The organism is Kineococcus halophytocola, assembly GCF_041276425.1.
GTDB classification, from domain to species: Bacteria; Actinomycetota; Actinomycetes; order Actinomycetales; family Kineococcaceae; genus Kineococcus; species Kineococcus halophytocola.
This window is the reverse complement of record NZ_JBGFTU010000027.1, coordinates 1-51,988: the sequence shown is the minus strand read 5'-3', so window position 1 is coordinate 51,988 and position 51,988 is coordinate 1. Positions and strand designations below refer to the sequence as shown.

At 74.0% G+C, this 51,988-nt stretch carries 52 protein-coding genes, 1 tRNA gene and 1 pseudogene; 22 read left to right on the top strand and 32 right to left on the bottom strand.

The window, feature by feature from the left end; genetic code table 11:
• Positions 1-295: 295 nt before the first annotated feature.
• The 6 genes from AB2L27_RS18490 to AB2L27_RS18465 form a co-directional block, all read right to left on the bottom strand.
• Complete coding sequence (locus AB2L27_RS18490; protein ID WP_370442964.1) at positions 296-4,648, bottom strand: fibronectin type III domain-containing protein; 4,353 nt, start codon at positions 4,646-4,648, stop codon at positions 296-298.
• Positions 4,649-4,773: 125 nt separating this feature from the next.
• On the bottom strand, positions 4,774-5,139 hold the full coding sequence (locus AB2L27_RS18485; protein WP_370442963.1) for a hypothetical protein: 366 nt from the start codon (positions 5,137-5,139) through the stop codon (positions 4,774-4,776).
• Positions 5,136-5,558, bottom strand: coding sequence for a flagellar export chaperone FliS (fliS, locus tag AB2L27_RS18480; RefSeq protein WP_370442962.1), 423 nt, complete (start codon positions 5,556-5,558; stop codon positions 5,136-5,138). Before fliS ends, AB2L27_RS18485 begins: the two co-directional genes overlap by 4 nt.
• Before the next feature lie 135 nt (positions 5,559-5,693).
• Positions 5,694-7,115, bottom strand: coding sequence for a flagellar filament capping protein FliD (gene fliD / locus AB2L27_RS18475; protein WP_370442961.1), 1,422 nt, complete (start codon positions 7,113-7,115; stop codon positions 5,694-5,696).
• Between the two features lie 123 nt (positions 7,116-7,238).
• Positions 7,239-8,741 carry a flagellin N-terminal helical domain-containing protein gene (locus tag AB2L27_RS18470; RefSeq protein WP_370442960.1) on the bottom strand — a complete coding sequence of 501 codons (1,503 nt, stop codon included), beginning with the start codon at positions 8,739-8,741 and terminating at the stop codon, positions 7,239-7,241.
• 340 nt (positions 8,742-9,081) lie between these two features.
• The gene (locus AB2L27_RS18465) at positions 9,082-9,978 is read right to left on the bottom strand and encodes a sigma-70 family RNA polymerase sigma factor (RefSeq protein WP_370442959.1); all 897 of its coding nucleotides are present in this window, start codon (positions 9,976-9,978) and stop codon (positions 9,082-9,084) included.
• Positions 9,979-10,223: 245 nt separating this feature from the next.
• Between AB2L27_RS18465 and AB2L27_RS18460 the strand changes: the two genes are divergently transcribed.
• Entirely contained in the window at positions 10,224-10,571 is a 348-nt protein-coding gene (locus AB2L27_RS18460; protein WP_370442958.1) for a hypothetical protein, read from the top strand.
• Here the strand turns inward: AB2L27_RS18460 and AB2L27_RS18455 are convergent, their stop codons facing one another.
• The gene (locus tag AB2L27_RS18455) at positions 10,572-11,099 is read right to left on the bottom strand and encodes a Uma2 family endonuclease (protein WP_370442957.1); all 528 of its coding nucleotides are present in this window, start codon (positions 11,097-11,099) and stop codon (positions 10,572-10,574) included.
• 144 nt (positions 11,100-11,243) lie between these two features.
• Here AB2L27_RS18455 and flgN point away from each other — a divergent pair, with 144 nt between their 5' ends.
• From flgN to AB2L27_RS18415, 8 genes are all read left to right on the top strand, one after another.
• The gene (gene flgN / locus AB2L27_RS18450; RefSeq protein WP_370442956.1) at positions 11,244-11,735 is read left to right on the top strand and encodes a flagellar export chaperone FlgN; all 492 of its coding nucleotides are present in this window, start codon (positions 11,244-11,246) and stop codon (positions 11,733-11,735) included.
• 11 nt (positions 11,736-11,746) lie between these two features.
• Positions 11,747-13,198 carry a flagellar hook-associated protein FlgK gene (flgK, locus tag AB2L27_RS18445; RefSeq protein WP_370442955.1) on the top strand — a complete coding sequence of 484 codons (1,452 nt, stop codon included), beginning with the start codon at positions 11,747-11,749 and terminating at the stop codon, positions 13,196-13,198.
• Between the two features lie 39 nt (positions 13,199-13,237).
• Positions 13,238-14,131 carry a flagellar hook-associated protein FlgL gene (gene flgL / locus AB2L27_RS18440; protein WP_370442954.1) on the top strand — a complete coding sequence of 298 codons (894 nt, stop codon included), beginning with the start codon at positions 13,238-13,240 and terminating at the stop codon, positions 14,129-14,131.
• A gap of 84 nt (positions 14,132-14,215) precedes the next feature.
• Positions 14,216-14,617, top strand: coding sequence for a flagellar assembly protein FliW (gene fliW, locus AB2L27_RS18435; protein WP_370442953.1), 402 nt, complete (start codon positions 14,216-14,218; stop codon positions 14,615-14,617).
• Between the two features lie 217 nt (positions 14,618-14,834).
• Positions 14,835-15,239, top strand: a complete 405-nt coding sequence (locus tag AB2L27_RS18430) for a flagellar assembly protein FliW (RefSeq protein WP_370442952.1) — start codon at positions 14,835-14,837, stop codon at positions 15,237-15,239.
• A 71-nt stretch (positions 15,240-15,310) separates the two neighbouring features.
• Positions 15,311-15,817 carry a YbhB/YbcL family Raf kinase inhibitor-like protein gene (locus AB2L27_RS18425; RefSeq protein WP_370442951.1) on the top strand — a complete coding sequence of 169 codons (507 nt, stop codon included), beginning with the start codon at positions 15,311-15,313 and terminating at the stop codon, positions 15,815-15,817.
• Complete coding sequence (locus AB2L27_RS18420; RefSeq protein WP_370442950.1) at positions 15,814-16,353, top strand: YbaK/EbsC family protein; 540 nt, start codon at positions 15,814-15,816, stop codon at positions 16,351-16,353. Before AB2L27_RS18425 ends, AB2L27_RS18420 begins: the two co-directional genes overlap by 4 nt.
• Before the next feature lie 12 nt (positions 16,354-16,365).
• Positions 16,366-16,755, top strand: a complete 390-nt coding sequence (locus AB2L27_RS18415) for an SRPBCC family protein (protein ID WP_370442949.1) — start codon at positions 16,366-16,368, stop codon at positions 16,753-16,755.
• Here the strand turns inward: AB2L27_RS18415 and AB2L27_RS18410 are convergent.
• The 9 genes from AB2L27_RS18410 to AB2L27_RS18370 form a co-directional block, all read right to left on the bottom strand.
• Complete coding sequence (locus AB2L27_RS18410) at positions 16,714-17,682, bottom strand: NAD(P)H-dependent glycerol-3-phosphate dehydrogenase (protein ID WP_370442948.1); 969 nt, start codon at positions 17,680-17,682, stop codon at positions 16,714-16,716. The genes AB2L27_RS18415 and AB2L27_RS18410 overlap by 42 nt on opposite strands.
• On the bottom strand, positions 17,679-18,254 hold the full coding sequence (locus AB2L27_RS18405; RefSeq protein WP_370442947.1) for a Uma2 family endonuclease: 576 nt from the start codon (positions 18,252-18,254) through the stop codon (positions 17,679-17,681). Before AB2L27_RS18405 ends, AB2L27_RS18410 begins: the two co-directional genes overlap by 4 nt.
• A gap of 4 nt (positions 18,255-18,258) precedes the next feature.
• Complete coding sequence (locus AB2L27_RS18400) at positions 18,259-19,080, bottom strand: TrmH family RNA methyltransferase (RefSeq protein WP_370442946.1); 822 nt, start codon at positions 19,078-19,080, stop codon at positions 18,259-18,261.
• Positions 19,081-19,089: 9 nt separating this feature from the next.
• On the bottom strand, positions 19,090-19,515 hold the full coding sequence (locus tag AB2L27_RS18395) for a type II toxin-antitoxin system VapC family toxin (protein ID WP_370442945.1): 426 nt from the start codon (positions 19,513-19,515) through the stop codon (positions 19,090-19,092).
• On the bottom strand, positions 19,512-19,739 hold the full coding sequence (locus AB2L27_RS18390) for a FitA-like ribbon-helix-helix domain-containing protein (protein WP_370442944.1): 228 nt from the start codon (positions 19,737-19,739) through the stop codon (positions 19,512-19,514). The genes AB2L27_RS18395 and AB2L27_RS18390 overlap by 4 nt, the downstream gene beginning before the upstream one ends.
• Positions 19,740-19,827: 88 nt before the next feature.
• Positions 19,828-21,429: a putative bifunctional diguanylate cyclase/phosphodiesterase gene (locus AB2L27_RS18385; RefSeq protein WP_370442943.1), complete on the bottom strand. Its 1,602-nt coding sequence runs from the start codon at positions 21,427-21,429 to the stop codon at positions 19,828-19,830.
• A 282-nt stretch (positions 21,430-21,711) separates the two neighbouring features.
• Positions 21,712-23,496, bottom strand: a complete 1,785-nt coding sequence (selB, locus tag AB2L27_RS18380; protein ID WP_370442966.1) for a selenocysteine-specific translation elongation factor — start codon at positions 23,494-23,496, stop codon at positions 21,712-21,714.
• The gene (gene selA, locus AB2L27_RS18375; RefSeq protein WP_370442942.1) at positions 23,496-24,824 is read right to left on the bottom strand and encodes an L-seryl-tRNA(Sec) selenium transferase; all 1,329 of its coding nucleotides are present in this window, start codon (positions 24,822-24,824) and stop codon (positions 23,496-23,498) included. Before selA ends, selB begins: the two co-directional genes overlap by 1 nt.
• 49 nt (positions 24,825-24,873) lie before the next feature.
• Positions 24,874-24,969, bottom strand: a tRNA-Sec gene (locus AB2L27_RS18370).
• Positions 24,970-25,000: 31 nt separating this feature from the next.
• Between AB2L27_RS18370 and selD the strand changes: the two genes are divergently transcribed.
• Positions 25,001-26,008: a selenide, water dikinase SelD gene (gene selD / locus AB2L27_RS18365; RefSeq protein ID WP_370442941.1), complete on the top strand. Its 1,008-nt coding sequence runs from the start codon at positions 25,001-25,003 to the stop codon at positions 26,006-26,008.
• A 16-nt stretch (positions 26,009-26,024) separates the two neighbouring features.
• On the opposite strand, the gene AB2L27_RS18360 is transcribed toward selD, so the two are convergent.
• The 4 genes and pseudogenes from AB2L27_RS18360 to fdh all read right to left on the bottom strand — a co-directional run.
• Positions 26,025-26,822, bottom strand: a complete 798-nt coding sequence (locus AB2L27_RS18360) for a formate/nitrite transporter family protein (protein ID WP_370442940.1) — start codon at positions 26,820-26,822, stop codon at positions 26,025-26,027.
• 18 nt (positions 26,823-26,840) lie between these two features.
• Positions 26,841-27,995 (bottom strand): NrfD/PsrC family molybdoenzyme membrane anchor subunit, encoded by a 1,155-nt coding sequence (nrfD, locus tag AB2L27_RS18355; RefSeq protein WP_370442939.1) that lies wholly within the window; start codon positions 27,993-27,995, stop codon positions 26,841-26,843.
• The gene (locus AB2L27_RS18350; protein WP_370442938.1) at positions 27,992-29,146 is read right to left on the bottom strand and encodes a 4Fe-4S dicluster domain-containing protein; all 1,155 of its coding nucleotides are present in this window, start codon (positions 29,144-29,146) and stop codon (positions 27,992-27,994) included. Before AB2L27_RS18350 ends, nrfD begins: the two co-directional genes overlap by 4 nt.
• Positions 29,147-29,376: 230 nt before the next feature.
• Positions 29,377-32,616, bottom strand: a pseudogene (fdh, locus tag AB2L27_RS18345) (formate dehydrogenase); the annotation flags it as partial.
• An 83-nt stretch (positions 32,617-32,699) separates the two neighbouring features.
• Between fdh and AB2L27_RS18340 the strand changes: the two are divergent.
• On the top strand, positions 32,700-33,524 hold the full coding sequence (locus tag AB2L27_RS18340; RefSeq protein WP_370442965.1) for an aldo/keto reductase: 825 nt from the start codon (positions 32,700-32,702) through the stop codon (positions 33,522-33,524).
• A 140-nt stretch (positions 33,525-33,664) separates the two neighbouring features.
• On the opposite strand, the gene AB2L27_RS18335 is transcribed toward AB2L27_RS18340, so the two are convergent.
• From AB2L27_RS18335 to AB2L27_RS18305, 7 genes are all read right to left on the bottom strand, one after another.
• Positions 33,665-34,072: a hypothetical protein gene (locus AB2L27_RS18335; RefSeq protein WP_370442937.1), complete on the bottom strand. Its 408-nt coding sequence runs from the start codon at positions 34,070-34,072 to the stop codon at positions 33,665-33,667.
• Between the two features lie 154 nt (positions 34,073-34,226).
• Positions 34,227-34,967: an SAM-dependent methyltransferase gene (locus AB2L27_RS18330; RefSeq protein ID WP_370442936.1), complete on the bottom strand. Its 741-nt coding sequence runs from the start codon at positions 34,965-34,967 to the stop codon at positions 34,227-34,229.
• Positions 34,964-35,866 carry a glycosyltransferase gene (locus tag AB2L27_RS18325; RefSeq protein ID WP_370442935.1) on the bottom strand — a complete coding sequence of 301 codons (903 nt, stop codon included), beginning with the start codon at positions 35,864-35,866 and terminating at the stop codon, positions 34,964-34,966. The genes AB2L27_RS18330 and AB2L27_RS18325 overlap by 4 nt, the downstream gene beginning before the upstream one ends.
• The gene (locus AB2L27_RS18320; protein WP_370442934.1) at positions 35,863-36,246 is read right to left on the bottom strand and encodes a 6-pyruvoyl trahydropterin synthase family protein; all 384 of its coding nucleotides are present in this window, start codon (positions 36,244-36,246) and stop codon (positions 35,863-35,865) included. The genes AB2L27_RS18325 and AB2L27_RS18320 overlap by 4 nt, the downstream gene beginning before the upstream one ends.
• A gap of 10 nt (positions 36,247-36,256) precedes the next feature.
• Positions 36,257-37,234, bottom strand: a complete 978-nt coding sequence (locus AB2L27_RS18315) for a zinc-dependent alcohol dehydrogenase (RefSeq protein WP_370442933.1) — start codon at positions 37,232-37,234, stop codon at positions 36,257-36,259.
• Positions 37,231-38,400, bottom strand: coding sequence for an alpha/beta hydrolase family protein (locus tag AB2L27_RS18310; RefSeq protein WP_370442932.1), 1,170 nt, complete (start codon positions 38,398-38,400; stop codon positions 37,231-37,233). The genes AB2L27_RS18315 and AB2L27_RS18310 overlap by 4 nt, the downstream gene beginning before the upstream one ends.
• Complete coding sequence (locus AB2L27_RS18305) at positions 38,397-38,789, bottom strand: DoxX family protein (RefSeq protein WP_370442931.1); 393 nt, start codon at positions 38,787-38,789, stop codon at positions 38,397-38,399. The genes AB2L27_RS18310 and AB2L27_RS18305 overlap by 4 nt, the downstream gene beginning before the upstream one ends.
• Before the next feature lie 60 nt (positions 38,790-38,849).
• On the opposite strand from AB2L27_RS18305, the gene AB2L27_RS18300 reads away from it, so the two are divergent.
• Genes AB2L27_RS18300 through AB2L27_RS18290 form a run of 3 tightly spaced genes read left to right on the top strand, consistent with a single transcriptional unit; the run spans position 38,850 to position 40,214 of the window.
• Positions 38,850-39,407: a hypothetical protein gene (locus AB2L27_RS18300; protein ID WP_370442930.1), complete on the top strand. Its 558-nt coding sequence runs from the start codon at positions 38,850-38,852 to the stop codon at positions 39,405-39,407.
• A 36-nt stretch (positions 39,408-39,443) separates the two neighbouring features.
• On the top strand, positions 39,444-39,881 hold the full coding sequence (msrB, locus tag AB2L27_RS18295) for a peptide-methionine (R)-S-oxide reductase MsrB (protein WP_370442929.1): 438 nt from the start codon (positions 39,444-39,446) through the stop codon (positions 39,879-39,881).
• A gap of 15 nt (positions 39,882-39,896) precedes the next feature.
• On the top strand, positions 39,897-40,214 hold the full coding sequence (locus tag AB2L27_RS18290; RefSeq protein ID WP_370442928.1) for a hypothetical protein: 318 nt from the start codon (positions 39,897-39,899) through the stop codon (positions 40,212-40,214).
• A gap of 37 nt (positions 40,215-40,251) precedes the next feature.
• Here AB2L27_RS18290 and hemQ read toward each other — a convergent pair whose 3' ends face one another.
• The 3 genes from hemQ to hemE are packed head-to-tail and all read right to left on the bottom strand — an operon-like array spanning position 40,252 to position 43,415.
• Positions 40,252-40,962 (bottom strand): hydrogen peroxide-dependent heme synthase, encoded by a 711-nt coding sequence (gene hemQ / locus AB2L27_RS18285; protein ID WP_370442927.1) that lies wholly within the window; start codon positions 40,960-40,962, stop codon positions 40,252-40,254.
• Positions 40,963-40,977: 15 nt separating this feature from the next.
• Positions 40,978-42,375, bottom strand: a complete 1,398-nt coding sequence (gene hemG / locus AB2L27_RS18280) for a protoporphyrinogen oxidase (protein WP_370442926.1) — start codon at positions 42,373-42,375, stop codon at positions 40,978-40,980.
• The gene (hemE, locus tag AB2L27_RS18275; RefSeq protein ID WP_370442925.1) at positions 42,363-43,415 is read right to left on the bottom strand and encodes a uroporphyrinogen decarboxylase; all 1,053 of its coding nucleotides are present in this window, start codon (positions 43,413-43,415) and stop codon (positions 42,363-42,365) included. The genes hemG and hemE overlap by 13 nt, the downstream gene beginning before the upstream one ends.
• 65 nt (positions 43,416-43,480) lie before the next feature.
• Here hemE and AB2L27_RS18270 point away from each other — a divergent pair, with 65 nt between their 5' ends.
• From AB2L27_RS18270 to AB2L27_RS18235, 8 genes are all read left to right on the top strand, one after another.
• Positions 43,481-44,074: a DUF3000 domain-containing protein gene (locus tag AB2L27_RS18270; RefSeq protein WP_370442924.1), complete on the top strand. Its 594-nt coding sequence runs from the start codon at positions 43,481-43,483 to the stop codon at positions 44,072-44,074.
• A 121-nt stretch (positions 44,075-44,195) separates the two neighbouring features.
• Entirely contained in the window at positions 44,196-44,798 is a 603-nt protein-coding gene (locus tag AB2L27_RS18265) for a LuxR C-terminal-related transcriptional regulator (RefSeq protein WP_370442923.1), read from the top strand.
• Positions 44,799-44,832: 34 nt separating this feature from the next.
• Positions 44,833-46,134 carry an HRDC domain-containing protein gene (locus tag AB2L27_RS18260; protein ID WP_370442922.1) on the top strand — a complete coding sequence of 434 codons (1,302 nt, stop codon included), beginning with the start codon at positions 44,833-44,835 and terminating at the stop codon, positions 46,132-46,134.
• A gap of 117 nt (positions 46,135-46,251) precedes the next feature.
• A complete protein-coding gene (locus AB2L27_RS18255; protein WP_370442921.1) occupies positions 46,252-46,689 on the top strand; it encodes an ATP-binding protein in 438 nt (145 codons plus the stop codon).
• Between the two features lie 56 nt (positions 46,690-46,745).
• Positions 46,746-47,573: a hypothetical protein gene (locus tag AB2L27_RS18250; protein WP_370442920.1), complete on the top strand. Its 828-nt coding sequence runs from the start codon at positions 46,746-46,748 to the stop codon at positions 47,571-47,573.
• A gap of 68 nt (positions 47,574-47,641) precedes the next feature.
• The gene (locus AB2L27_RS18245) at positions 47,642-47,998 is read left to right on the top strand and encodes a hypothetical protein (protein WP_370442919.1); all 357 of its coding nucleotides are present in this window, start codon (positions 47,642-47,644) and stop codon (positions 47,996-47,998) included.
• 11 nt (positions 47,999-48,009) lie between these two features.
• Positions 48,010-48,405, top strand: a complete 396-nt coding sequence (locus AB2L27_RS18240) for a rhodanese-like domain-containing protein (RefSeq protein ID WP_370442918.1) — start codon at positions 48,010-48,012, stop codon at positions 48,403-48,405.
• A gap of 20 nt (positions 48,406-48,425) precedes the next feature.
• Positions 48,426-49,439: a cell wall-binding repeat-containing protein gene (locus AB2L27_RS18235; protein ID WP_370442917.1), complete on the top strand. Its 1,014-nt coding sequence runs from the start codon at positions 48,426-48,428 to the stop codon at positions 49,437-49,439.
• Here AB2L27_RS18235 and dxs read toward each other — a convergent pair.
• Entirely contained in the window at positions 49,349-51,304 is a 1,956-nt protein-coding gene (gene dxs / locus AB2L27_RS18230) for a 1-deoxy-D-xylulose-5-phosphate synthase (RefSeq protein WP_370442916.1), read from the bottom strand. The two genes, AB2L27_RS18235 and dxs, sit on opposite strands and share 91 nt — an antisense overlap.
• Positions 51,305-51,419: 115 nt before the next feature.
• Entirely contained in the window at positions 51,420-51,815 is a 396-nt protein-coding gene (locus AB2L27_RS18225; protein WP_370442915.1) for a hypothetical protein, read from the bottom strand.
• Between the last annotated feature and the right edge of the window lie 173 nt (positions 51,816-51,988).

Here is a 51,988-nt window from a genome sequence, read left to right as displayed (position 1 = left end):
GTGGTTTCCCCGGCCAGGATCGACAGCACGATCCGGGTCTTCTCCTCGGCCGCCAGGGCCGGTGGTCTTGGCATGGTGATCAGGCTCCTCGCTGGTCAACCCCGTAGGCAACGGGGTCTGCCACAAAACCTGACGCGCGACAAGCAGACTCGACAGCACCAGCATCGTGCGCCACACTCACCTCGCGGCCTTGAGTTTGATCACCGACGTCTCGACAACGCTGATGATCACCTCAAGGCCGCCTTGCTGTCCACCCTCGGCTTCTCGATCGACAGCTGCAGGTTAAAAGTCAAGCTCAGACCGCCGACCCCACCTCCCCGGTCCGCAGGTCCTTGCGGTACAGGTCCATCACCCCGTTGGTGTCCCCGGCGACGAGGGCCTGCATCGTGGCCACGACCACCACGTCCCCGGAGAGGACGGTGATGGATCCGAACTCCGCGGTCGTGATGGGGCCCGTGATGCGAACGGCACTGGGGCGTCCGGCGACTGTGCTGGTGACCAGGACGGGAGTCAGCGAGGGGTTTGCGAGGTCCCTCCGGTACCAGTCGGTGCGGCCGTCGTTGTCACCGTCGACGCCCGCGCGGGTGGCGAAGAAGACGTACCGCCCAGAGGGGTCCAGCGTCGCCTGGTGCTCGCGTTCGTAGTGCCGCGTTTCGATGCCCGCGCGCACGATCGTGCCGGTGACCATGTCACGGCGGTAGGCGACGTACTCGTAGGCCCGGGAGTACAGGGCTCGAGTGTCGGAGCTGAACGCCACGTACCGACCGTCGTCGGAGATGGACACGTCCTGGGCGTCCCTCAGGACGTGGTAGGCGCTGCGGAGGTCTTTCCACCCACCGGTGCCGGACACGAGGAGCATCTCCCCCGTGACGGTGTCCTTGCGCCACACGGTGGCGATCGTGCCTTGGACGGGGAGCACGACGAGGGCGTACCGGCCGTCGGGAGTGATGTCGAGGGCAGGACCCATCGATCCGGTGGAGATCTGCCCACCGTCGGGGGCGGTGGAGATGCGGGTGACCTCGCCGGTCGTCATGTCCTTCCGGAACAGGTCCGGGGCGTCGTTGGTGTCTCCGGGGACGAGATCGGAGCGGCGCGAGTGGAAGAACACCTGGTTCCCGCCCGCCGTGACCGCGACGGCCGGCATGGTCGAGTAGACGTAGGGAGCCTGCTCCACGTCCGCACCCGCCGTGCTGGACACCTCACCCGACGCCGGAACACTGACCAGCTGCCACGTTCCGGTCTGGCGGTCGAGCCGGTAGACGTCGGCCTTGCCGTTGGTGTCCGTCGCCACTTTGGCGGCGCTCGTCACGAGGACGACGTACCGGCCGTCGTCGCTCATCGCGATCCTGCTCGTGTTGAGGTCGGTGCCGGCCGCGGTCGGGTCCAGACGAGTGGTGGTGCCGAGGAGTTCGTCGCGGACGTAGAGCTCGTAGTCGTTGTTCGTGTCCGACGGTTCCAGCTGGGCGGCCGTGCCGAAGACGCTGAATCGGCCGTCGGGGGTGGCGGCGACCCCCGACTTCCCCCCTGCGCCCGCGGCCGGGGGCGCGGCGTCGCGCACGGCCGCGCGTGGGGTGACCTGCGCCGCGACGGACAGCGCGCCGGGAGCCCCGCCGGCCGCCAGGGCACGGACGGTGACCGTGACGGTGGTGCCGTTGGTCAGGGCGGTCAGGACCGTCGACGTCGCCCCCGACACGGTCGTGACGGGCGTGCCGTCGACCAGCACCTCGTAGCCGACGGCGGAGGGTACGGCCTCCCACCGCACGCTCGCCGCACCGTCCCCGGCGGTGGCGCTCAGACCGGTCGGGGCGGCGAGGGCGCCGGTCACCGGGGTCACCGGGGCCGTGGTGGACCCCGCGGACCGGTGGCCGGCGGCGTCGAGGGCGTAGACGGTGAACGTGTAGCTCGTGCCGTTGTCCAGGCCCGTCACCACCGCCGGCGGCGCGAAGGCGGGGACGCACGCGCCCCCGTCGACGCACACCTCGTAGCCGACGACGAGCGGATCGGTCGAGGGCTCCCACGTCACGGTCGCCGCGCCGTCGGCGGCCGCCGCGCTGGCCGCGCCGGCACCGCCGAGGACCGCGGCGACCGGGGTGGCGACCGTGCTCACCGACGGGGCCGACCGGTTGCCGGCGGCGTCGACCGCGACGACGCGGAACGTATGCGCGGTGCCGTTGGCCGGCCCGGTGACGACCGCGGACCCCGCACCGGCGGGCGCGGTGGCCACGACCGCGTCCTGGGCGTCGACGACCTCGTAGTGGTGGATGTCGGGGTCGGTGCTGACGGACCACGACACGGTGACCGTGCCGTCGCCGGCCACGCTGCCGATGCCGACGGGAGTCGCCGGGGCGGTCCGGTCGGCGGGGGTGACCAGCACGGCCGCGCTGGGCGGGGAGGGATTGCCCGCGGTGTCGACGGCCACGACGACCACCGAGGAGGTCGTCCCGTTCACCAGGCCGGTGACGAACGCGGTCGTGGTGCCGGCCGGGACCGCGGCGCGCAGGACGCCGTCGACCAGGACCTCGTAACGGTCCACGTCGGGTTCGGGGCTGGGGTTCCAGCTGATCCTCGCCCCGGCGTCCTCCGGCGACGCCTGGACCCCGGTCGGGGCCGCCGGCGGTGTGAGGTCGGCCGGGGTCCCGAAGACGGTCGGGGACAGCGCCGACTCGTTGCCCGCCCCGTCCACGGCGCTGATCCGCACGCCGTAGGGGGTGCCGTTGGTCAGGCCCGTCAGCCGCGCCGACGTCGCCGGGGCGGGGACGGTCAGCACGGGCGAGCCGGCGAGGTGGATGCGGTAGGCGGCGGTGTCGGGGGCCACCGAGGCCGTCCACGCCAGGTCCAGGGCGCGGTCGGCCGGCGTCACGGTCAGCCCCGTGGGGATGTCGGGCGCGGTGACGTCGGCGGGGGTGGCCGTGGCCGTGCCCGCGGCCGACCGGTTCCCAGCCGTGTCGACGGCGACGACGGAGAACGTGTACGACTGACCGTTCTGCAGTCCGGTGACGGTGTGCGCCACGGCCGGCGGGCGCACGACCACGACGCCACCGGGACCCGTGACCTCGTAGCGGTCCAGGTCGGCCTCGGTGTTGGGGGCCCAGTGGACCAGGACCGCGCCGTCCCCGGGGTCCGCGCTGACCCCGGCGGGGGTCGCCGGGGCGGTCGTGTCGACGGGCACCACGGTGACGGAACTGACCGGGGAGACGTTGCCCGTCCGGTCCACCGCGGTCACGCCGTAGGTGTAGGACGTGCCGTTCGTCAGCCCCGTGGTGCTCCACCACGTCATCGGCGGGCGCACCGTGGTGACGGGCCCGTCCGGACCGGTCACGAGGTAGTGATCCAGGTCGGCCTCGGAGTTCGGGCTCCAGGCCAGGACGGCCGCGCCGTCCCCGGCCGTCCCGGTCAGGTTCGCCGGGGCCAGGGGCGGTGTGCGGTCGACGGGCGTCACGGTCACCGGCGTTCCCGCCGAGCGGTTCCCCCCGGTGTCGACGGCGTGGACGCGGAAGGTCAGCGGCTGACCGTTGGGCAGGCCGACGACGGTCCAGGACGTGGCGGGGGCCAGCACCGTCGAACGTCCCGCGGGTCCCTCGACCTCGTAGCGGTCCAGGTCCGGTTCGGTGTTCGCGTCCCACGTGATGGTCGCCGTGGCGTCGCCGGCGGTACCCCGCACGCCGGTGGGTGGCGCCGGCGCGACGAGGTCGGCCGGGGTCACCGTGACGGCCGTCCCCGCCGACCGGTTCCCGGTGCTGTCCACGGCGACGACGGTGAACGTGTACGTGACGCCGTTGAGCAGGTTCGCCGTGGAGAACGTGGTCGTGGGCAGCAGGACGGTGCTCGTCCCGGTCGGGCCCGTCACCTCGTACCGGGCGAGGTCGGGCTCGGTACCGCGGACCCACGACACGGTCGCGGACCGGTCCCCCGGGGTCGCGGTCACCCCGGTGGGTGCCTCCGGTGGGGTGCGGTCCACGGGCGTGGCCGACGCCGGGGCCGAGGCGGCCGACCGCGCGTTGGGGGTGACGTTGGTGTCCACCGCGACGACCTCGTAGCGGTGGGTCGTGCCGTTCACCGCGGTCGTATCGACGTGGCTCGTCGCCCCGGCCGGCAGGGAGACCAGCAGGGAACCGTCGCGGTACAGGTCGACCCGCCGCCTGCGGGAATCGGCCGTGTTCGAGGCCCACGCCAGGCTCACCCGGGCGTCACCGGCCACCGCGCTCAGCCCGGTCGGCTGGGTGGGGGCATTGGCCGTGGGCGTGCCGCGGACGGTGGCGGAGTACACCGACGTCTGGCCGTCGGTCGTGGTCACCATGACGTCGACGTCGTACGGGGTGCCGTTGGTGAGCACGAGGACCGCGCTGGTCCCCGTCGTGACGTCCTGCTGGCCGCGGAACCCCAGGACCGCCCCTGTCCCGCCGAAGGCGGTGTACCGGACGGTGTACTTCGCCACCGGGGCGGTGACGGCGTTCCAGGAGGCGTAGAGGCGGGAGTCCCCCACCTGCAGCGTCAGGCCGGTCGGGGCCGAGGGGATGGCCGCGAAGGCGTAGGCGCGCTGCTGCCGGACCACCGTGAGGGCGCTCGCGGTGGAGGGGACGGCGGCCACGACGACCGAGGTCGCCACGAGGCCGACGGCGAGGTGGGCGAGGGTGCGAGAGACGGGCACGTGGTCCTCCGGCGTTGCAGGACCACGACGGGCCCGCGAGTCGACATCTAGATGCTCATCTAGATGTCGACCGCGGGCCCGGGAACTTGACGGTGGTCAGACCACCGGTCGGCGACGGACGTCGGTCACAACGCCCGGTCGAGGAAGACGGGACGTCGTTCGGCCCGGTCGAGCTTGCCGAGGGCGCGCGTCTGCGACCGCACGGTCACCATCGCCTCGGCCAGCCGCTCGCTCACCTCGGTCTGCCGCGCCAGCAGGTGCCGCGCGCGGTCGGCGAACTCCAGCGGGATCGGCCCCAGCAGCGCCGGGGCCACCCAGGGCCGGTCGGCGGGTTCGGGGGCCTCGTCCACGCCGGCGTGCAGTTGGGCGATGAGGCGCTCGGCGGACTCGACGTCCAGCTCGACGGCCGCCAGCGCGGCGTCCCACGCCGTCGCCCAATGCTCCGGCACGCGCTCCTCGGTCGCCGCGCCGGTGTGGACGGGCGCCGTCACGCCACGCCCGGCGCGACCGCGCTCGTGCTGCTCAGGTGCTCCAGCGCCGCCTGGCGCCACGCCTCCGCGAGCGGTTCGACGGTCTCGGTGCGGCACGCCGCCGTGCGAGCGGCGTCCCCGGACACGTTCGCGGCGGACAGTTCCTTCAGCAGCCAGGTGTACAGCGCCATGAGGTTGTCCCCGCCCTCCCAGGCACCGACCTGCAGGCTGTTGCGCAGCTCGTGGACGATGTCCTGGGCGTGGATGAGGTTGCGGTGGGCGAGTTCCCGGTCGCCGTCGAGCTGCGCCTGCTCGGCGCGCTGCAGGTCCAGGACCAGCCGGTCCCAGAGCATCACGAGGAGTGCGGCCGGGCTGGCCGTGCTCAGGCTGTCGCCGAGGTAGCGGTTGGCTCCGCGCGCGCCGAACGTCTGTGCCGTCATGCCTTGTTCCTCCATGGTGGGACGGTGCTGGCCAGTCCATCGGCAGGAGAAGCTTGCGCTGGAGCCGTTCGCGGGGTGAATGCGATGAGCCGGCCACGACGCGGTGCGTCGTGACCGGCTCAGCGGCGCAAGGGATCAGCGCTGGTTTCCGCCGTTGAGGCTGGCGAGCTGACCGGACAGCCACGTGGACTGGCTCTGCAGCTTGCCCAGCGACACCTCCAGGGAGGCGTAGTACTTCTGGTAGCGCGCCTTCTTGTCCGCCAGGCGCTGGTCCCAGTCCGCGATCCGCTGGGTCAGGTCGGAGATGGTGTCGTTCTGACCCGTGACAGCCTTGGTGAGCGACCCCGTCACGGGATCGGTCGCGGCCTTGGCGACCTTCGCCAGACGATCCGCAAGCCCGTCGGACACGGTCTCGGTGATCGAGGGATCGGCGCTACGGGGCGAGAACGCCTTCTGCACCTTCACCGGGTCCGTGGCGTAGGCCTTGGAGAAGGTGTCGGCATCGAACGTCAGCCGTCCGTCCCGGGTGGTCTGGACACCGAAGGACGCAGCAGACTGCGTACCCCCCAGCGCTGTCGTCACCTGGCTGACGATGGCGGAGGCCAGGCTGCGCATCAGGCCGTCACCGCGCAGCACACCTGCACCGCTGACCGATCCCGTGGATCCGACGGCGCCGGCCTTGGACTGGGTCGCGATCTCGGTTAACGCGGCGTTCGCCGCGTCGACCAAGGACTTGACCGAGGCCGTCACCGCCGTGGCGTCGGTGGCCACCGAGACGGTCACCGGCTGCCCGTTCGCGGGCGTCAGCTGGGTCGCCGTCACCGACACACCCGGGAGGAGTCCAGCGAACGTGTTCGAGCTGGAACGCACCTCGATGGGATCGACCCCCGGCGCCGCCACCGGCACCGCGATCTTGGCGTCCTTGGCGAGGGTGACGTTCGTGTAGAGGGGAGGGTTCGCGCTGTCGGCGGACATCACGAACTTTCCTGCCTCGTCACCCGTCGTCTTGCTGGTGAGTTGGACCCGGTAAGTGTGGGTGTCAACCCTGACGGCCACGGCGGTCAGTCCGAGACCTTGAATCTTGTTGATGGAGGCCACGACGGCTTCCAGCGGGCCGGTCTCCGCGTCAACCGTGAAAACTTGGTCCCCCCGGGTGACGGTCATGGGGAGACCCATCTTGCTCTTGATGGTCGACAGATCCGCATTGTCAGGAATTGGGCCGCTGATCTCGGACCGTCCCGACGCCAGTTGGGTGACGCGGAAGGACAACGAGCCCGGGACGGCAGAGGGGTCCGCCGTCGCCGTGACGCCGTCACCGACGGTGGTCGCTTTCGCTGCGCTCCAGGCGCTGGCCGACTGCAGGTTCACAGCGGCGCTCTGGAGAGTGGCGAGCTTCATGTTGACCGACTGGAACGCGGCGACCTTGTTCTGCGCTGCACTGACGGTGCTCTTCAGCTTCGTCTGAGGCGCGGCGTCCACTTGAAGCAGCTGGGAGATGATGCTGCCGGTGTCGAGCCCGCTGACCAGTCCGTCGACCGCAGAGGACGAGATAGCCATGAGCTTCTCCTTCTGTCAGGTGTCGAGGATGAACGTGCGAAAGGCGGGGAACACCACGGGAGCGGTGTTCCCCGCCTTGAGGAGGAGGGTCAGCCGGAGCTAGCCGACCTCAGAGGGCCAGGATCAGCCGCGCAGCAGGGTGAGGATGTTCTGCGTCGAGGAGTTCGCCTGGGCGAGCATCGATGTACCGGCCTGCGAGAGGATCTGGTTCTTCGTGAACTTCGTCATCTCGGCAGCCATGTCGGTGTCGCGGATGGCCGACTCCGACGCGGTGATGTTCTCGATGGAGACGTTCAGGCTCGAGAGGGCGTACTCGAATCGGTTCTGCGACGCACCGATGGTGGCGCGGGCGGTACCGACCCCCCGAAGAGCCGCGTCGATGGCGTTGATGGCCGCCTGAGACGCTGCAACGTTCTTCGAGATATCAGTCGGGGTCGTTCCATCGACCAAGTTGATGGCCGACAGGCCCAGGCCCGCAGCGTCGAAGCCAGTCGGGCCGGTGACAGGCGCCGTCGGAGCCGGGTCAGCCACACCGGTGGTGGTGTTCGCGCCAGGAACAGGGGTCGGGGTGGCCCCGCCGTAGGTGACCGAGATTGCGGTGGAGCTGTTCGCCTTCGAGGTAATGCGAAGCTCACCGGACACTGCGTCCTTCTGAACCTGGAAGTCAGGGTTGGAAGCCAATCCGGTCTCAATGGCAGCGGCCACGTCGGAGGTGCCATCCGCCACGGTGAAGCTTGCGGTCTTAGTCCCCATCGTGATGGTGAAAATCTTGTCGGCACCGCTCGGCGTGGCAAGATCGGTGCCAGCGATGGCCGCCTTCGACGGGGCCGGCGTGGGAGTCGGGGCCGCCGTCAGGTCCGACGTGCCAACCTTTGCGGTGATCGGGCTGTCGCTGGAGGCCGACGTAATGACCAAGTTGCCACCGTTGTCGAGAGCACCAGTGAAGGCGTTGTTCGTCGAGGTGGCCACAGCGTCCGCGACGGCCTGCGCGCTGGCGCCAGCCGCGATGGTCACGGTCGCATCGACGCCGTTCTGCGTGATGGTCAGAGTCTTGGCCGCCCCGCCACCCGGGTTCGCCACGACGTCCGCCTTGGCGGCGCGGAAGGTCGCCGTCGGCTCCACACCGGTGAGGGCGGCGGAGGTCAGGTTGACCTTCAGCTGCTCGCCGGCGTTGGCGCCGACCTGGAAGACGCCCTTGTAGTTGCCATCCAGCAGCTTCTGCCCACCGAAGGCGGTGGTGTTGGTGATGCGGGTGAGCTCTTCCTTCAGCTTGCCGAACTCGAGGTTGGCGGCCTTCTGCGCGTTAGCGTCCTGCGCGCCACCGCTGGAGGCCTGGACAGCCAGGTCGCGCATGCGCTGGAGGATGTTCGTGGTGACACCGAGAGCGCCGTCGGCGGACTGGGCGACGTTGATCCCGTCCTGGGCGTTGCGGGCCGCAACGGTCATACCACCGATCTGCGAGCGCAGACCTTCGGAGACGACCAGGCCGGCCGCGTCGTCGGCGGCCTTGTTGATGCGGAAACCGGACGACAGCTTCTCCAGCGAGCCAGAGACGGCCTTGTCCGTGCGGTTCACGTTGTTGTAGCTGTTGAGCGCGGCGATGTTGTTCTGAATGCGAAGACCCATGGTGACGATTCCTCCGTGATCTGGGGTCCAGGGGGTGTCTGTATCGGCCGTCCGTGGCCTGACACTTCATCCATCGGCTCGCGGGCTTCCCACCTGAGCATTCCGCCACGTGGCAATCGGGTGACGCTTCCGGCTCACCCGCACCACGTCCCCCTGGAGTCCCTCCAGGACCGCTGGACGTGGTGGTCCCGCTGCCGACGGGGCACCGCAGTGCGCGACACCTCGTTGCCCTTCCATGGAAGCACAGAGCGTGGCGCCGTGTCGCGCTGTGTCACGAAGTCTCGGGAACGCCGAAGGCCCCGCTCCAAGTGTCGGAACGGGGCCTTCGGGAACGCGGGGGTCAGGCGGTGCGCATCGCCGGCGCGGAGAACTGCGCGAAGCTGCTCAGCGCCAGCCGCGACCGGAAGTCGCTCTGCGTCCCCACGGCGGCGTAGTACGCCTCCTTGCGCTTCACTGCCGCCCCGGACCCGGCGGTCTTGAGCACCATCTCCGGGGACAGGTGCGTGTTCATCCCGTCGCGCAGCAGGACCAGCGCCTCGGCGCGCATCTGGGAGATGCGGGACTCCGAGACCCCCAGCTCCTCGGCCAGCTCGGCCATGGGGCGCTCGTGGAGGAAGTACCCCTCCACGACGTGGCGCAGCCGCTCGGGCAGGACGCTGACGGCCGAACGCAGGTACCCCAGGCGCTCGCGGTGCAGCAGCTCCTGCTCCGGGCCGGGGGTGTGGGTGGGCAGGTGGTCGTCCAGGGAGGCGCCCTCGGCGGTGAAGCCCTGCATCGACAACACCATCGAGCGCTGCGCCTCGTCGCGCGTCTCGGCCACCTCCTTCTCCGAGACCCCGAGGGCGGCGGCGAGCTCGGTGGGCGTGGGGGTGCGGCCGAGCTGGGTGGTGAGCTGGTCCTCGGTCTGGGACAGCTTGCGCTGACGGCTGCGGACGCCGCGCGAGGCCCAGTCCGCCCCGCGCAGGTCGTCGAGGATGGCGCCGCGGATGCGCGTGTTGGCGTACCGGTTGAACGGGACCCCGGTGGTCGGGTCGTAGGCGCGCGAGGCCTGGAACAGCGCCATGAGACCGGCCGAGGTGAGGTCGTCCCGGCTCACGTGCGAAGGCAGGCGGCCGATGAACTCCGAGGTGATGTAGCCCACGAGCGGCAGGTGCTGCTCGACGAGCGCACTGCGCTCGGCGGCGCTGAGCTCGACCATGGGGAGCTCCCGGGTGGCGGTGGCAACGTCTGCGGTCACACACCCCTTCTCGGCACGCGCCCCCTCGTGACTTGAGCGCCGAACGGGTGAGTCCTCACCCCGGCGCGCTGCTCCGATCGGGGGCGGGTGCGACCACAGACTGTCCCGGACGCACCGGAGGGGTGACGTCCGACCCGATCGGCGCAGCGTGGTTCAGCAGACCCCTACCGCGCGCCGAAAGTTGTCGTGGAGCACCACCGCCCGAACCCTGAGGCGCGTGGGACCGGTGAGGCTGGAGGACGTTCGTGAAACCTTTGTGGCAGGTCGTGCGGGACCTGGAGTTCGCTCGCAACAAGGGGTGGCTGACGCCGACCTTCCTCGACAACTACGCGGTCAAGTACGGCGAACGCGTCAGCGCTCTCTACGCGCTGTGCGCTAAGAACTTCCTCGACGTCGAGCACGAGGTCGGCCGCAACGACCACATCGCCACCGAACGGCATCGCGGCGTCGACCAGCGGGCGGTGGAGCGGGCCATGGAGGAGGAGGCGCGCGTCCTGCACCAGGAGCTGCGCCAGGCCCGCGAGGACAGCCGGCCCTACTACCTGCGCAAGCCGACGAAGAACGCGCAGTTCATCAAGAAGACCGGGGCCTGATCAGGGCCAGAGCCCACCCTCGTCGTAGGCGGCCAGCCAATCCGCGCTCCCCCGCCCCGGGGCGTAGCTGCGGTCCGGCCCGAGCACGAGGCGCGTCAGCGCCCGGACCTCGGGGTCCAGGACCCAGTAGTCGCTGATCCGCCACTGGGCGTACAGGTCGCGCTTGAGGAGCCGGTCGACGGACCGGGTCGAGGGGCACTCCACCTCCACGACGAGCAGGACGTCGGAGGGGTCCGCGTACACCCCGCCCGCGGCGACGGCGTCCTCGGCGAGCACGACGACGTCGGGGATGAGCAGCCGGTCCGTGGCGCCCCGGCGCAGCACGTTGGCTCCCGGCAACACCACCCAGCCCGCGGGGGCCAGTCCGGCGAGTCCCTGTGCCACGGTCATGATCAGCCGCTGGTGCCGAAGATCCCCCAGTGGCGTCACGTGCAGGCTCCCGTCGATGAGCTCCATGCGGGGACCGGCGGTCTCACGGGGCAGGTCCTCCCACGTCAGCGGGAAGACGCTCGTCACCGAGACGCTCACCGACACCACCTCCAGACGGTCGTCCTGGGCCGATCCTAGCCAGCCGGCTCCCCCGATCCACCCCCTCGCCGCCTCAGCTCGTGGTAGCGGCCGCCGATGGACGCCTCGAGCACCACCCACGACAGGCAACGGGGAAGGACACGCATGGGACTGGCCGAGGTCTCCGGCATCCTCTGGAAGGAGCGGGAGCTGATGGAGCTGCTCCTGTTCAAGCTGGAGGAGGAGCAGCTCGTGCTGGCCAGCGGCCGCACGCGCTGGCTGGCGCACGCGACCCGCGAGGTCGAGTTCGTCATGGAGCAGATCCGGACGACCGAGCTGCTGCGCGCGACCGAGGTCGACGCCGCCGCCGCCGAGCTCGACCTCGAACCCGGCCCCAGCCTGAACGCCCTGGCCGACGCGGCCCCGCACCCGTGGGGGGAGATCTTCCGCGGCCACCGCGACTCCTTCCTCACCCTGACCGCGGAGATCCAGGACCTGGCCGACGCCAACCGCGACCTGCTCAACGCCGGCTCCCGCGCCCTGCGCGAGACCCTCCTCGGGCTCGACAAGCCCCTCGACACCTACACCGCCCAGGGCAAGAACACGGCCGCGTCGGCCGGTGGCTCCCGCGCCCACTTCGTCGACGAAGCCTTCTGAGAGGACCCCCGATGAGCACCTTCTCCGGCATCAACACCGCGCGCCGCGCGCTGTCCGCCGCCCAGCTCGGCATGGAGACGACGGGGCAGAACATCGCCAACGTCAACACCGAGGGCTACTCCCGCCAGCGGGTCGAGCAGTCCGCCAGCGTCCTGAACCAGACGGGGCAGTTCGCGCAGAGGTTCGTCCCCGGCGACGGCGTCTCCGTCACCGGCCTGACCCGCGTCTCCGACGCCCTGGCCACCGCGACCGCCCGCCAGGACTCTGCGGCCGCGAAGGAGCAGGCGACGGCGGCCGGCATCTGGTCCGCCGTGGAGAACGCCATCGGCGACACCGGCACCACCGGGCTGAGCGCGAACCTCAAGGACCTGTCCTCGGCGTGGAACGACCTCGCGTCCAAGAGCGGCACCGACGGCCTCGCCGGCGCGCGGTCCCTGGTGGTCACGCGCAGCCAGACGGTGGTGACGCAGGTCGTCGGGATGAACACCCAGCTCGAGGGGCAGTACGACCAGCTGGGCCTGCAGGCGCAGACCCTGGCCACCCAGGCCACGACGATCGCCACGAACGTCGCCAAGCTCAACACCGGCATCCGCGAGACCCTGGCCTCCGGCGCGTCGGCCAACGAGCTGATGGACCAGCGCGACCAGCTGCTCAACCAGCTGTCCGACCTCACCGGCTCGCGCACGGTCCACCGGGACAACGGCACCGTCGACGTCCTCGTCGGCAACGCGACGATCGTCACCGGTGACTTCTCCTACGGGCTGACGGTCGGGAACCAGGTCAGCGCCACCGACAAGACCGCGGTCGACCCGGGCGCGGCGCGGATCGGCAACGTCCTGGTCGTCACGATCGGCGGGCAGGTCGCCGAGCCGGTCTCCGGTGCGCTCAAGGCCACGCTGGACGGGGCGAACAAGACCCTGGCCGACCAAAAGGCCGGCCTGGACGCCTTCGCGACGAAGCTCACCGACAAGGTGAACACCGCCTACCGGGGCACCCCCGCCACGACCGACTTCTTCGTGAGCGCTGACGGCAACCCCGTCACCGCCGCGACCCTGACGCTCGGCGTCACCACCGACTCGTTCCGGGACAGCACCGGCACCGACGACAACCCCGGCTCGGCCGACCGCTTCTACGCCCGCGCGGTCTCGGAGGCCTTCAACGGCGCCCCGGCCAAGCCAGCCACCGGGACCACCCCGGCCAGGGACGCCGTCGTCGGGATCAAGGACGACTGGCGCACGCACGCGACGAACCTCGCCGCCTCGACCCAGTCCGCCGGCAACCGCGCTGAGCTGGCCTCGCAGGTCTCGCTGAAGTCCAGCGCCGTCCGCGACGGCGTCTCGGGCGTGAACCTGGACGAGGAGATGACCAACCTCGTCGCCTACCAGCACGCGTACTCGGCGGCCGCAAAGGTCCTCACCACCATGGACGAGGCCCTGCAGTCGCTCCTCAACATGGTCCGCTGACCCCACTGACCGACCGGAGAACCGATCATGCTCGGACGCGTGACCCAGCGCAGCATCGCCACCAACGCCCTCGCCAACCTGCAGAACACGCAGACCCGGATGGCGAAGCTGCAGGACCAGATCACCAGCGGCACCTCGCTGCCCAAGGGGTCAACGGACTCCGTGCGCGCGGCCGCAGCCCTGCGCCTGAACGACCAGATCGCCGTCAACACCGAGAACGGGCGCAACCTCGACGAGGCCCGGGCGTGGATGACCACGCAGGAACCGGCGCTGCAGAGCACGACGAACGCGCTGCAGAAGATCCGTGAGCTCGCCGTCCGCGCGGGCAACGGTGCGCTCAACGAGACGGGCCGAGACGCGATCGCCAAGGAGATCCTGGCGCTGAAGGAGACGATCCTCGGCGACGCGAACACCCCCTACCAGGGCCGCGCCGTCTTCGCCGGGACCCGGGACACCACGACCGCGTTCGCTCCCGACGCATCCGCCACCGCAGCACCGCGGTACTCGTCCTCCGACGACGGGGGCAGCCTGCTGCGCACCATCTCCCCCGGCGTCACGATGACCGTGAACATCTCGGGCGACAGCGTGTACGGCGGCTCGATCACGGTCTTTGACGAGCTGGACGACCTCGCGGAGAACGTCTCCCGTGGGAACACGACCGCCGTGGCCGGCGCGCTGTCGACGATCGACAAGCGCATCACCGGTGCGACCAACGCAATGGCCGTCATCGGCGCCCGCACCAACCAGCTCGACCACGCCGAGGAGGTCAACGCGAACCAGCTGGCCTACCTGGAGGCGCAGCTGGACGACGTGCAGGGCGTGGACCCGGCCAAGGCGTACGTCGAGTTCACCCAGCAGAACGTGGCGTACCAGGCGGCGCTGCAGGTGACGGCCAAGACGGTCCAGACGTCCCTCCTGGACTTCTTGCGCTGACCCGTCCCGCCACCTGCCCCACCGCTCGTCCACCGGAAACGTTTCATCCCCTCCCCACCCTCCGGAGTTCCTAGAGTGACCGTCATGACCGATGCGCCCGTGACCGCCCCGATCATCGAGTTCGTCACCCCGATCATGGGGTTCGGCGAGCAGACGTCCTTCCACCTCGTCCCCCTGGACGACGACGGGACGTTGTGGTCGCTGCGGGACGCGACGAGGTCGGGGGTCCGCCTCGTGGTGGTGTCCCCGCTGAAGTTCTTCCCCGGGTACGCCCCGGAGATCGACGACGAGACCGTGGCCGCGCTGGACCTGCGCGAGGCCAACGAGGCGGCCGTCCTCAACGTCGTCAACATCGGGGACGACCCGGCGACGGCGACGGTGAACCTGCTGGCCCCCATCGTCATCAACCACCGCACGATGCGGGCGGCGCAGACCGTCCTGGCGGGCACGGACCTGCCGCTGCGCGCGCCTCTCCTGGTCCGCTGAGCACCACCCGCACTTCCTGTCACGAACGCCCCGTCGGCCACCGGCGGGGCGTTCGTGTCTTCGCGAGCGATGACACGAACGCCGCGACGGAAAGCCACATCTCGACTACTCTCGGTGTTGGTCGAGCAGCCGTCAGGCGGTCCACGCCGAGCCTGCCGGTGACCAGGACACGCCCGGGGACCGAACCCCGGGGCCTGTACACGAAGGGATCGACGACGTGAGCATCGCTTCCGACACCACTCCCAAGATCGAGTTCGTGACGCCGCTGGCCGGCCTGACGGACCACAAGAGCTTCGAACTCGACGCCCTGGACGACGACGGCGTCTTCTACTCGCTGAAGTCCACCACGGACCCCGACCTGCGCCTGGTGCTGGCCGATCCGATGCCGTTCTACCCCGACTACACCCCGGTCATCGACGGCGGCACCGCCGAGGCGATCGAACTGACCAACGAGGACGACGGCGCCGTGCTGGCCGTGGTCAACATGACGATGGGCGCGGACAAGGCGACCATGAACCTGCTGGCCCCCATCGTGGTCAACCCCAAGGCCCACCGCGCCGCCCAGGCCGTCCTGTACGGCGAGGACCACCCGCTCGACGCCCCCTTCAAGCCCGCCAGCTGAGACCGGGCCTACGCGGCGCGGACCGGACCGGCCGGGGAGCCGGTCCGGCCCGCGCCCGTTAGCGTCGGGGCATGGACCTCGAACGACCCATCGCCCCGGACCCCTACTCCCTGCTCCCGGCGGTGCCCGGCTTCGCCCTGCACTCCACCGACGTCACCTCCGGTGAGCAGATGGACGAGAAGCACGCGAGCGGCAACGTCTCCCCGCAGCTGGACTGGAACGGGTTCCCCGAGGGGACCAGGAGCTTCCTCGTCAACTGCTTCGACCCCGACGCCCCGACCCCGGCCGGGTTCTGGCACTGGACGATCGTCGACGTGCCCGTGGGCGTGACGAGCCTGGAGCAGGGCACCGCCGCCCCCGAGGGCGCCACGGTCCTGCGCAACGACATGGGCACGCCGGACTTCACCGGCGCCGCCCCTCCGCCCGGGGACCGCGAGCACCGCTACGTCTTCGCCGTGCACGCCCTGGACGTGGAGAGCCTCGGCCTGCCCGAGGACGCGACGCCCACCGTCGCGGCGTTCTCCACCATCGGCCACGTCCTGGCCCGCGCGACGCTGAGCCCCGTCTACGCGCGGTGAGCGGCCCGCAGCACGCGGCCGGCTCCCTGGACCTGCTGCCGGCGGCCGACCACCCCGAGCTCCTGCCCGCGGCGGTCCGCGACGCGCTGCCCGCCGGGGCCTGGGTGGCCGACATCGACCCCGACCTGGCGGACACGGCCGCGCTCGTGGAGGCCGCCGGTGTCCCCCTGGACGCCTCGGCCAACTGCGTGGTGGTGGCCGGCAAGCGGGAGGGTGAGGAGCGGATCGCCGCGTGCGTGGTCCTGGCCGGCACCCGCGCCGACGTCAACGGGGCCGTGAAGCGGCTGCTGGAGGTGCGCAAGGCCTCGTTCCTGGCGATGAACCGCGCCGTGGAGGAGTCGGGGATGGAGCACGGCGGCATCACCCCCGTCGGCCTGCCGGCCGGCTGGCGGGTCCTGGTGGACCGGCGGGTGGCCGACACCGACTGGGTGCTCGTCGGCTCGGGGGTGCGCCGCTCCAAGCTCGTCGTGCGCGGTAGCGACCTGGCCGCCCTCCCGGGCGCGGAGGTCGTCGACATCGCGCAGGCCGCCTCATGACCCCGCGCTGACGTGCGCCTGAGCGTGCGCGGGACCCGGCCGGCGGCGGCGGTCTGGGCGGACTACGCGCAGATTACTCGCTGGCCGGTCTGGGCCCCGCACCTGACCTCCGTCGAGGCGGACGCGGACCGGATCGCGGTCGGCGTCACCGGCCGCGTCCACGGCGGCCCGGTGCCCCTGCCGTTCCGCGTCACCGCCGTCGACGAGGACGCCATGACGTGGACGTGGCGGGTGCTGGGGATCGAGCTGGTCCACGCCGTGCGCGCCGTCCCCGGCGGGTGCCTTACGACGTTCCACGGGCCTGCGCCCTACCTGCCGGTGGCGTGGTTCGCCCTGCGACGCCTGGTCTCCCCGCGGGGGTCAGGCCGCCGACAGCAGGCGGGAGACCGCGGCGACGGGTGAGCGCTCCCCCGCCAGCACCGCGACGACGTCGCGTACGAACGGCAGGTCCGGGTCGCGGCGCAGCAGCGCCGGCGCGGTGGCGACACCCTCAGCGGTCCCCCCGGCCCGGTCCACCGCCCCGGTCAGGGCCAGCCCCTGCCCCAGCGCGACCCCGACGCGGTGGTTGCGCGACAGCGTCGAGGTGCTGGTGGCGACGAGGTCCCCGGCCCCGGCCAGCCCCAGGAACGTCTCCGGCCGCGCCCCCAGCCGCCCGCCGAGGGCGGCCATCTCGCTGAGCCCCAGCGTCAGCACCGCGGCGCGGGCGTTCGCGCCGAGCCCGGCCCCCTCGACCATCCCCACGGCCAGGGCCACGACGTTCTTGAACGCCCCGGCCACGTCCACCCCGACGACGTCGGTGACGGCGTGGGCGTGGAACTGCGGGGTCGCGAACGCCGCCGCCACCTCCCGCGCGACCCGTTCGTCCGACCCCGCCACGACCGTTGCCGCGGGTTGCCCCCGGGCGATCTCGGCGGCGAGGTTCGGACCCGACAGGGCCAGGACGTGGGGCACGTCGAGGACCCCGTGCACGACCTCGGTCCCGAACTGCCCCGTCGCCGTCTCCACCCCCTTTGCGAGGTTCACGACCGGCACCCCGGGGAACTGCGAACACCACCCGGCGAGCCGGGACCGCAACTGCTGCACCGGGATCGCCAGCACGACGAGCGAGGCCCCGGCCAGGACGACCTCGACGTCGGAACTCGCCGCGATCCGCGACGACAACCCCACCCCGGGCAGGTACCGGGAGTTTTCCCCGGTCGCCGCGATCTGCGCGGCCAGCTCGGGCCGGCGGCACCACAACCCCACGTCGGCGTTCTGCGCGAGGACACCGGCCACCGCGGTGCCCCACGCCCCGGCGCCCAGGACCGCGACGCGGCCCGCCGACGTCACCGGCGCAGCAGCGTGTTGGGCACGACGCGGAAGGCGGGGTGCCCACCGTCCGTCGCCGGGACCGTGAACAGCGCGTCGCCCTGGCCCGTCCCCGTGGTCGCCCAGTGACTGCCGCGGTTGACCATCCAGTCCAGGTTGACGTCTCCGGAATCGCTGAGGAACGCCTCCAGCAGGACCGGCAGACCCGCGAGACGGTACTCAGCCCGCTTCTCGTTCATCTCCCGGAGGGTGTTCGACGGCGACCAGACCTCGACCGCCGCCGCCGGCACCCCCACGAACACGTCGACCGACCGCAGCGCGTCACCATCGACCAGGACGTCGGGGATGCGCCCCCGCACCACCGACCCGTCGGCCGCCATCTCGATGCCCCAGTGGCCGGGGGCGGTCGCGACGGCACCCCACTGCCGTTCGAACTCCAGGACCAGGCTGATGGCCAGGTAGTGGTGCGGGTTGCCGCCGACCTTCTTGATCACGAACGTCCCGTCGACGACCTCCACCACCTCCGCGAAGCCCGAGGGCGCGCTCAGCCAGACGTCCACGGGGACGCCGAGCCGGGGCACGTCGAGACTCACCGCGTCAGGATAGGGCGCGCGTCTCCCACAGGGCGACTGCGCTGGCCGCGGCCACGTTGAGGCTGTCGACGCGCGGGTCCATCGGGATGCGCACGACGACGTCGGCGGCGGTCAGGGCCCGCCGGCTCAACCCGTCCCCCTCGGCGCCGAGCAGGAACGCCAGCCGCTCCGGCGCGCCGAACTCCCCCAGCGCCATCGAGTCGTCCGACAGCGCCAGCGCCGCGACGGTGAACCCGGCCTCCCGCAGCAGGTCCAGGTCCCCCGGCCAGGACGTGGCCCGCGCCCACGGCAGGTGCAGGACGGTGCCCATCGAGACCCGCACGCTGCGCCGGTACAGCGGGTCCGCGCAGCGCGGGCTGACGACGAACCCGTCGACCCCGAACGCGGCGACCGACCGCACGATGGCGCCGACGTTGGTGGCGTCGGCGATGTCCTCCAGCACGACGAGCCGGGCCGGGCCCGGCGGCAGCGCGGCGAGGAGGTCGGCCACCGACCGCGGCGCGGGCCGGGCGAAGGACCCCAGCGCGCCGCGGTGCAGGTCGACCCCGGTGAGGGCCTCGACCAGTTCCGGTGGCGCGACGAACGCGGGCACGTCCGCGGGCAGGTCACCGGCCAGTTCGGCGTGGCGGTGCGGGGACAGCAGGAACGAGCGGGGCACGTACCCGTTCTCCAGCGCCCGCCGGATCACCTCGACGCTCTCGGCGAGGAACAACCCCTCGGCCGGCTCCCGGCGGGTTCGCAACTGAACGTCCCGCAGGGAGGTGTAGTCGCGCAGGAGGCCCGCGTGCTGCGGGTCGGTGAGGTCGTCGAGGTCGATCCGCGGCACCGGGGAACGCTACCCGAGGCGGTCCTGCACCCACGGGTCGAGGCAGGCTACGTCCAGGGGTGCGAAGTGCTTCACGTTCCGCGTCACCACCGTCATGCCTCGGGCCTGGGCGACGGCGGCGATCAGCGCGTCGTCCAGGGGTGCGTGCTCGGGGACGCGGTACCCGGCCAGGAGCCGGGCGGCGGGCAGGTCGAACGGCAGGACGCGGTCGCTGAACACGGGCAGGACGTTCCGCTGGAACCAGCGGCGCAGGACCTCACCCTGCGCGGGGTCGGACCGTTCCTTCGCCACGACACCTCGCTCGATCTCGGCGACGGTGGTGGCGGCGACGTACTGGTCGCCCAGGGCGACCGACCGGGACCAGTCCTCGACGGCGGGGTTGCGCCCGCGAACCCGCAGCGCAGACACCACGTTGGTGTCCAGCACGTACTTCACAGCTCGGGGGTCCGCGGCAGGAGCCGCAGCCGCTCGGGCTCGAACTCCACGTCGGCCCCCTCGTCGACGCCGAGCAGGTCCACGAGGGTGGCCGGTTCGCGCGCGATGCTGTTGGCCAGGATCTCGCGCACCTCGGCTTCGAGGGATCGGCCGTGCCGCTGGGCCTGCGCCTTGAGCGCGCCCTTCGTCCCCGTGGGGAGGTTGCGCACCACGATCTGCTCCACGACAGTCACATCCTCCCGACTACCGATATCGCCGCAATGATATCAGTCGGGACGTACGCCGGCGTCCACCCGTCGCAGCACCACCCGCTCAGCGCACGACGACCGAGCGCGGCGGCTCGGTCCTGGCGCGGGACTCCAGCGCGGGCAGGTCGATGACGTCCCGCACGTCCGGGCTCGGGCGGCCCAGCAGGAAACCCTGGGCCGAGTCGCACCCGAGCCGCTTGAGCGCCGCGAGCTGGTCGGAGGACTCCACCCCCTCGGCCACGACGCCGACGCCCATGTTCTTGGCCATGCCGATGATCCCGGCCACCACGGCCTCGTCCTGGCGGCGCCGGCCGAGGCCGGCGACGAAGTGGCGGTCCACCTTCACGTGGTCGATGGGCATGCTCTGCAGGTGGGCCAGGGAGGAGACCCCCGCGCCGAAGTCGTCGACGGCGACGCGCACGCCCATCATCCGCAGCGCGTGCAGGGTGGAGAACCCCGCGTTGGCGTCGGCGACGAGCAGTTCCTCGCTGACCTCCACGAGCAGCGCGCCGCCGGCGGGCCCGGTCGGCTGGGAGGAGGCGACGGCGTCGAGGAGTTCGGCGTTGGCGAGCTGGCGGCGCGAGACGTTCACGGCGATGGTCAGCCGGCAGTCCTCGATCGTGGAGTACCAGTGCTCCAGCGTGCGCCACGCCTCGTCGATGACCCACTTGCCGATGTCGACGATGAGCCCGCTGCGTTCGGCCAGCGGCACGAACTCGGCCGGCTGCAGCAGGCCGCGGTGCGGATGCTGCCAGCGCAGCAGCGCCTCCACGCCGGTCACGTGACCGTCGCGCAGGTCGACGATCGGCTGGTAGTGCAGGCGCAACTGCCCCTCGGCCACGGCGGCGGCGAGGTCGTCCTCGGTCTGCAGCGTGTCGACGGCCTGGGCCTGCATGCGTTCGTCGAACAGTTCCGAGCGCGCCTTGCCGCCCTCCTTGGCCCGGTACAGCGCGGCGTCGGCGCGGCGCAGGAGCTTGGAGGCGTCGGCCTCGTCGCGGGCCAGGGCGATGCCCACGCTGGGGGTGATCACCAGGCGCCGGCCGCCGCCGAACTCGATGGGTCGGTCGGCGATGGAGTTCACGACGCGCTCGGCGATGCGCGAGGCGTTGAGCTCGTCGGCCAGGTCCTCGCACAGCACGGCGAACTCGTCACCACCGAACCGGGCGACGGTGTCCTCGGGCCGGACGGCGGCGCGCAACCGGTTCGACACCTCCACCAGCACGATGTCGCCGACCGCGTGCCCGTGGGTGTCGTTGACGCCCTTGAACCCGTCGAGGTCGAGGTAGAGGACGGCGCAGGCGCCGGAACTGCGGCGGGCCAGGGCGTGTTGGAGGCGGTCGGTGAACAACTGCCGGTTGCCGAGGTCGGTCAGGGGGTCGTGCAGCGCCTGGCGCAGGGCCGCGTCGAGGGCCTCCTGCTGGCGGCGGCCCTCCACGTCCAGGCGCACGGCCGACTGCAGGGCCAGGACGAGCAGCAGAACCCCGGCGACGATGCCGCCCGCGAGCGCCGCGAGGAGGTCGGACAGGGTGGGGCCGCCGTCGGTGAGGACCTGCAGGAGGGCGACGACGCCGACGACGACGAGGGGCGAGACGACCGCCCAGGGCACGACCCGGGTGCGGACGTCGTCGCCCGCACCGTGCCGCGCCGACCACGGCCAACGGCTCATCCGGGGGTCCCTCCTCGCCGCACCTGCGGAGCCGCCGCGGGCTCTGGTGTCACCCGAACGGCTCGTTGACTGCTCATCGTCATCGAGACCATACGTTCTGTCTACTTCACCCGGTCGGCCCCGTCACGACGACCCACCCCGATCGGCCCCGAAGTCACCCGATCGGCCCAGGTCGGACCGGGTCGGCCCCGGTCTCGGTCTCGGCGAACGTCGCGACCGCCACGGCGAGGCCGTCGCGGGACGTGCCCGACGGCACCCCCGACCCCGTTCACCGCGGGCTCCTCACCGCAGCCGGCGCCGGTCGTCGGCGTCGCGGACGGTGGCACCGGCGGCGTCGAGCGCCTCCAGCAGCGGCACCGCGACGCGCCGGGACGTGCCGAGGGCCTGGCGCGCCTGGCTGAGGGAGAACGGCTGCGGCACGGCCCGCAGCGCCGCGACCGCCCGGTCCCGGTACCCGGGGGCCAGGACCAGGCCCTCGGCGACCCGTTCGAGCCGCCCCGCCCGCACCGCGGCGGCCAGCTCGGAGCGGCCCAGGCGCAGCTCGCGCAGCCGTTCGACGTCGGGTGCGGCGAAGGGGGCCGCGGACAGGTCGGCCAGGACGGCGGCGACCGCCCGCTCGACCGCCGGCGGCAGGTCGTCGGTGCGTTCCACGACGCGGCCCTCCCGCACGCGCAGCGGGTCGGTGACGAGGGCGGTCACCAGGGTGGTGTCGTGGCCGAGGTCGGGCAGGCCCAGGGTGCGGCGCACGTGCTCCAGCGTCGGGCCGGGGTGCAGCGGGTTCGCGGCCCGGTAGGCCCGCACCACCTCCGGGACCCGGGCGCGCCGCGCGGCCCACCAGGCCGGGTCGGCGTACCAGTCCCCGGCGACCGGCTCCCCCGCCACCGGCACCCCCATCGCGCGCAGGGTGCGGCCGCGCACGAGGTGGCGCCGGCGCAGCTCGGACCCCAGGTCGGGCCCGCGCACCTCGGCGAGGGTGGCGGCGCGGGCCGCGGCGGCCCCGCGCCGGCGCAGCACCGGGGGCAGGACGTCGAGCACGGCCGCGGGCCCGAGCACCTCGTGCCGGGCCGGGTCGCGCAGCAGCAGGCGGTCGCCCACGACGAGCGGCAGCGGGGTGCGCAGCTGCAACCGCACCAGCGGCCCGCCCAGGGGCCGCACCCGGGCGGGGACGGCGGCCGAGCCGAGGTGGACCACCAGTTCGGCGGGCAGGCCCGCCGGGTCCGCCCGCACGTCCGCCCGCACGTCCACCCGGACGTCCACCCGGACGTCCACGAGGTCGGTGCGCACGTGCGTCCCGGGGGTCAGCAGCGCGTCCCCGCGCCGGACGTCGCGCCGGTCCACCCCGCGCAGGTTCACCGCCACCCGCGCCACCCCGGCGGCCCGCTCGACGGGGCGTTCCAGGGACTGCACCCCCCGCACGTTCACGGTGCGCTCACCGACGACGAGCTCGTCACCGACCGCGACCGTCCCGGCCGGCAACGTCCCGGTGACGACCGTCCCGGCCCCGGTCACCGAGAAGCTGCGGTCGACCCAGAACCGCACCGGCGCCGCGGGGTCCGGGGCGGGGACCGTGGCCAGCACGTCGGCCAGCGCGGCCCGCACGGCGTCCAGGCCCTCACCGGTGACGGCGCTGCAGGCCACCGCGGGCACGTCCCGCAGGCTGGTGCGGCCCAGCTCGGCCAGCGCCGCCTCCCGCACCGGCGCCGGGTCGGCCAGGTCGGCGCGGGTGATCACGAGCAACCCGTGCCGCACGTCGAGGGCGTCCAGGGCGGCCAGGTGCTCGGCGGACTGCGGCATCCACCCACCGTCGGCGGCGACGACGAACACGACGACGGGCACGGGCCCGACACCGGCCAGCATCGTCGGCACGAACCGTTCGTGGCCGGGGACGTCGACGAAGGCGACGGTGCCCCCGCCCGGCACCTCGGTCCAGGCGTAGCCCAGGTCGATGGTCAGGCCGCGGCGCTTCTCCTCGGCGTAGCGGTCGGGGTCGCGGCCGGTGAGGGCGCGCACGAGGGAGGACTTGCCGTGGTCGACGTGCCCGGCCGTGGCCACCACGCTCGTGCGCATCACCGGCTCACCCCACGCACCGCGGCGACGACGAGGTCGACGAGGAGGTCGTCCGCGGCGGTGGGCACCGTCCGCAGGTCCAGCAGCAACCGCCCCCCCTCCACGCGCCCGGCGACCGCGGGGTCTCCCGTCCGCAGCGGGACCGCGAGGTCGGGGTGCAGGGACAGCACCCACGACGCCAGCTCCACCCCGGGGGCACCCCCGCCCCCCACCACGGCGGCCGACGGTTGCACCGCGACGTCGATCCCGCCGCCGCGCAACGCCTCGGCCACCGCGAGGCAGCGCTCGTGCAGGACCGACGGGTCGGCGTGCACGGCGGCGCGGGTGGGGTTGGGCGCGGCGCGCAGGGTGGCCTCCAGGGCGGCGAGGGTGAGCTTGTCCACGCGCAGCGCACGGGCCAGCGGGTGCCGGCGCAGCCGTTCGACGAGCCCGGCCTCCCCCAGCAGCAACCCCGCCTGCGGCCCGCCCAGCAGCTTGTCCCCCGAGGCCGTCACGAGGTCGGCACCGGCGGCCAGCGCCGTCGCGGCGTCCGGTTCGGCCGGCAGCGCCGGGTCCGGGGCCAGCAGGCCCGAGCCGATGTCCACGACGACGGGCACGCCCAGCCCCGCGCACTCCCCGGCCAGCTCACCCGCCTCGACCCCGGCGGTGAAGCCGGTGACGACGAAGTTGGAGGGGTGGACCTTCAGGACGAACCCCGTCCGCTCCGACAGCGCCGCGCGGTAGTCCGCGAGCGTGGTGCGGTTGGTCGTCCCCACCTCCCGCAACCGGGCCCCGGTGGACTCCAGCAGGTCCGGCAGCCGGAACCCGTCACCGATCTCGACGAGCTCACCGCGGCTGACGACGATCTCCCGGCCCGCGGCCAGGGCGGTGGCGACGAGGGCGAGGGCCGCGGCGCCGTTGTTCACCACGTGCACGTCGCCGGCGGCCGGGACCGCCGCCCGCAGCGCGGCCAGCGTCCCGCGCCCGCGCCGGGCCCGGCGGCCCGACACGAGGTCCATCTCGACGTCGGTGGCCCCGGCGGCGGTGACGACGGCGTCCACCGCGGCCGGGGAGAGCTGGGCCCGGCCCAGGTTGGTGTGCAGCACGGCCCCCGTGGCGTTCAGGACGCGCCGCAGCGTCGTCCCGGCCGGGGGCAGGGCGGCCAGGACGGCCGGCACGACCTCCTCCGGCGGCAGGTCACCGGCGCGGACCCGCTGCTGGACGGCGCGCACGACGTCCCGGACGGCGTCCCGGCCCCGCTCGGCGGCGGCGGCCGCCACCTGCGGGTCGGCCAGTACCGCGTCCGTGCGGGGGACGCGGCGCCGCTGGTCCTGCTGCTCGGCGTGCACGGGGGGAACCTACGCGAGGACCCGCCGGGGGGCCGGGCGGGAGCGTGCGTGGCGGAGGCGGATGGGAATCGAACCCACCTGACCGAGGTGCTCGGTCACGACGGTGTTGAAGACCGCGGGGGCCACCAGGCACCCGTACGCCTCCCCGCACGCGACCCCACCCTACGGTGGGGCCCATGAGCTCGCCGAGGAGACTGACCCAGTACGCCCACGGCGGAGGCTGCGCCTGCAAGATCCCGCCGGGCGAACTGGAGGAGATGGTCGCCGGCCTCGTCCCACCGGCCGCCGACGACCTGCTCGTCGGCGTCGGCGACGACCTGCTCGTCGGCGTCGGCGACGACGCCGCCGTCGTGCGCATCAAGGGTGGTCGCGCGGTCATCGCCACCGCCGACTTCTTCACCCCCGTCGTCGACGACGCCTACGCCTTCGGCCGGATCGCCGCGACGAACGCGATGTCCGACGTCTACGCCATGGGCGGCACCCCCCTGGTGGCGGTGAACCTGCTGGGCTGGCCGCGCGAGGTCCTGCCACCGGAGCTGGCCCGGGAGGTGCTGCGCGGGGGCGCCGACGCGGCCGCCGAGGCCGGGTGCCACCTCGGCGGCGGTCACAGCATCGACGACCCCGAACCGAAGTACGGCATGGCCGTCACCGGGATCGGTGACCCCGACACCCTGCTGCGCGGGGACGCCGCACGCGCGGGGCTGCCGCTGACCCTGACCAAACCCCTGGGCCTGGGGGTGCTGAACAACCGGCACAAGGCGACGGGTGAGGTGTTCGAGGAGGCGATCGCCGTCATGACGACCCTGAACCGGGACGCCTCCCTCGCCGCCCTGGCCGCCGGGGCGCGGTGCGCCACCGACGTCACCGGGTTCGGGCTGCTGGGGCACCTGCACGAGGTGGCCCGCGCCAGCGGTGTCACCGCCGTCGTGGACGCCGCCGCCGTCCCCTACGTCGAAGGCGCCCGGCGCTCGCTGGCCGAGGGGTTCGTCCCCGGCGGCAGCCGCCGCAACCTCGACTGGGTCCGCCCGCACCTGGACGCCGGGTCGGCCGGTGAGGACGAGCTGGTCCTGCTCGCCGACGCGCAGACCTCCGGGGGCCTGCTCGTCGCCGGGGAGGTCCCCGGCTACCCCGTCGTCGGGGAACTCGTGCCGCGCCGCGGGGACACCACCCTCGTGGTGCGGTGAGACCTCGACGGAGGGGTCAGTCCGCCGTGCGGCCCCGCAGGTACAGGAACCAGTAGAGGACCCCGACGAAGAACCCGCCGCCCACGACGTTGCCGAGCGCGGCGAACACCCAGTTGTTGACGATGTCGCCCCACCCGATGCCGGGCACCCCGGCCCAGTGGGCGGCGGGCAGGAAGAACATGTTCGCCACGACGTGGTCGAACCCCAGGGCCACGAACGCGGTGATGGGGAAGAAGATCGCCAGGACCTTCCCCGCGACGTCCTCGGCCGCCATCGCCATCCAGACGCCCAGGCACACGAGCCAGTTGCACCCGATGGCCCGCAGGAAGATCGTCAGGTCGTCCTCGGTGACGGCCTTGCCCGTGGCGATGGCCGCGATGCGCGTGAACGACGCCGTGCCCTCGGCCCCGATGACGCCCGTCTGGACGGCCAGGACGTAAGCCACGAACAGGGCACCGAGGAGGTTCGCCAGCAGGACGACGCCCCAGTTCAGGGCCAGCCGTCCCACCGTGACCTTGCGGCTCAGCAACGCGATGGGGACCAGCGCCATGTTCCCCGTGAGCAGTTCCGACCCGGCGATGATGACGAGCACCAGCCCGAGGCTGAACACCGCGCCGGTGAGCAGCGTGGTCACCCCGCCCCACAGCGCGGGGTCGAGACCGGAGGTCACGTCCACGGCCAGCAGGCCCGCGAAGGCGATGTAGGCGCCGGCGAGGAAACCCCCGACGATCATCTTGGCGACCGGCAGGTGCGCCTTCTTCTCGCCGCTGGCCACCGCGGCGACGGCGATCTGTTCCGGTGTCTTGAAGGCCATGCGGTTCTCTCCCGGTGCTCAGGAGGCGCGCTGGCGTGCCTCCAGACGTTCCCGTTGCGGGACGACGACGTACTTGGGGTCCTTGGTCGAGGCGACTCCGGCCTCGAAGACGGCCATGCGGGTGAGGAACGACCCGGTGAGCAGGCTCGCCCCCGCCACGGCCGACACCACCCGGCCCGCCCGCCGGGGCAGGAACCGGGCGGCGATGCCGCCGGCGGCCCCGGCCGCGGTGAGCGTGCGGGCGGCCTTGAGGAACGTCCCGGGCCGCCCGAGGTGGAAGGGTTCGCTGACGAGCCCGTGCGCGGTCTCCATCCGGTGCGCGGCAGCGAGTTCCACGGTGGCACCGATCGCCGCGAGCCGCGCGGCGGAACCGCTCTGGCCCACCGGGGCCAGCAGCAGCGCCGCCCCCGAACCGGCCGCGAGGGCGCTGCCGCCGAAGACGAACGGCAGTTCCCGGTACGGCTCGTGCCAGCTCGGCACGGCCGTGTCGGCGAACAGGACGGCGGTGTAGGTGGCCAGCAGCGGACCGGTGAGCGCCGCGCCGGCGCCCGCGACGGACCCGGCCGGGCCGGCGACGCGACGCAGCAGACCCGGCACCCCGCGCTCGGGCAGCAGGGCACCGAGCTCGGCGACCGCCGCCGCCCCGGACAGCGGGCCGAACACCGACAGGATGTACGTGCCGACCGACATGGGCGAGGTCACCTTGGCCACGCGCAGCATGTTGTAGAACCGCTCGGGCCGGCCCAGGTCGGCGACGAGGAAGTACGCGCTGGCCCCGACCGCCGTCAGCGACGTGGTGCGCAGGGCCCTGCGCGCGGCCACGTCCCCGCGCACGTCGGCGACGACGGCCAGCATCGAGCACCCGGCCGCCAGTCCCCCGGTGAAGAGGTAGTAGGCGATCTCGTGCGTCCACACCGGGGGTTTGAGGACCGCCCGGCCGTAGTAGGAGCGGAACTCCGCGTCCGGGACGACGGCGTTGGCGTCGCCCCGCCTGCGCTTCCTCCCGTCCTTGCCGCGGTTCCGGCGAGAGCCCATCCCCGCGTCCCACATCCGGGCGGCCTGCCCGCCGATCGGTGGGGGTACCTCCCGCTCGCGGGGGACGGTGCCGGGGACGTGCTCGAACCCCGGCTGGCCGGGCTGGTGCGGGGTCTCCTGCGACGGTTTCGGGGTCACGAGCGCCGCCCCAGCGCCGCGGCGACGGTGCCGAGCAGCATGAACCCGGCGGCCGCGGCCATGTGCTTGTACATCGAGGGCAGGTCGCGGGTGGTGACGACCGGGTCCGGCGGCAGGCCGTAGACCTCCGGTTCGTCCAGGAGCAGGAAGAACGCCCCGTCCCCGCCGACGCCGTCCTCGGGGTCCTCCCCGTACAGCCGGGCCTCGGTGACGCCGACGTCGTGCAGCTGCTGCCGGCGCCGCTCGGCGCGCTCGCGCAGCTCGTCGAGGTCGCCGAACTGGATGGATTCGGTGGGGCACGCCTTGGCGCACGCGGGGGTCTCGTCCTCCCCGAGCCGGTCGTAGCACAGCGTGCACTTCCAGGCCCGGCCGTCGTCCTCGCGCTTGTCGATGACGCCGTACGGGCAGGCCGAGACGCAGTAGCCGCAGCCGTTGCAGACGTCCTCCTGCACCACGACCGTGCCGAACTCGGTGCGGAACAGCGCACCGGTCGGGCACACGTCGAGGCAGGCGGCGTGCGTGCAGTGCTTGCAGACGTTGGACATCATGAGCCAGCGGACGTCCTGGCGGCCGTCGCGGTCCGGCAGCGGGGCGGGCGCCAGCATCCCGGGCATCCCGAGGAACTGCCCCCCGGTCCGTCCCCCGGTCTGCTCCCCGGACCGTGCTGCGGGAGCTGCGGCCGATCCACCACCGCACCCGCCGCCGCACCCGCCGGTGTTCTCGTGGGCCCGGTCGGCCACCGGGTGCCCCCCGGGGACCCCGGTGCCCAGGCGGGCGGCCTCGGCGAAGGCGTCGAACCCGGCCGCCGGGGCGTCCTGCTGCAGCTGCTGGGAGGTGCCCCCGGTCGCCGCGCCCGCGTAGGGCGCCGACTGGTTGCCGACGGGGCGGGACTGCTCGATGAAGGCCACCGCCCGCCAGGAGTCCGCGCCGAGGCCGCCGGTGTTGTCGTACGACATCCCCAGCAGGTCGATGCCGTCCTCGGGGACGGCGTTCCACTCCTTGCAGGCGACCTCGCACGCCTTGCAGCCGATGCACACCGAGGTGTCGGTGAAGAACCCCTTGCGCGGCGGGGGGTCGGCGTAGCCGGCGTCGCGGGCGGGGTCGTCCAGCCGTCCGTACAGGCTGGCGGTCAGGTCGGGCAGCGCCGCCATCACTCGTCTCCGGTGTCGTGGGGGGCGGGGGGTCGCCGCAGGTCGGGGTGGGCGTCCAGGACCTGGGGGTCCACCCCGTGCTGCTGCGGATCGCCCGGTCGGGACCGGGTGTCGTGGCGCACGCCGAGGACCTTCTCGACCTGCTCGGGGTCGTGACCGGCCCCGACGGGGGTCGACCCGTCCTGGGCCAGCGCGGCCCGGTCGCGGCCACTGGCGTGCAGCAGGTCGCTGGTGACGGCGACCGAACCGGAGGCCATCGTGACCCCGCCGCGGACGCGGTACTCGTCGATGAGGTCGAGCACCTCGCCCCCGCGGGGACGGCGACCGGGCAGCACGTCGCACGTGCCGGCCTTGAACTCCTGGATGTGCACGTTCGGGTCCAGCGTCATGTGCGCGAGGTCGTTGACCACGTCACCCGTCGTCAGACCACCCGGGCCCCAGTGGTAGGGCAGCCAGACCTGGTGCACCTCGGTCCCCTGCACCTTCAGCGGGGCCAGCCGGTCGGTGACCAGGACCCGGGCCTCGACGACGGCGCGCGCGGTGACGACGTGCGCCCACCCCAGGTGCTCCAGACCGCGCATCCTCGCCAGTTCCGGGGAGACCTCCATGAACAGCGCCGGTTGCAGCTCGGCCAGGTAGGGCAGGAAGCGGCTCATGCCGCCGGCCGTGTGGTGCTCGGTCAGGCGGGAGGTGAACCACACGAACGGGAACACCTCGCTGCCGTTCTCCGGCGGGGAGGGGTGCACCTCGTTGAGGTGGTTGGTGTAGATCTCCCGCGCCGGGTTGGCCTGCTGGGTGTAGACGGCGTTGCGGAACGGGGACTCCGCCGGTTCGTAGTGCGCCGGCATCGGGCCGTCCACGACCCCCTTGGGGGCGTAGAGCCAGCCCTTGCCGTCGCTCTGCATGACGAACGGGTCGTCACCGGCGATGGCCTCCACCCCGGTCGCCCCCTCGGGCGGCCGGTACGACGGCGGTTTCGTGGCCTCGAAGTCGGCGATGTCGTCACCGACCCAGCGCCGGGCGTCCTCGTCCCACCACACCAGCGCCTTGCGCTCGCTCCACGGCTTGCCGTCCGGGTCGGCCGAGGCGCGGTTGTAGAGCACCCGGCGGTTCATCGGCCACGCCCAGCCCCACTCGGGGGCGTGCAGGGACTGCTCCCGCCCGGGTTTGCGCCGCGCGGCCTGGTTGACGCCGTCGGCGTACACACCGGAGTAGATCCAGCACCCGCTGGACGTCGACCCGTCGGCCTTCAGCGCGGTGTACCCCGGCAGCAGACCGTCCGGGCCGGAACCGTTGATCTCCTGGAGCACGTCCTCGGAGCTGGGTTCCTGCTCCTGCCCGTGCAACGGGTAGTCCCAGGCCAGCTTGAGCAGCAGCTGGTCGCGGGGGTCGGTCGAGCCCGCCAGCTTCTCCCGCATCCGCCGGCCCAGGTGGTAGAAGAACCACAGCTCGCTCGTGGCGTCGCCCGGCGGGTTGACCGCCTTCTCCCGCCACTGCAGCAGCCGCTGGGTCTGGGTGAACGTGCCCTCCTTCTCCACGTGCGAGGCGGCGGGCAGGAAGAACACCTCGGTGCGGCACTCCTCCGGCACGATCTCCCCGGTCTCCACCTCCGGGGCGTCCTTCCAGAACGTGGCGCTCTCGATCATCACGAGGTCGCGCACGACGAGCCAGTCCAGGTTCGCCATCCCCAGCCGCTGGGCGCGGCCGTTGGCCGAGCCGACGGCGGGGTTCTGCCCGAGCAGGAAGTACCCGAAGATCTTCCCGCCCTCGATCATGTCCATGACCTGGCTGTAGGTGCCGTGGTCACCGTTGATGCGGGGCAGCTCGTCGAACAGGAAGTCGTTCTCCGCCGTGGCCTCTTCCCCGAAGTAGGCCTTGAGCAGGCTCACCGTGTAGGCGTCGGCGTTGGCCCAGAACCCCTTCTGGTTCGTGCCCTTGATGGAGTCGACGTACTCCTGCAGGGAGCGGTGCCGCTCGGCGTGCGGCATCTGCAGGTACCCGGGCAGGAGGTTGTACAGCGTCGGGATGTCCGTGGAGCCCTGGATGGAGGCGTGCCCGCGCAGGGCCATGACCCCGCCGCCGGGCCGGCCCATGTTCCCCAGCAGCAGCTGCAGGATCGCGCCGGTGCGGATGTACTGCACCCCGGTGCCGCGCTGGGTCCAGCCCACGCTGTAGACCAGCGCGCCGGTCTTGTCCCGGCCGGAGTTGGAGATCCACGCCTCGGCGAGCTCGTCGAAGACCTCCGTCGGGATGCCGCAGACGTCGGCGACCATCTCGGGGGTGTACCGGGCGAAGTGCCGCTTGAGCACCTGGTACACGCACCGGGGGTCCTGCAGCGTCTCGTCGCGCTGGATCCCGCGGTGCTCCACGGGAGCACCCCCGGACCCCATCGACTGACCGGTCTCGCTGTCGGAGGAGTCGGAGGACTCCTCCTCCTCGTCGCCACCGCTCTCGCCGCCGGCGTACTGCCAGGACTTCGTGTCGTAGGACCGCGTCTCGTGGTCGAAACCGGAGAACAGCCCGTCGAGGTCCTCGGTGTCCTGGAAGTCCTCGCTGACCAGGTGCGAGGCGTTGGTGTAGGCCACCACGTACTCGCGGAAGTCCCGCTCCTGGGTCAGGACGCGGTTGATGATCGCCCCGAGCAGGACGATGTCCGTCCCGGTGCGGATCGGGACGTAGGTGTCCGCGAGCGCACTGGTGCGCGTGAAGCGCGGGTCGACGTGGAAGACCTTCGCGCCGCGCGCCTTGGCCTCCATCACCCACTGGAACCCGACGGGATGGCACTCGGCCATGTTCGAGCCCTCGATGACGATGACGTCGGCGTTGCTCAGGTCCTGCAGGTCACCGGTGGCTCCACCACGACCGAACGAGGCACCCAGACCGGGCACCGTGGCGGAGTGTCAAATGCGGGCCTGGTTCTCGACCTGGATCGCGCCCATGGCCGTGAACAGCTTCTTGATGAGGTAGTTCTCCTCGTTGTCCAGCGTCGCGCCACCGAGGCTGGCGATCCCCATCGTGCGGTTCAGGCGGTTGCCGTGCTCGTCGGCGTCCTGCCAGCCGCGGCGGCGGGCCTCGATCACCCGGTCGGTGATCATGTCCATCGCGGTGTCGAGGTCGAGGTCGGTCCACTCCGTCGCGTAGGGCGCGCGGTAGCGGATCGTCGTGGCCCGGGAGTCGCCGTTGACGAGCTGCTCGCTGGCCGAGCCCTTCGGGCACAACCGCCCGCGCGAGTGCGGGGAGTCCGGGTCGCCCTCGATCTGGACGACCTTCTCGTCCTTGACGTACACGCGCTGGCCGCAGCCGACGGCGCAGTAGGGGCAGACCGACTTGGCCACCCGGTCGGCGGTCACCGTGCGCGGCGTCAGGGACTTCGAGCGCGCCGACTGGGTCGCGGCACCGCGGCCCAGCGGGTCGTCGCCCGTCAGCTGCCGGTAGACCGGCCACCCCTCGAGGAACGTCTTGAGACCCACGGTCGGAACATACCCCTCCCGCGCCTCCACATGCGCGCCCGACGCACCCGTACCAGGATCGTGACGTGACTGTTCCCACGATCATGCTCAACGACGGCCGCGAGATCCCCCAGCTCGGCTTCGGGGTCTTCCAGATCCCGCCGGAGGAGACGGCCGCCGCCGTGCGCACCGCGCTCGAGGTCGGCTACCGGCACCTGGACACCGCGCAGATGTACGGCAACGAGGCCGAGACCCTCCAGGGGGTGCTCGACTCCGGCGTCCCCCGCGAGGACGTCTGGATCACCAGCAAGCTCAACAACGGCGCCCACGAACCGGACGCCGCCCGCGCCGCGGTCGACTCCTCGGTCGACAAGCTCGGTGGCCCGATCGACCTGTACCTCATCCACTGGCCGCTGCCGACCCTGTACGGCGGGGACTTCGTCTCCACGTGGAAGGTGCTGGAGGAGGCGCGCGCCGACGGCCGGCTGCGCTCCATCGGCGTCTCCAACTTCCAGGTCCCCCACCTGAACCGCCTCCTGCAGGAGACGACCGTGGTCCCGGTCGTCAACCAGATCGAGGTGCACCCCTACTTCGGCAACGAGGAGGTCCGCCGCTTCTGCGGCGAGCACCAGATCGGGGTCGAGGCCTGGTCGCCCATCGCCCAGGGCAAGGTGCTGGACGACCCCACGATCACCGCGGTGGCCGAGCGGCTCGGCAAGAGCCCGGCCCAGGTCGTCCTGCGCTGGCACATCGAGCGCGGGGACATCGTCTTCCCCAAGTCGGTGACGCGCTCGCGCGTGGAGGAGAACTTCGACCTCTTCGACGTGGAGCTCACCGAGGAGGACCTGGCCCTCATCACCGCCCTCGACCAGGGCGACTCCGGCCGCATCGGCGGGCACCCCGACACGATGGACTACGTCCCCTCCTGAGCCCCACCCCGTGAGCCCCACCCCGTGAGCTCCCCGCACCACCCGGACGCCGCCGCACTCCCCCGAGCGCGGCGGCGTCCGTCGTCCCGGCCGGGCACGTGGGCCGCCCGGCGCGGCCGTGCTGCTGCTGCGGGCGGGGGTCAGCGGGCCCAGCCGCCGACCGGCAGCCGGTGGCAGCGCACCCGTTCGACCTCGGCGCCGCGACGCGCGCCGGTGCGGGCGACGACGCGGGCCTGGACGAGCGTGCGGTCCGAGCCGAGCAGCACGACGGCCAGCGCCGCCGCCTGACCGCGGTGGGCGAAGCTGCCCCAGCGGCTCGCCACCGCCCCGGCCTCGTCGAGCAGCTCCACGTCGACCACCTCCTGGTCGTCCTGCGGTTCCGGCGACGGCTCCTCCAGGTGCCGGCGCACGTCCGGCAGGACGTCGAGGTGGACGGGCAGCACCATGACGAGCCCGCTGCCGTCGCGGACGTACAGGCGCGGGTGGGTGGTCCCCTGGTCCTCCAGGGCGACGTGGAGCGGGCCCCGTCCGATGCGTTCCTTGGTCATCGTGTCCTCCTGCGGCGCTGCGCGGCCCGCTCCTGCGCGGGTTCACCCTCCACCGTGCTCCCGCGAGCTGAGGACGTCCTCCGGGCCGGCTGGGCGTCGCCTGAGGCAGTCGGCGGCCGGGGCCACCGGCGGCCGGCTCGGTGGTCGTGGCCGCCTACAGCGCCAGCAGGTCCTCGTGCGGCACGACGGCCGCCGTCGGGTCCGGACCCGCGACCCCGGCGGCGGTGAACCACCCCCGGGCCCACGCGGTCAGCAGCGGGGAGGGGCCCAGCCGCCACGGCGTCGCCTCCCGCTGCACCGACCAGCCGCGGGCGGTGAAGGCGGCGGCGACGTGCCCCGCGGCGTCCGGGCCGAGACCGCGGGCGCGCTGGTCGGCGTCGAACCCCTCGGCCGCCCCGGCCACGGCGGGGTCCGTGCTCGCCCCGCCGGTGACGGTGAGGACGAACAGCACCGCCGGGCGCGGGTCGAGCGTCGAGAGGACCTCGACGAGACCGTCGGCGACGGGGGCGGGCAGGACGTCGAGCAGGGCCGAGCCGACGACGACGTCGGCACCGGACAGCACCTCGCGCACCGCCTCCCGGTCGGCGAGGTCGACGCGGGCCGTCGTCACCGACGCCGCAGCGGGGACGGGGCTCGCCAGGGCCCGCGCGAGCAGGTCGGCGTCGTGGTCGACGAGCACCCAGTCCTGCGCCGCGGCCACCCCCAGCTCGGCCAGCCGCGGCGCGAGGTGGCGCAGCGTGGAGCCCGACCCGGCGCCCAGGTCCACGACGCGCACCCGGTCGCGGCCGGTCAGCCGGGCCGCGAGGAGTTCCTCCAGGCGCGCGGACCGGGTGCCGTGGTCCACGGGTTCGCGCAGCGCCAGCCAGTCGGGGTCGAAGTTCTCCAGCTCGCTCACAGCGTCTCCCTCACGATCCGTGCGGTCTCGTCCCACGTCGACAACTCCCGGTCGGCCGCCGCGCGGCGGGCCGCGAACCGCAGCCCCGGGGAGGCGGCCCACCGCTCCAGCGCGGCGCACACGGCGTCCACGTCCGGCTCCACGACCACCCCCGCCGCGCCCACGAGGTCGGGCAGTTCCCCGCGGTCAGCCACGAGCGAGGGCACACCGCGGGCCAGGCCCTCGGCCACCGCCATCCCGTACGGTTCGGCCCCCGACAGCAGGACGTGCAGGTCGGCCCGGTCCCACTCCGCCTGCAGCGCAGCGTGGTCCAGCGGCCCCAGCAGCGTCGTGCCGGGTGCGGAGAACCCCTCGACGACGGTTCCGGCGCACCGCAGCGTCCACGGGGCGCCCAGGCGCGCCACGGCCTCGGCGGCGATCCGCTGCCCCTTGCGCGCACCGACCGTCCCCACCGACAGCAGCCGGTGGGCCCCGCGCGCCACCGAGGGGCGGGCCGGTCCCGTCCCGGGTTCGGCGACGACGGCCCGCACCCCGGACACCTCGTGGACGCGCCGGGCGGCGCTGCGGCTGGGCACCACGACGGCGTCGACGAGGCGCAGGGACCGCACCTCCTGCGCCAGCACCGGTTCGGCCGGCACGTCGTCGGCCCGCAGCAGGTGCACGAGCAGCACGAGCCGGACGCGGCCGGTGTGCGCGGCCAGGACGTCCGGGTGCGCCGAGGCGACCAGACCGTCGAGCAGGACGGCGGACCCCTCGGGCACCTCACCCAGCGCCGACTCGAGGGACCCCGCCGGCGAACCCACCACGACGTGCCGCGCCACCCCGCGCGCGAGCAGTTCCGCGTCGTAGCGGTTCCCGCCCGTGGGCGCGGACAGGTCCGGCGCGAGGAGGAACCTCACAGCTCCTTCTCGTACGCCGCCCACGCGACGTCGGACTCGCGCAGCAGCACCGTGATCCCGGCCAGCCCGGCCGCGGCCGGGCCGAGGGAGTCCGCGAGCCGGTCGGCGGTCCAGCGGCACAGGAACTCCGTCGTGGTGTTCTGCCCGGTGAACTCCTCGACCTCGTCGAGGTTGCGGTACTCCACCTGCGACAGCACCTCGCGCAGCACCCGGGAGGCCACGCCGATGTCGACGACGAGACCGTCCCCGTCCAGCTCGGCCCGGCGGAACGTCGCCTCCACGACGAACGTCGCCCCGTGCAGGCGCCGGGCCGGGCCGAACACCTCCCCGGAGAAGCTGTGCGCCACCATGAACCGGTCGCGGACCGTCAACGAGTACATGCCGAACTCCTCAGTAGCTGAACCGGTGGCACAAGGCGTCCCCGCCCACCGCGGCGATCCCGGGCAGGACCTCCGCGGAGTCCTCGAACGGGGTGACCCCGTCCAGCAGCGCGTCGAACCGCTCGTCGCACAACAGGTCCAGCGCCAGGGCGAGCCGGCGCCGGGTCGTCCAGCGCGGGGCCCGCGCCGGGGGCACGCGCCCCACCTGCGAGGCGCGGATCGTCAACCGCCGGGAGTGGAAACCCTCCCCCAGGCCCACCTCGACGCTGCGGTCGCCGTACCAGCTCATCTCCGCGAGCAGGCCCTCGTCACCGAGCAGCTGCAACCCCGTCGTGAGCCCGGGACCGGTGCCGCTGGTGTGCAGGACGACGTCGCGCTCGCGCCGGGCGTCGTCGGGGGCCACGAGCCGGAACCCCAGCCGCTCGGCGGTGCCGGCGCGGTCGGTGCGCACGTCGACGGCCTCGACGTCGGTGCCTGGGACCCGGGCGGCCAGGGTCGCCACGAGCAGGCCCAGGACGCCGGCGCCGACGACGCTGACGCGGTCGCCGATGCCGAGCCCGGCGTCCCAGACCCCGTTGACGGCGGTCTCCAGCATCCCGGCCAGCACCGCCCGCCCGGGCGAGACGGCCGCGGGGACCGGCAGCACCGCCGAGGCCGGGACGACGTACCGGTCCTGGTGCGGGTGCAGGCAGAACACCCTGCGCCCCACCAGGTCCTGCGCGCGCGGGCCGGCCTGGGCCACGGTGCCCACCGACAGGTAGCCGTACTTGACGGGGAAGGGGAACTCCCCGGACTGGAACGGGGCGCGCATCGTGTCGTGCTGGCTGGGCGGGACGGCCCCGGCCAGCACGAGCGCCTCGGTGCCGCGGCTGACGGCGGAGAACTCGGTGCGGATCTCCACGTCGGCCGCGCCGATGACCGGCAGCAGCTCCTCGCGCAGCTCGACCTGCCCGGGCCCGGTCGTCCACAACGCCCGCGCCACGCTCACGCGGCGGCCTCCAGCGTCGCGGTGACGAACTCCCGGACGGCCGACTCCCAGCCCTGCGGGTCCACGTTCCACTCCTTCGTGTGCCGCGCGGTGCTGCTGGCGACGTAGGTGATGAGGTCGGGGCGGGCCTGCGCCAGTCGTTGCGAGGGCCCGGAGGGGACGTAGTCGTCGGCGTCGGAGTGCAGCAGCAGCGCCGGCAGGTGCAGCTCCTCGGCCCGGCGCACCCAGTCCATGGCCCGCAGGTCCACCGGTCCGGGGACCCCGACGAGGCGGCGTCCGAGCGGGTGCCCGAGCAGGTGCAACCCGAAGCGGCCCAGCCGGACCGGGACACCGGCCTGGCGCGCCTGGTGGTCCAGCACGTCGAACCAGTCCACGACGGGGCCGTCCAGGACGAGGGCGGCCGCGTGCCCGGCCAGGTCCGAGCGGGCCACGAACTGCAGGACGATCGCCCCGCCCATCGACCAGCCCACGAGCAGCAGCCGGCGCGCCCCGCGCTCCAGGGCGTACCGGGCGACGGCCTCCACGTCGCGCCACTCGGTGTCCCCCAGCCCGTACACCCCCGGCTGCGCGCCCGGGGCGTCGGCGTCGTTGCGGTAGGCCGGGACCAGGCACGGCAGGCCCACCGCGTGCAGCACCGGCACGGCCCGCAACGCCTCCTCCCGGGTGGCGCCCCGGCCGTGGACGAGCACCGCCCAGGTGTCGGAGGCCCCCTGCGCGGGACCGGGCACCGACCAGCACGGCAGCGCCCCGACGTCGCCGGGGACGAGCACGTCCTCGTGGGCCAGGCCGAGCGCCACCGCGGGGTCGCCCGCGTAGTAGTACTGGTTCCAGCGCCCCGCGCCGGGGACGGGCACGCCGGCGTCGACCCCGAGCAGGGCGCGCGTGACGCGGTCCCGGCCGGTCTCCAGGACGTCCCCGACGCGGAAGTGCCCGCGGCCGCCGTCGGTCCACACCCCGTACCGGCCGGGCACGACGGTGTCGGCGGTGGCCGAGAGCACCACGCGGTGCGGCCCCACCTGCAGGACCTCCAGGTCGTCGGGCTTGTGCCGGCGCGGGGTGACCACGGCGCGGGCGAAGGTCACCGCGGTCGCCGTCAGGGCGGCGCCGGTGACGGTGGCGGCGGCCGTGGCCACGGCCCCCACCGCGGCGGCGCGGCGCCCGTTCACCGGCCCGCCCGCAGCGCCAGGCGCACCAGCGGCACCTGCAGCGGCAGTCGCAGCGTCGTCACCGCGCGGCGCGCGCCCGACCCCGAGCGCCAGGCGTCCACGGCCATCTGCACGTTCGCCGGCCACACCGCGACGAGGAAGGCGGCGGCCGCCCGGGACGTGGCGCGCCGGGTGGCGGGGAGCGCGAACCCGGCCGCCAGGGCCAGCTCGGCGACCCCGGAGCCGTGCGTCCAGGCGCGGGCCGGGCCCGGCAGCGCCCGCGGCACGATGGTGTCGAACCCCGCGGGGCGCACGAGGTGGGCCACCCCGGCCACCCCGAACAGCGCCGCGGGAGCGACCCAGACCGGCAGCGCCCGGCTGCTCCGCCCCCGTGGTGTCGACGCGATCACGCCCCGATCCTGCCGGACACCGGGCTGCCGGGCGCACCCGCCCCCGTTAGGGTCGCGCACGTGCCCCCGCAGAACCTCCCGCCGAACGCCTCGCCGAGCGCCTCGCCGAACACCTCGCCGTGGACCGTCGTCGTGCTCACCGAGGAGGCCTTCGGCGACGTCGACGCCGGCAACGTCGCCCGGCTGCACGCCGCCGAACGGGCCGAGGGCCAGGACGTGCGCCACCTCGTGCTCGTCCCGGCCGACACCCGCCGCAGCCTGCTGGCCGACGTCGTCGACAAGCTGAGCCTGGGCGAGGTGCGGGAGGCCTTCGCCGACCTCGGCGGGGACCGCCCGGACAGCGCCGAGGCCCGCGCGGAGGCCGAGACGGCGCTGCGGGCCACGGTCGAGGCGCTGCGCGCCGAGGGCCTGAACGCCGAGGGACGGACCACCGGGAGCGACCCGCTGCCGGCGGTGCGCCAGGCCCTGGCCGAGGAACCCGACGCCCGCGAACTGGTCGTGGTGACCCGCCCGCACGCCGTGGAGGACACCTTCCACACCGACTGGGCCTCCCGGGCCCGCGACGACCTCGGCGTCCCCGTGCTGCACGTCTACGCGGGGACCACCCGGCTCGGCTGACGGAACAGCCGGCCAGCCCGGGCGGTTGTGCAGGACATGACTGCGCACACGCCCGAGACCACCGGCAAGACCTACGACGTGACGAAGACGGACGAGCAGTGGCGCGCTCAGCTGGACCCGCAGGAGTACCACGTGCTGCGCCAGGCCGGGACCGAGCGCCCGTTCACCGGTGAGTACGAGGACACCACGACCGAGGGCGTCTACGCCTGCCGCGGGTGCGGGGCCGAGTTGTTCACCAGTGCCGAGAAGTTCGCCTCGCACTGCGGGTGGCCCTCGTTCTTCGACCCCAAGGACTCCGACGCGGTGGAACTGCTGGAGGACACCTCCCTGGGCATGCGCCGCGTGGAGGTCCGTTGCGCCACCTGCGGTTCGCACCTGGGCCACGTGTTCGAGGGCGAGGGCTACGCCACGCCGACGGACCAGCGGTACTGCATCAACTCCATCAGCCTCACCCTGCGCCCGACGCGGGCCTGAGGCAGGGTGGTCGCCATGAGCGAGCAGCCCTACGAACCCCGCGATCCCGACGTCGACCCGCTGGCCGACCCCGACCTGCAGCAGGTCGACCCGGACGCGGCCCCCTCGGCCGGTGACCCCGAGGTCCTGTCCACCGACACGCTCATGCGCGACGACCAGGACGACCAGGGCTGGGAGCCGGAGAACCACCTCAGCAACTTCACCGCCGAGCTCATCACCGACGGCGACCGCGAGGAGGAGACCCTCGACGAGCGGCTGGCCCAGGAGGTCCCGGACGTTGACGCCACCCGCGCGGGTGACGCCGACTCCGAGGCGGACTACCGCCAGGTGTGAGGTCCAGCCAGGTGTGAGGTTCGGCCTGGTGTGAGGTTCAGGGCAGCGCGTCGACGAGCGCGGGCAGTTCCACGCGCGGCCCGGTGAAGAAGGGGACCTCCTCGCGGACGTGGCGGCGGGCCTCGGTGGCCCGCAGGTCGCGCATGAGGTCGACGATGCGGTGCAGCTCGTCGGCCTCGAACGCGAGGACCCACTCGTAGTCGCCCAGCGCGAACGCGGACACGGTGTTGGCGCGCACGTCCTCGTAGGGGCGGGCGGCCAGGCCGTGGTCGCGCAGCATGGTCCGGCGCTCGGCGTCGGGCAGCAGGTACCAGTCGTAGGAGCGGACGAACGGGTAGACGCACACGTAGTCGCGGGCCTGCTCCCCGGACATGAACGCCGGCACGTGCCCGCGGTTGAACTCCGCCGGGCGGTGCAGGCCCACGACCGACCACACGGGCGCGAGGTGGCGCCCCAGGCGGGTGCGGCGCAGGCGGCGGTAGGCCTCCTGGACCAGTTCCACGGTCGGGGCGTGCCACCAGAGCATGACGTCGGCGTCGGCGCGCAGGCCGGCGACGTCGTACAGGCCGCGCACGACCAGGCCCCGGTCGGTCAGCTCCGCCAGCAGGTCGGCGACCTCCTGCGTCATCGCGGCCCGGTCGGCGTCGCCGAGGGTCGTCTCGACGGCGAACACCGACCACATCGTGTAGGCGATGGTGTCGTTGATCTGGTCGGCGGTGGGGGTGCTCACGGGGGTCGTCTCGGACATGGCCGCGATTCTCCCTCAGGCCACCTGCGCGGCCGCCGCCCGGGCCGCCCCGATGCACGCCGGGACCCCGACGCCGTCGAGCACGGACCCGCACACGGCCAGGTCCCCGGCCGCGGCCACCGCCGCGCGCAGCCGCGCGACGCGGTCGACGTGCCCGACCGCGTACTGCGGCAACCCGTCCGCCCAGCGCACCACGGCGTGGTCGACGGGGTGCAGCGCCCGGCCCAGCAGGGCCGAGGCGTCCTGCGCGGCCCAGCGGACGACGTCGGCGTCCTCGGCTTGCAGCGCCTCGGTCTCCCGGGCCCGGCCCAGGGAGACGCGCAGGACCGCCAGGTCCTCGCTCTGGGCCCCGACCCAGCCCCACTTGCGGCCCGACAGCGTCAGGGCCTTGGCCCGCAGCCCGCGACCGGCGCCCACGACGGGCGGCACCAGCACCCCGGACCCGGTGAGGCCGTCCAGGTCGGCGGCGGGGACGGCGAGCGCCGTGATGACCATGCTCGCGGTCTCCACGGCGGCGAGCTCGGCGGCAGCGGCGGGCACGGCGGTGCCCAGGAGCCGGGCGGCGGTCGGGGCGGGGACGGCGAGCACGACGGCGTCGGCCTCCAGGGCCCCCTGGAGGGTGCGCACGCGCCAGCCGGTGATGGTGCGGGTCAGGTCCCGGACGGGGGTGCCGGTGCGCACGTCGGCGCCGCGTTCGCGCAGGTGCTCGGCCAGGGCGGTGGGCAGCCGGGCCATGCCGCCGTCGATGCCGGCGAAGACGGGCGCGACGGGCGCGGCGGGGGTGGTGTCGGTGGTGGGGGCGGGGCCGAGGCCGGTGAGCAGCGAGCCGCCGCGGCGGGCGTGCTCCCACAGGGCCGGGACGGTCGCCCGCAGCGACAGGCGGCGGGCGTGCCCGGCGTAGACGCCGCCGAGCAGGGGTTCGACGAGGCGGTCGACGACGGCGGGCCCGACGCGGTCGGCGACGTAGTCGGCGACGCTGACGTCGTGCTCCAGGGGGGCCGCGGGGCGCTCGGGTTCGGTGCGCACGCGCTCGAGGGCCTCGGCGTCCAGGAGCCCGCGCACCGACTCCGCCGAGCGCGGCACGCCCATGACGGTCCCGGCCGGCAGCGGGCTCAGCCCGGTGGCGGTGGCCACCGAGGCCGTCGTGGTGGCGGGGTGGACCAGGGGCAGGCCGAGCTCGCGGGCCAGGGTCGTGCCCTCGGGGCGGCGGGCCAGCATGGACTCCGCGCCGAGGTCGACGGTGAGCCCGCCCACCTCGGTGCGCCGCAGGACGCCGCCGAGGCGGTCGGAGGCCTCCAGGACGGTGACCTCGCACCGGTCGGCGAGGTCGTGGGCGGCGACGAGCCCGGACAGGCCACCGCCGACGACGACGACCCGGCGGCGAGCGCGCGGGTGGGTGCTCACCTCCGCCACGCGTGGACCTCCTCCACGACGCGGTGCAGGGCGTCGGGGTCGGCGCTGGGGGGGACGCCGTGGCCGAGGTTGACGACGTGCCCGGCCCCGGCGCGCTCGCCCTCGCGCAGGATGCGGTGCAGGTCGGCGCGCAGGACGTCCCAGGGGGCGAACAGCAGCGCGGGGTCGAGGTTGCCCTGGACGGCGACGGGCCGGCCGGCCCCGGCGCGGCCGCGGGCGGCGCCCTCGTCCAGGGGGACGCGGAAGTCCACGCCCAGGACGTCGACGCCGCCGTCGACGGCGGCCATCGCCCCGAGCAGTTCCCCGGTGCCGGTGCCGAAGTGGGTGCGCGGGACGCCGAGGTCGCCGACGGCGCCGAGGGCGGCGGCGGAGTGGGGGGCGACGAGGCGTTCGTAGACGGCCAGGGGCAGCGAGCCGACCCAGGAGTCGAACAGCTGCACGGCCGAGGCGCCGGCGAGGACCTGGGCGCGCAGGAACGTTCCGGTGATCTGGGCCAGGCGGGCGGCGAGGTCGTGCCACAGCTGCGGGTCGGCGTGCATCAACGCCTTGGTGCGCAGCAGGTCCCGGGACGGGCCGCCCTCGACGAGGTAGCTGGCCAGGGTGAAGGGGGCCCCGGCGAACCCGATGAGCGGGACGTCGCCGAGCTGCTCGGTGGTCAGCCGCACGGCGTCGGTGATGTGCTGCAGGGCGTCCAGGGGCAGTTCGGGGATGCGGTCGAGGTCGGCGCGGGTGCGCACCGGCTCGGCGATGACCGGCCCGGTGCCGGGGACGATCTCCACGCCCACCCCGGCCGCCTCCAGCGGGACGACGATGTCGGAGTAGAAGACGGCGGCGTCCACGTCGTAGCGCCGGACCGGCTGCAGGGTGATCTCGGCGACGAGCTCGGGGCGGCGGCAGGACTCCAGCATGGTGGTCCCGGCCCGGGCCGCGCGGTACTCCGGCAGGGAGCGGCCGGCCTGGCGCATGAACCAGACCGGGGTGCGGGAGGGGGTGGTGCCGCCGCGCGCGGCGTGCAGGTAGGGCGAGGTCTGGTCGGGCACGCAGGCGATGGTCCCACGGCGTGGCGGCACCGCCGCGGGGGGCGCGGTTGCCTACGCTCCCCGGCGTGACCGCTCACCGAGGACGCTCAGGACCGGGTGCGCCCGGCGTCCCCGCCGCCTTCGAGGCGGCGGTGGCGGCCGTGCGCGAGGTCCGGCTGCGCCCGGAGCTGGTGCTCACCGAGGTGCCGGCCCCGGCGCGGATCGCCCCGCACTCCTGGGCCGTGGCCGGCGACGTCGTCCTCGACGGCGAGGAGCTGGCCACGGGGCGGTTCATCCTGCTGCACGACCCGGCCGCGCCCGAGGAGTGGGCCGGGCCGTTCCGGGTGGTCACCTACGCCCGCGCCGACCTCGAGGCCGAGCTGGGCGCGGACCCGCTGCTGGGTCAGGTGGGCTGGTCGTGGCTGGAGGACGGGCTGGCCGGGGCCGGGGCCGAGGCGACGGCCGTGGGCGGCACCGTGACCCGCGTGCTGTCGGAGGGGTACGGGGCGCTGGCGGACCGGCCGGCGTCGGTGGACGTCGAGCTGCGGGCCTCCTGGACGCCGCTGGACCCCGGCGGCCTGCCCGCGCACCTGCGGGCGTGGGGTGAGCTGGTGTGCACGGTGGCCGGGCTGCCCCCGCTGCCGGAGGGCGTGGTGACCCTGGGCCGGCGCACGCACTGACGCCGACTGACGCCGAAACGCTCCCAAAACGTTCAAGGACCACCCTCCGGTGGCCGATCACCTCCTCAGACCCAGAGGTGCACCCGCCAGGGGTGCGCCCATCGCCTGCAGGAGGACGACGGTGACTGCGCTCGTCGAACGCCCCGGGATGGCCGTTCCTTCCCGTCTCGGCCGCTTCGCGGCCCTCGTCGCCGTCGCGGACCCCGCGGTGCGCGAATCGGTGACCCGCACGCTGCGCATGCTCGGCGCCGTGAACGTCGAGCACGCCACGAGCGTGGCCCAGGCCCGCGCGATGGCCCGCACGGGCCCGCGCGCGCTGTTCATCGCCGACGCCGGGCTGCCCGACGGCTCCGGCGCCCAGCTCGTCTCGGAGCTGCGCGCGGCCGGGTGGAACCGGTGCGTCGTGCTGTCCTCCAACGCCGACCCGTTCGCCGTGCGCGGCGCGGTCGCCGCGGGGGTGCGCTGCTACCTCGTGACCACCCGCCCCGAGGGCGTCGGGTTCGAGGGCCGCGGCGGGGAGGCGGGGGTGGACTCGCTGTCCGAGCGCGAGGTCGAGGTGCTCCAGCACGTCGCCGACGGCCGCTCGAACAAGGACACCGGCGCCCTGCTGGGCCTGTCGGCGCTGACGGTCAAGAGCCACCTGGCCCGCATCGCCCGCAAGCTCGGCACCGGCGACCGCGCCGAGATGGTCGCGATCACCCTGCGGGCAGGCGTCATCCAGTGACGTGAGCGCACCCCCGGTCACGTACGGTGGTGCGGTGACGAACACGCCGACGCAGCAGCAGGAACAGGTCGCCGAACCTGAGCTGCCGCTGCTGTCGGCCCCCACCGACGGCCTGCCGCCCGTCGTGGCCGACGAGGCCGCGCTGGCCCGGGTCGTCGCCGCGTTCGCGGCCGGCACCGGGCCGGTGGCCGTCGACGCCGAACGGGCCTCGGGCTACCGGTACGGGCAGCGCGCGTTCCTCGTCCAGCTGCGCCGCGAGGGGGCGGGTACCGCGCTCGTGGACCCGGCCGCGCTGCCGGACCTGTCCTCCCTGGGGGAGGCGCTGGCGGGCGTGGAGTGGGTGCTGCACGCCGCCAACCAGGACCTGCCGTGCCTGGCCGAGCTGGGCATGCGTCCCACGACCCTGTTCGACACCGAGCTGGGCTCGCGCATCGCGGGCCTGCCGCGGGTCGGGCTGGGCGCGGTCGTGGAGGAGCTGCTGGGGCTGCGGCTGGCCAAGGAGCACTCCGCGGTGGACTGGTCGACCCGCCCGCTGCCCGAACCGTGGCTGACGTACGCCGCGCTGGACGTGGAGGTCCTGGTCCGGCTGCGCGACGTCCTGGCCGAACGCCTCGCCGCCCAGGGCAAGCTGGAGTGGGCCCGGCAGGAGTTCGAGCACGTCGCGACCACTCCCCCGCCCCCGCCGCCGGCCGAGCCGTGGCGCCGGACCTCGGGCCTGCACGCGGTCCGCTCGCGCCGCCAGCTCGCCGTCGTGCGCGAGCTGTGGCTGGCCCGCGACGCCGAGGCGCGCCGCAAGGACACCTCCCCGGGCCGGCTGCTGCCGGACTCCGCGATCGTCGCCGCGGCCCGGGCGGTGCCGCGCACCCCGCAGGCCCTCGCGGCGACGCAGGGGTTCACCGGCCGCGCGTCCCGGTCCCGGCTGTCGCTGTGGGCCGAGGCCGTCGCCGCCGGCCTGGCGCTGCCCGAGGCGGACCTGCCGGCGCACCAGCCGCGCGGGGACGGTCCGCCGCCGCCGCGGGTGTGGGCGGCCAAGGACCCCGAGGCCGCCGCCCGGCTGAACGCCGCCCGGACCGCGGTGAGCGCCGTGGCCGACCGGCACGGGCTGCCGGTGGAGAACGTGCTGCAGCCGGACGCCCTGCGCCGGCTGGCCTGGGCGCCGCCGGCCCCGCTGCAGGAGGCGACGGTGCGCGCGGCGCTCGCCGACCGCGGGGCCCGCACCTGGCAGCTCGACCTCGTGGTTCCCGTTCTGGTGCAGGCGATGTCGGACGCCGCGGTGGACGCCGCGGCGGGTGCTGAGCCGGGTGCCGCGGGGACGGCCGAGCCCGCCGGTACCTGAGCCCGGGCCCGGCCCGGCCCCGTTCGCCTTGCCGGACCGGTCCGGGTGGGGGATGGTCGAACAGGTCACGAAGCGGTGACGGTGTCGTGGTGTCGGTCGACGGTGACGGAGCTGGACGTGGAACGTCTCACCCTGGACGAGCAGTTGTCCGCCGCCGCGATGGCCCGGCACTGGGTCTGCGAGCACTGCCCCGACGAGCACCTGCCGCTGGCGCGCCGGTGGATCGCCGAGCTGCTGACGAGCGAACTCGTGCAGAACGCCCTGGACCACGGCCGCGGGCCCGTCGTGCTGTCCCTGACCCACGACGAGGAGGGCATCCTCGTCGGCATCACCGACGGCGAGGACCGGGTCCCGACGCTGCGGCCGCAGTCCCCGCAGGCCACCGACGGGCGCGGCATCGCTCTCGTCGACGCGCTGGCCACCGCCTGGGGGGTCTACCGCAGCGACGAGGTCGGGGGCGCGCAGACCGGCGAGGTGGGCGGGGGCTGGTGGCCCCAGCCGCGGGAGGAGGGCTCCCTGGCCAAGACCGTCTGGTTCCACCTCGCGACACGCTGACCCGTCCGGGCGACGACACCGGGGCGCACCGGCCCTCCTCGCTTACGGTCGGGCAGGTGAGCACCGAACAGCCGCCCCCCGTCCGGGCCATCCTGCGACGCAGCGTGCTGGCCACCAGCGTCGTGGACGACCTGGACGTCGACCTCGACGACGACGGCGTCCGGCTGCCCGGGTGCGCGGCGCTGGAGTGGGCCGACCTGGCGCGGGCCGCCGGGGCGGCCACAGACGACGGCGAGGAGGACGTGGCGCGCCTGCGGGTCGGGGACGTCCTGCACGCCCACCGCGAACTGCACTCCGGCACCGCGCGGGTGGTCCCCCTGGCCGTGCCGGCCGGCGCCGACCGCCACCCGGGGTTCGGCTGGACCCACCGCACCGTCCTGGGCGGGGCGCTGCACCTGGGCCTGGGGGTCGTCGTCCCCCACGGCCGCTCGGAGCGGACGCTGCCGCTGCCGGTGGCCTCGGCGCGCGCCACCGGCCGCTCCACGGTGCTCGGCCAGGAGGACCTGGCCCGCCTGGAGGAGATCGGGGCCTTGGTCGTGCAGCGGCTGCTGCGCGATGCCGGCACCCCCACCGCCGGGGTGCTGCGGCCCGTCGGCGGCTGCGACGTGCCGACGCTGCTGGCCTCGCGGACGCTGCGCGAGCACCTCGTCGCCGGGCCCGACCGGACGCCGGGCAACGTGCTGCGCGCCGTCGCGGTGCCCGACCGCACCCGCGGGTGGTTCGACCTGGCCCGCATCGACCCCGCCTACGTGGGGGCCGCGTGGGCGGCCACGGACCGGGCCGACCGGGGTCTGCGGCGGCCGGTCGTCGTCACCCGCGAGGAGGTCGCCCTGGCCCCGACGAGCCCGCGACTGGTCGAGAACGTGCTCGCCGAGGGCCAGTAGAGCGCGCGTTCGCGTGGGGATTCGGTAACGAACGAGACACGGAGCCGTCCGTCGGGTCAAATGAGGGGGTGCAGCTCGGGGCCACAGCGGCCGGATCCCTCACCATCCGCGGGAACGACGTCTTCTTCCGCGCCGACGGGCGGACGGAGGTCTACGACCTCGCCTACGCCCGCATGCTCGTCCCCTACCTCAAGGGCGAGCGCCACGTGCCTCCCCTGCGGATGGCGCACTTCCGCCCCGGCATGAAGCCGTGGATCTGCCTGAGCGTGATCGAGGACGACGGCCACGAGCCGAACCTGTCCGGTATCGCCATCTACTCGGGCCTGGGCACCCACCGCGAGCTGGGGTTCCACCTGTCGCGCTCGGAGGCGTGGCGGATGGCCGAGATGCTCGAGCACGCCGTGCAGGCGCGCGAAGCGGCCTGACCGGGGCCGTCGTGGGGGCCGCGGAGCACCTCGCGCGGGTGCGGGCGGGGCTGGACCGGCTGACCCCGGCCGAGCTGGTCGCCGAGCAGGCCGCCGGGGCCCTCGTGGTCGACACGCGCACCCCGTCGCACCGGGCCGCGCAGGGGGAGTTCCCCGGCGCGCTGGTCATCGACCGGACCGTGCTGGAGTGGCGGCTGGACCCGACCTGCCCGTACCGCATCCCGGAGGCGAGCGGGCCGGACCTGCGCGTGGTGGTGGTCTGCCGGCACGGGTACAGCTCCTCGCTGGCGGCGGCCTCGTTGCGGGCCGTCGGCCTGCGCCGGGCGACGGACCTCGTCGGCGGGGTGGAGCGGTGGATCGCCGAGGGGCACCCGGTGCACCGCGGCGCCGTCGACCTGCGCGAGTGAACCCCTCGTAGAGTCACACCATGCTCACCAAGCGTCACTTCGCAGGTCTGGCCGGTGCCGTGGCGGCGGCGGTGCTGGCCACGGCCCCGGCGGCCGGGGCGGTCAGCACCCCGTTCGTCTACAGCGGCACCGTCCGCGCCGACGGGCCGGACCGGTACGCGACGGCGGCGCTGGTCTCGCGGGGCTCCTTCGCCCCCTCCCCCGGGTCCACGGTGTTCCTGGCCAGCGGTGAGTCCTTCGCCGACGCCCTCGCCGCGGGCCCCGCGGCGGCCCACCTCGACGGCCCGCTGCTGCTCACCGCGGCCGGCGGGCTGCCCGCCGCGACCCGCGCCGAGCTGGCCCGGCTGGCCCCCGCCTCCGTCCACGTCGTCGGCGGGAGCGACCGCGTGCCCGAGGCCGTCGTGGACGCCGTCCGGGCCCTGCTGCCCTCGGCCACCGTGGACCGCACCGCCGGCGCCGACCGGTACGCGACGGCCGTCGCGGTCGCGCAGCGGTTCTTCCCCACCGGGCAGGTCTCGTTCGTGCTGGCCCGCGGCGACGCGTTCCCCGACGCCGTCACCGGGGCGGCCCTGGCCGGCTGGCGCGGTGAACCGCTGCTGCTGACCGCGCCGGAGCGGCTGCCGGAGGCGGTGACGACGTGGCTGAGCGCGGCGGAGCGGACCCGCGCGACCGTCGTCGGCGGCCCCGAGTCGGTCTCGGCCACCGTCGCCGCCCGCACCGACCTGTTCCTCACCGCCCCGCAGGCCGTGACCCGGCTGTCCGGCGCGGACCGCTACGCGACGTCGGCGGCGGTGGCCCGGGCCGCCCACCCGCGCTCGACGGTCGCGGTGGTGGCCACGGGCCGCACCTTCCCCGACGCCCTGGCCGCCGTCCCGGTCGCCGCCGTCAACGGCGCCCCGCTGCTGCTGGTCCCCGGGAACTGCTCCCCCGCCGCGACGGGCGACTACCTCGCCGGGAACGGGGCGCTGCGCGGCGTGCTCGTGGCCGGGGACTCCTCGGCCGTCGCCGACGGCGCGCTCGAACGGGCCTGCTGAGCGAGCGCCTCCACGACGCGGCGGGCCACGCCCTGCGGGGCCAGGCCCGCCTCGTCGAGCAGGCTCTCGCGGTCCCCGACGTCCAGGAACCGCTGCGGCAGCGCGAAGACCTGCACGGGCGTGGCGTCCTGGCGCGCCCGCAGCGCCGCGGCCAGGGCCCAGCCGACCCCGCCGACCTCGCACCCGTCCTCCAGCACCGCGACGTGGGTGTGCGCCACCGCGAGGTCCACCAGGGCCTCGTCCACGGGCACCACCCAGCGCGGGTCCACGACCGTGACCCCGACGCCGTGCCCGCGCAGGCGGCGGGCCACCTCCAGGGCGCGCGGCACGAGGGCCCCGACGGCCACGAGCAGCACGTCGTCCCCCGCGGCCCAGGCCTCCCCCTGCAGGACGTCGGCGTGCCCGGCGCGGGCGATCGCCGGGATCGGCGCGGGCACCTTGCCCTTGCCGAACCGCACGACGGTGGGCCCGTCCTCGACGGCGACGGCCTCGCGCAGCTCCTCGCGCAGGGTCTCGGCGTCGCGCGGGGCGGCCAGCCGCAGCCCCGGCACCAGCCGGCACAGCCCCAGGTCCCAGACCCCGTGGTGGCTGGGACCGTCCGGGCCGGTGACCCCGGCGCGGTCCAGGACGAACGTGACCCCCGCCCGGTGCAGGGCGACGTCCAGCAGGAGCTGGTCGAAGGCGCGGTTGAGGAACGTGGCGTAGACCGCCACCACGGGGTGCAGCCCGCCGGCGGCCATCCCGGCGGCCGAGGTGGCCGCGTGCTGCTCGGCGATGCCGACGTCGAAGACGCGACCGGGGAAGGCGTCGGCGAACTCCTGCAGACCGACGGGGATCTGCATGGCCGCGGTGATGCCCACGACGTCGCGGCGGGTCGCGGCGATCTCGGTGATCTCCCGGCTGAACACGCTCGTCCACGACGAGCCCGAACTGGCCTGGGCCTCCCCCGTCTCGGGGTCGATGACCCCGACGGCGTGGAAGTGGTCGGCGTCGTCGGCCAGGGCCGGCCGGTACCCGCGCCCCTTCTGCGTGATGGCGTGGACGATGACCGGACCGCGGAAGACCTTCGCTTGCCGCAGAGCGTGTTCCACGGCCTCGGTGTCGTGCCCGTCGACCGGCCCGACGTACTTCAGACCCAGGTCCTCGAACAACCCCTGCGGGGCGACGATGTCCTTCAGGCCCTTCTTGACGCCGTGCAGCGTCTCGTAGGCCAGGCGCCCGGGGGCCCCTCCCCGGCGCAGCGACTGCCGGCCCCAGTCCAGGAGGCGTTCGTACTCCCGCGTCGTGCGCAGCGTCGCCAGGTGCGAGGCCATCCCGCCGATCGTCGGGGCGTAGGAGCGCTCGTTGTCGTTGACCACGACGACGACCGGGCGGTCGGCCGCGGCGATGGTGTTCAGGGCCTCCCAGGCCATCCCCCCGGTCAGGGCGCCGTCGCCGATGACGGCCACGACCGTGCGGTCGTGCTCCCCGCGCAGCTCGAACGCCTTGGCCAGGCCGTCGGCCCACGACAGCGACGTCGAGGCGTGGGAGTTCTCCACGACGTCGTGCTCGCTCTCGGCGCGGGAGGGGTAGCCGGACAGCCCGCCGGCCTCGCGCAGGCGGCTGAAGTCCTGCCGGCCCGTCAGCAACTTGTGGACGTAGCTCTGGTGACCGGTGTCGAAGACGAGGCGGTCGTGCGGGGAGTCGAAGACGCGGTGCAGCCCGATCGTCAGCTCCACGACCCCGAGGTTGGGGCCGAGGTGACCGCCGGTGCGGCTGACGGCGGCGACGAGGAAGTCGCGCACCTCCCCGGCCAGCTGCGGCAGCTGCTCCGGGGCCAGGGCCTTGAGGTCGGGCGGACCCTGGATGGACTCGAGCAGCCCCATGCGGGGTGGCCTCCTGTGCTGGCGCGTCGGGCGGGTGGACCCGGCGAGTCTAGGAGCCGCCCGCGGCACCGGGGGCCGCGAACCCGCCCGGCCGGACCAACCGTTCACGCTCGACTCACAGACGCGGCACGAACCTCCTGCCCTCCAGCGCCTGGTCGAGCAGGTCGACCGCGCGGGCCACCCGCCGCAGCCGCAGGTCCTCGCGCTCCAGGACGTCGAAGACGCCCGGCGCCACCTCCGGGGGCAGCCGGTGCGCCAGGTCCCGGCGCGCCGTGCTCGTCGCGCGCCGGACGGCCTCGCGCTGCGCGGCGACGTGGTGCCGGACGAGCCAGACGAGCAGGACGGGGTGGCGACGCACGGTGCGGTACGCCCGGTACTCCGGTGGCGCCTGGTCCAGCAGCCAGGCCACCGCCTCCACGCGCCAGTCCTCGACGTCCTGCGCGTCCGGCGGGGGGACCTGCTGCGGCCAGCCCGGCGGGCCGTGGCGCACCGTGGGTGACGGATCGAACACGTGTTCGATGGTAGGTCAGGTCGGTGCGGGAAGGTGCGTGTTACGTCTCAGAAGCTGTCCTCAAAGGGTTGAGGGGGCCGAGCGGGTCAACCGCCGCAGCATCACCCGGCTGTAAGCGATCTGCACCATCGCCACCGCCGAGGCCACCGTCCGCTCGTAATCCCGAGCCAGCC

What these genes read in the sequence shown, in the direction of transcription:
- AB2L27_RS18235 (WP_370442917.1), top strand. Translation starts at nt 48,426, where the DNA reads ATGCTCACCAAGCGTCACTTCGCAGGTCTGGCCGGTGCCGTGGCGGCG.
- selD (WP_370442941.1), top strand. Translation starts at nt 25,001, where the DNA reads ATGAGCTCGCCGAGGAGACTGACCCAGTACGCCCACGGCGGAGGCTGC.
- AB2L27_RS18470 (WP_370442960.1), bottom strand. Translation starts at nt 8,741, where the DNA reads ATGGGTCTTCGCATTCAGAACAACATCGCCGCGCTCAACAGCTACAAC.
- flgK (WP_370442955.1), top strand. Translation starts at nt 11,747, where the DNA reads ATGAGCACCTTCTCCGGCATCAACACCGCGCGCCGCGCGCTGTCCGCC.
- AB2L27_RS18320 (WP_370442934.1), bottom strand. Translation starts at nt 36,246, where the DNA reads ATGTACTCGTTGACGGTCCGCGACCGGTTCATGGTGGCGCACAGCTTC.
- selB (WP_370442966.1), bottom strand. Translation starts at nt 23,496, where the DNA reads ATGCGCACGAGCGTGGTGGCCACGGCCGGGCACGTCGACCACGGCAAG.
- AB2L27_RS18425 (WP_370442951.1), top strand. Translation starts at nt 15,311, where the DNA reads ATGGACCTCGAACGACCCATCGCCCCGGACCCCTACTCCCTGCTCCCG.
- dxs (WP_370442916.1), bottom strand. Translation starts at nt 51,304, where the DNA reads ATGGGGCTGCTCGAGTCCATCCAGGGTCCGCCCGACCTCAAGGCCCTG.
- AB2L27_RS18350 (WP_370442938.1), bottom strand. Translation starts at nt 29,146, where the DNA reads ATGGCGGCGCTGCCCGACCTGACCGCCAGCCTGTACGGACGGCTGGAC.
- AB2L27_RS18360 (WP_370442940.1), bottom strand. Translation starts at nt 26,822, where the DNA reads ATGGCCTTCAAGACACCGGAACAGATCGCCGTCGCCGCGGTGGCCAGC.
- fliD (WP_370442961.1), bottom strand. Translation starts at nt 7,115, where the DNA reads ATGGCTATCTCGTCCTCTGCGGTCGACGGACTGGTCAGCGGGCTCGAC.
- AB2L27_RS18385 (WP_370442943.1), bottom strand. Translation starts at nt 21,429, where the DNA reads ATGAGCCGTTGGCCGTGGTCGGCGCGGCACGGTGCGGGCGACGACGTC.
- fliS (WP_370442962.1), bottom strand. Translation starts at nt 5,558, where the DNA reads ATGACGGCACAGACGTTCGGCGCGCGCGGAGCCAACCGCTACCTCGGC.
- hemQ (WP_370442927.1), bottom strand. Translation starts at nt 40,962, where the DNA reads ATGTCCGAGACGACCCCCGTGAGCACCCCCACCGCCGACCAGATCAAC.
- AB2L27_RS18290 (WP_370442928.1), top strand. Translation starts at nt 39,897, where the DNA reads ATGAGCGAGCAGCCCTACGAACCCCGCGATCCCGACGTCGACCCGCTG.
- msrB (WP_370442929.1), top strand. Translation starts at nt 39,444, where the DNA reads ATGACTGCGCACACGCCCGAGACCACCGGCAAGACCTACGACGTGACG.
- flgN (WP_370442956.1), top strand. Translation starts at nt 11,244, where the DNA reads ATGGGACTGGCCGAGGTCTCCGGCATCCTCTGGAAGGAGCGGGAGCTG.
- fliW (WP_370442953.1), top strand. Translation starts at nt 14,216, where the DNA reads ATGACCGATGCGCCCGTGACCGCCCCGATCATCGAGTTCGTCACCCCG.
- AB2L27_RS18340 (WP_370442965.1), top strand. Translation starts at nt 32,700, where the DNA reads ATGCTCAACGACGGCCGCGAGATCCCCCAGCTCGGCTTCGGGGTCTTC.
- AB2L27_RS18335 (WP_370442937.1), bottom strand. Translation starts at nt 34,072, where the DNA reads ATGACCAAGGAACGCATCGGACGGGGCCCGCTCCACGTCGCCCTGGAG.